The organism is Paenibacillus piri (assembly GCF_004354045.1).
Classification (GTDB): domain Bacteria; phylum Bacillota; class Bacilli; order Paenibacillales; family NBRC-103111; genus Paenibacillus_S; species Paenibacillus_S piri.
Genome location: NZ_SMRT01000013.1, coordinates 1 through 57671, shown reverse-complemented (window position 1 = coordinate 57671; position 57671 = coordinate 1). Strand labels below are relative to the sequence as shown.

General features: G+C 49.7%; 52 protein-coding genes, 1 tRNA gene and 1 rRNA gene (1 of these 54 running past the window's edge). 15 read left to right on the top strand and 39 right to left on the bottom strand.

The window, feature by feature from the left end; genetic code table 11:
- The 5 genes from yycI to E1757_RS23480 form a co-directional block, all read right to left on the bottom strand.
- On the bottom strand, window positions 1–289 hold the beginning of the coding sequence (gene yycI / locus E1757_RS23500) for a two-component system regulatory protein YycI (RefSeq protein ID WP_133232714.1). 449 nt of this gene lie to the left of the window's left edge; only the first 289 of its 738 coding nucleotides appear in the window; its start codon is at window positions 287–289; its stop codon lies off the left edge, out of view.
- 60 nt (window positions 290–349) lie between these two features.
- Window positions 350–1648, bottom strand: a complete 1299-nt coding sequence (locus tag E1757_RS23495; RefSeq protein WP_133232712.1) for a YycH family regulatory protein — start codon at window positions 1646–1648, stop codon at window positions 350–352.
- On the bottom strand, window positions 1645–3474 hold the full coding sequence (gene walK, locus E1757_RS23490; RefSeq protein ID WP_133232710.1) for a cell wall metabolism sensor histidine kinase WalK: 1830 nt from the start codon (window positions 3472–3474) through the stop codon (window positions 1645–1647). The genes E1757_RS23495 and walK overlap by 4 nt, the downstream gene beginning before the upstream one ends.
- 3 nt (window positions 3475–3477) lie before the next feature.
- Window positions 3478–4200 (bottom strand): response regulator YycF, encoded by a 723-nt coding sequence (gene yycF, locus E1757_RS23485; RefSeq protein WP_133232708.1) that lies wholly within the window; start codon window positions 4198–4200, stop codon window positions 3478–3480.
- Between the two features lie 305 nt (window positions 4201–4505).
- On the bottom strand, window positions 4506–5930 hold the full coding sequence (locus tag E1757_RS23480; RefSeq protein WP_133232706.1) for a M23 family metallopeptidase: 1425 nt from the start codon (window positions 5928–5930) through the stop codon (window positions 4506–4508).
- Window positions 5931–5977: 47 nt separating this feature from the next.
- Here E1757_RS23480 and E1757_RS23475 point away from each other — a divergent pair, with 47 nt between their 5' ends.
- The 3 genes from E1757_RS23475 to E1757_RS23465 all read left to right on the top strand — a co-directional run bounded on the left by E1757_RS23475 (window position 5978) and on the right by E1757_RS23465 (window position 8623).
- A complete protein-coding gene (locus E1757_RS23475; protein WP_133232704.1) occupies window positions 5978–6166 on the top strand; it encodes a hypothetical protein in 189 nt (62 codons plus the stop codon).
- Between the two features lie 519 nt (window positions 6167–6685).
- Window positions 6686–7111, top strand: coding sequence for a MarR family winged helix-turn-helix transcriptional regulator (locus E1757_RS23470; RefSeq protein ID WP_133232702.1), 426 nt, complete (start codon window positions 6686–6688; stop codon window positions 7109–7111).
- Window positions 7112–7246: 135 nt separating this feature from the next.
- Window positions 7247–8623: an MFS transporter gene (locus E1757_RS23465; protein WP_133232700.1), complete on the top strand. Its 1377-nt coding sequence runs from the start codon at window positions 7247–7249 to the stop codon at window positions 8621–8623.
- Between the two features lie 182 nt (window positions 8624–8805).
- On the opposite strand, the gene E1757_RS23460 is transcribed toward E1757_RS23465, so the two are convergent.
- From E1757_RS23460 to rpsF, 18 genes are all read right to left on the bottom strand, one after another.
- Window positions 8806–9660: a hypothetical protein gene (locus tag E1757_RS23460; RefSeq protein ID WP_133232698.1), complete on the bottom strand. Its 855-nt coding sequence runs from the start codon at window positions 9658–9660 to the stop codon at window positions 8806–8808.
- 401 nt (window positions 9661–10061) lie between these two features.
- Window positions 10062–12599: a hypothetical protein gene (locus tag E1757_RS23455; RefSeq protein WP_133232696.1), complete on the bottom strand. Its 2538-nt coding sequence runs from the start codon at window positions 12597–12599 to the stop codon at window positions 10062–10064.
- A gap of 43 nt (window positions 12600–12642) precedes the next feature.
- Complete coding sequence (locus E1757_RS23450; protein ID WP_133232694.1) at window positions 12643–14319, bottom strand: extracellular solute-binding protein; 1677 nt, start codon at window positions 14317–14319, stop codon at window positions 12643–12645.
- A gap of 42 nt (window positions 14320–14361) precedes the next feature.
- A complete protein-coding gene (locus E1757_RS23445) occupies window positions 14362–15243 on the bottom strand; it encodes a carbohydrate ABC transporter permease (RefSeq protein WP_133232692.1) in 882 nt (293 codons plus the stop codon).
- A gap of 15 nt (window positions 15244–15258) precedes the next feature.
- Window positions 15259–16167, bottom strand: a complete 909-nt coding sequence (locus E1757_RS23440; protein WP_133233000.1) for an ABC transporter permease — start codon at window positions 16165–16167, stop codon at window positions 15259–15261.
- A 238-nt stretch (window positions 16168–16405) separates the two neighbouring features.
- Complete coding sequence (locus tag E1757_RS23435; RefSeq protein ID WP_133232690.1) at window positions 16406–17953, bottom strand: response regulator transcription factor; 1548 nt, start codon at window positions 17951–17953, stop codon at window positions 16406–16408.
- Window positions 17925–19796, bottom strand: coding sequence for a sensor histidine kinase (locus E1757_RS23430; protein ID WP_165972254.1), 1872 nt, complete (start codon window positions 19794–19796; stop codon window positions 17925–17927). The genes E1757_RS23435 and E1757_RS23430 overlap by 29 nt, the downstream gene beginning before the upstream one ends.
- Window positions 19797–20118: 322 nt before the next feature.
- The gene (locus E1757_RS23425) at window positions 20119–21402 is read right to left on the bottom strand and encodes an adenylosuccinate synthase (protein ID WP_133232686.1); all 1284 of its coding nucleotides are present in this window, start codon (window positions 21400–21402) and stop codon (window positions 20119–20121) included.
- Between the two features lie 211 nt (window positions 21403–21613).
- Entirely contained in the window at window positions 21614–22951 is a 1338-nt protein-coding gene (gene dnaB, locus E1757_RS23420; protein WP_181956688.1) for a replicative DNA helicase, read from the bottom strand.
- A gap of 268 nt (window positions 22952–23219) precedes the next feature.
- Window positions 23220–23666 (bottom strand): 50S ribosomal protein L9, encoded by a 447-nt coding sequence (gene rplI / locus E1757_RS23415; RefSeq protein ID WP_133232682.1) that lies wholly within the window; start codon window positions 23664–23666, stop codon window positions 23220–23222.
- Complete coding sequence (locus E1757_RS23410) at window positions 23663–25624, bottom strand: DHH family phosphoesterase (protein ID WP_133232680.1); 1962 nt, start codon at window positions 25622–25624, stop codon at window positions 23663–23665. The genes rplI and E1757_RS23410 overlap by 4 nt, the downstream gene beginning before the upstream one ends.
- 23 nt (window positions 25625–25647) lie before the next feature.
- Window positions 25648–26574, bottom strand: a complete 927-nt coding sequence (locus E1757_RS23405) for a DUF2232 domain-containing protein (RefSeq protein ID WP_133232678.1) — start codon at window positions 26572–26574, stop codon at window positions 25648–25650.
- A gap of 2 nt (window positions 26575–26576) precedes the next feature.
- A complete protein-coding gene (locus E1757_RS23400; RefSeq protein WP_133232676.1) occupies window positions 26577–26879 on the bottom strand; it encodes a MazG-like family protein in 303 nt (100 codons plus the stop codon).
- A 55-nt stretch (window positions 26880–26934) separates the two neighbouring features.
- Window positions 26935–27351 (bottom strand): CBS domain-containing protein, encoded by a 417-nt coding sequence (locus E1757_RS23395; RefSeq protein WP_133232674.1) that lies wholly within the window; start codon window positions 27349–27351, stop codon window positions 26935–26937.
- Window positions 27352–27578: 227 nt separating this feature from the next.
- Complete coding sequence (locus E1757_RS23390) at window positions 27579–30155, bottom strand: Ig-like domain-containing protein (protein ID WP_342774591.1); 2577 nt, start codon at window positions 30153–30155, stop codon at window positions 27579–27581.
- A 340-nt stretch (window positions 30156–30495) separates the two neighbouring features.
- Window positions 30496–30783: a 30S ribosomal protein S18 gene (gene rpsR / locus E1757_RS23385; protein WP_133232670.1), complete on the bottom strand. Its 288-nt coding sequence runs from the start codon at window positions 30781–30783 to the stop codon at window positions 30496–30498.
- Between the two features lie 22 nt (window positions 30784–30805).
- On the bottom strand, window positions 30806–31267 hold the full coding sequence (gene ssb, locus E1757_RS23380; protein WP_133232668.1) for a single-stranded DNA-binding protein: 462 nt from the start codon (window positions 31265–31267) through the stop codon (window positions 30806–30808).
- A 42-nt stretch (window positions 31268–31309) separates the two neighbouring features.
- Complete coding sequence (gene rpsF / locus E1757_RS23375; RefSeq protein ID WP_133232666.1) at window positions 31310–31594, bottom strand: 30S ribosomal protein S6; 285 nt, start codon at window positions 31592–31594, stop codon at window positions 31310–31312.
- Window positions 31595–32001: 407 nt separating this feature from the next.
- Between rpsF and E1757_RS23370 the strand changes: the two genes are divergently transcribed.
- Together E1757_RS23370 and E1757_RS23365 are read left to right on the top strand one after the other, a co-directional pair.
- Window positions 32002–32181: a YjzC family protein gene (locus E1757_RS23370; protein WP_133232664.1), complete on the top strand. Its 180-nt coding sequence runs from the start codon at window positions 32002–32004 to the stop codon at window positions 32179–32181.
- Window positions 32182–32264: 83 nt separating this feature from the next.
- Window positions 32265–32516: a hypothetical protein gene (locus tag E1757_RS23365; protein ID WP_133232662.1), complete on the top strand. Its 252-nt coding sequence runs from the start codon at window positions 32265–32267 to the stop codon at window positions 32514–32516.
- Window positions 32517–32842: 326 nt separating this feature from the next.
- On the opposite strand, the gene E1757_RS23360 is transcribed toward E1757_RS23365, so the two are convergent.
- The 4 genes from E1757_RS23360 to E1757_RS23345 form a co-directional block, all read right to left on the bottom strand.
- Window positions 32843–32933 (bottom strand) — tRNA-Ser (locus E1757_RS23360).
- 65 nt (window positions 32934–32998) lie between these two features.
- Window positions 32999–33217 carry a DUF951 domain-containing protein gene (locus E1757_RS23355; protein WP_133232660.1) on the bottom strand — a complete coding sequence of 73 codons (219 nt, stop codon included), beginning with the start codon at window positions 33215–33217 and terminating at the stop codon, window positions 32999–33001.
- Window positions 33218–33252: 35 nt separating this feature from the next.
- Window positions 33253–34095, bottom strand: coding sequence for a mechanosensitive ion channel family protein (locus E1757_RS23350; protein WP_246079453.1), 843 nt, complete (start codon window positions 34093–34095; stop codon window positions 33253–33255).
- A gap of 29 nt (window positions 34096–34124) precedes the next feature.
- Window positions 34125–34358, bottom strand: a complete 234-nt coding sequence (locus tag E1757_RS23345; protein ID WP_181956686.1) for a putative Se/S carrier protein — start codon at window positions 34356–34358, stop codon at window positions 34125–34127.
- Window positions 34359–34473: 115 nt separating this feature from the next.
- On the opposite strand from E1757_RS23345, the gene yyaC reads away from it, so the two are divergent.
- Window positions 34474–35091, top strand: a complete 618-nt coding sequence (yyaC, locus tag E1757_RS23340; RefSeq protein WP_133232654.1) for a spore protease YyaC — start codon at window positions 34474–34476, stop codon at window positions 35089–35091.
- Here the strand turns inward: yyaC and E1757_RS23335 are convergent.
- The 12 genes from E1757_RS23335 to rpmH form a co-directional block, all read right to left on the bottom strand.
- On the bottom strand, window positions 35063–35557 hold the full coding sequence (locus tag E1757_RS23335; protein WP_133232652.1) for a DUF4446 family protein: 495 nt from the start codon (window positions 35555–35557) through the stop codon (window positions 35063–35065). The two genes, yyaC and E1757_RS23335, sit on opposite strands and share 29 nt — an antisense overlap.
- 45 nt (window positions 35558–35602) lie before the next feature.
- The gene (locus E1757_RS23330) at window positions 35603–36757 is read right to left on the bottom strand and encodes an aminotransferase class V-fold PLP-dependent enzyme (RefSeq protein WP_133232650.1); all 1155 of its coding nucleotides are present in this window, start codon (window positions 36755–36757) and stop codon (window positions 35603–35605) included.
- Between the two features lie 114 nt (window positions 36758–36871).
- The gene (locus E1757_RS23325; protein ID WP_133232648.1) at window positions 36872–37729 is read right to left on the bottom strand and encodes a ParB/RepB/Spo0J family partition protein; all 858 of its coding nucleotides are present in this window, start codon (window positions 37727–37729) and stop codon (window positions 36872–36874) included.
- Window positions 37726–38484: a ParA family protein gene (locus tag E1757_RS23320; protein ID WP_133232646.1), complete on the bottom strand. Its 759-nt coding sequence runs from the start codon at window positions 38482–38484 to the stop codon at window positions 37726–37728. Before E1757_RS23320 ends, E1757_RS23325 begins: the two co-directional genes overlap by 4 nt.
- Window positions 38485–38644: 160 nt before the next feature.
- The gene (noc, locus tag E1757_RS23315) at window positions 38645–39460 is read right to left on the bottom strand and encodes a nucleoid occlusion protein (RefSeq protein ID WP_133232644.1); all 816 of its coding nucleotides are present in this window, start codon (window positions 39458–39460) and stop codon (window positions 38645–38647) included.
- Between the two features lie 344 nt (window positions 39461–39804).
- Window positions 39805–40530 carry a 16S rRNA (guanine(527)-N(7))-methyltransferase RsmG gene (gene rsmG / locus E1757_RS23310; RefSeq protein ID WP_133232642.1) on the bottom strand — a complete coding sequence of 242 codons (726 nt, stop codon included), beginning with the start codon at window positions 40528–40530 and terminating at the stop codon, window positions 39805–39807.
- Window positions 40530–42419, bottom strand: coding sequence for a tRNA uridine-5-carboxymethylaminomethyl(34) synthesis enzyme MnmG (gene mnmG, locus E1757_RS23305; protein WP_133232640.1), 1890 nt, complete (start codon window positions 42417–42419; stop codon window positions 40530–40532). The genes rsmG and mnmG overlap by 1 nt, the downstream gene beginning before the upstream one ends.
- A gap of 145 nt (window positions 42420–42564) precedes the next feature.
- Window positions 42565–43941 carry a tRNA uridine-5-carboxymethylaminomethyl(34) synthesis GTPase MnmE gene (gene mnmE / locus E1757_RS23300; RefSeq protein WP_133232638.1) on the bottom strand — a complete coding sequence of 459 codons (1377 nt, stop codon included), beginning with the start codon at window positions 43939–43941 and terminating at the stop codon, window positions 42565–42567.
- 317 nt (window positions 43942–44258) lie between these two features.
- Window positions 44259–44876, bottom strand: coding sequence for an RNA-binding cell elongation regulator Jag/EloR (gene jag, locus E1757_RS23295; RefSeq protein WP_133232636.1), 618 nt, complete (start codon window positions 44874–44876; stop codon window positions 44259–44261).
- Window positions 44873–45604 (bottom strand): membrane protein insertase YidC, encoded by a 732-nt coding sequence (gene yidC, locus E1757_RS23290; RefSeq protein WP_133232634.1) that lies wholly within the window; start codon window positions 45602–45604, stop codon window positions 44873–44875. The genes jag and yidC overlap by 4 nt, the downstream gene beginning before the upstream one ends.
- Before the next feature lie 75 nt (window positions 45605–45679).
- A complete protein-coding gene (rnpA, locus tag E1757_RS23285) occupies window positions 45680–46021 on the bottom strand; it encodes a ribonuclease P protein component (protein ID WP_133232632.1) in 342 nt (113 codons plus the stop codon).
- Between the two features lie 247 nt (window positions 46022–46268).
- Window positions 46269–46403, bottom strand: a complete 135-nt coding sequence (gene rpmH, locus E1757_RS23280) for a 50S ribosomal protein L34 (protein WP_133232630.1) — start codon at window positions 46401–46403, stop codon at window positions 46269–46271.
- 516 nt (window positions 46404–46919) lie between these two features.
- Here rpmH and dnaA point away from each other — a divergent pair.
- The 9 genes from dnaA to E1757_RS23235 form a co-directional block, all read left to right on the top strand.
- Window positions 46920–48281 carry a chromosomal replication initiator protein DnaA gene (gene dnaA / locus E1757_RS23275; protein WP_133232628.1) on the top strand — a complete coding sequence of 454 codons (1362 nt, stop codon included), beginning with the start codon at window positions 46920–46922 and terminating at the stop codon, window positions 48279–48281.
- 181 nt (window positions 48282–48462) lie between these two features.
- On the top strand, window positions 48463–49605 hold the full coding sequence (dnaN, locus tag E1757_RS23270) for a DNA polymerase III subunit beta (RefSeq protein ID WP_133232626.1): 1143 nt from the start codon (window positions 48463–48465) through the stop codon (window positions 49603–49605).
- Window positions 49606–49671: 66 nt separating this feature from the next.
- Window positions 49672–49887 (top strand): S4 domain-containing protein YaaA, encoded by a 216-nt coding sequence (gene yaaA, locus E1757_RS23265; RefSeq protein WP_133232997.1) that lies wholly within the window; start codon window positions 49672–49674, stop codon window positions 49885–49887.
- A 48-nt stretch (window positions 49888–49935) separates the two neighbouring features.
- Window positions 49936–51045, top strand: a complete 1110-nt coding sequence (gene recF, locus E1757_RS23260) for a DNA replication/repair protein RecF (protein WP_133232624.1) — start codon at window positions 49936–49938, stop codon at window positions 51043–51045.
- 29 nt (window positions 51046–51074) lie between these two features.
- On the top strand, window positions 51075–51323 hold the full coding sequence (gene remB / locus E1757_RS23255; RefSeq protein WP_133232622.1) for an extracellular matrix regulator RemB: 249 nt from the start codon (window positions 51075–51077) through the stop codon (window positions 51321–51323).
- 28 nt (window positions 51324–51351) lie between these two features.
- Window positions 51352–53265: a DNA topoisomerase (ATP-hydrolyzing) subunit B gene (gene gyrB, locus E1757_RS23250; protein ID WP_133232620.1), complete on the top strand. Its 1914-nt coding sequence runs from the start codon at window positions 51352–51354 to the stop codon at window positions 53263–53265.
- A gap of 146 nt (window positions 53266–53411) precedes the next feature.
- Window positions 53412–55898 carry a DNA gyrase subunit A gene (gene gyrA, locus E1757_RS23245; RefSeq protein WP_133232618.1) on the top strand — a complete coding sequence of 829 codons (2487 nt, stop codon included), beginning with the start codon at window positions 53412–53414 and terminating at the stop codon, window positions 55896–55898.
- Between the two features lie 100 nt (window positions 55899–55998).
- A complete protein-coding gene (locus E1757_RS23240) occupies window positions 55999–57060 on the top strand; it encodes an HD-GYP domain-containing protein (protein ID WP_133232616.1) in 1062 nt (353 codons plus the stop codon).
- A 481-nt stretch (window positions 57061–57541) separates the two neighbouring features.
- A 16S ribosomal RNA gene (locus E1757_RS23235) occupies window positions 57542–57671 on the top strand; the annotation flags it as partial.

The following is a 57671-nucleotide window of genomic DNA, read 5'->3' as shown; positions in this document are numbered from 1 at the left end:
AAAGCGGGCTGTATTTAAAAGGCTCCGCCAACACATTCGGCTTGTCCGTTTTCATCTTTTGATCGAACCGCACCTCGATTTCCTGCAGACGCGGCACTTCCTTCGGTATTTCCGCCGACAGCTGGATGTTCTTGCTCTTCATCAGCTTCTGAATTTCCTCAGCGGCGCTCGCCGTGTTCGCATCAAACTCCAGAAGATCCGAGCGGGTTGTCCACAGCTGGAGACCCAGCACCAAATTCAGCAGCAAAAATGATACGATCAGGATCGTTTTGGCCCGTCCCCACTCCATGGGCTACCCTCCTTTCTTCCAGTAAAGTATGCTGTATGCCGGCTCCGCCTAAACCATCGATCAATCCAAAAACTCGTACGTACCGTCGCGCAGCTCCAACGTCCAAGCCGGCACCAGCTCCATCGCCTGATCGCTTACGATCGGCCGGTACCCGGGGAATACCGCAATGACGGAATTTTTCTTGCCGTATTGATTCAGCTTCTCGTCCAGCGTTTCGCCGCCGATCAACGTCGAACCTTTGCTTACGGCCTTCGACAGATCGGGAATCATCATGGAACGCTCGTAGCTGGCGACGACACCTTTTTGCAGCACCATTTTAATAAAGCCGATGTTTTCGCTGCGCTGATTCATTACCGGCAGCGACCCGTAATATTGACGGAACAAAAACGCCTGATTGGACGGCAGCAGCCGCTGGGGCACCTTGTTCACGGAATATTTGCCGTTCCAGCCGCCGTGCTGGTTCACAAACTGCACTGCAGACAGCAAATTGTCGCGCAAATCCTCCTTGCTGTCCAAAGGGGCGATCGGATCGGTATAAGTCATCCATCTTTGATCGTTTTTCAGCTTCAGCCCCCGCTTCGTATCCGTGTAAATCTCCGAGCCGTCCCATTCCGACAGCTTTCGGGTAATCGCCGGGTCGACGAAAAAGCTTCGCTTCAGCTGTTCTACCGTATATTGGGTAAAAGGCAGCTTTACCGTCGGAAACGAAATCGGCTTGAGCGGCAAATAGTAGTCGTCTCCTGCCAGTTTATAAGGCACGATCTCCTCTTTGGGCAAAACGCCTTCAAGCGAAACGAACCGTTCGATATCTTTAGCGGAAATATCCGATTTCATAACCTCGTACATCGTATTATACGTATCCGTAAACAGAATCGTCCGCACATCGTCTTTCGATTCCTTGGCGAATATCCAAACTCTTGTAATAATGTCGTTATCCGCCGGCAGCTCGCCCTTCATCTGCATGACCCGCTGCAATACATTAATCGGCACTCCGTCCCGGAAACGCACCTCGATGCCCTGCTGTTTATTGCGGATATCGTCCCAATTGACGTTCACCAACGCCGGGGTCGTTTTTCGGAAGCCTTCCAGAGAACGCTGCCGCACATTTTCCACGACCCGCTTGTACGCCTCGGTATCCGGATACAATACCGTATGCTGCTGGTTGCCCATATGCAGAACCAACTGATCGGCAAACAGCAAATCCTCCAGCACCGCCTGGGAACCGATCGGCTCCGGCTTCACATACTCCTCCTGCACCAACGGGTCGAATTTCGGGGAGCTGAACGATAGATAGTAGCTTTGCAGCAGGCTGAGCGCGACCAGCATCACCAGTACAACTGATTTCGCAGTCTCGATCATACTACAGCCTCCTCATTCGTGGTGTATGGCAGCGTGAACGTAACTTTCGTGCCCTGTCCCAATTCCGATTCCAGCGTAATCGTTCCGCCATGCGCCCTGACTATTTCCCGGGCAATGGATAAGCCTAAGCCTGTTCCCCCCATACTGCGGGAACGGGCCTTATCGACGCGGTAAAACCGTTCAAAAATCCGGCTCAAATCTTTCTTCGGTATGCCCATCCCGTTATCTTGAATCGATATTTCGAGCAGCTGCGGCTCCGGACGGCGGGCTTCGATCGCGATGCGGCCTTCATCCGCCGTATACTTGATCGCGTTGGACATCAGATTGTCCAGCACCTGATCGATCCGGTCGCGGTCGAGGACGATCTCGCCGACCGCCGGAACGACTTCAATCGAAACCGCGATTGAACGCTGGTCGAGCTGAAAGGAGAAGCGGTCCGCCACCTCCTCCAGCATTTCCGACACATCCGTCAGCTGCTTGCTGATGATCGCCTGCCGGGAATCGAGCCGGGACAGCTGCAACAGATCGGTAACGAGCCGGATCATCCGCTCCGTTTCGTTGCGTGTGACGCTGACGAACTTCCCGGCCAGCTGCCGGTCCTCCAGCGCCCCGTCCTCGAGCGCCTCCAAATAGCTTTTAATCGTTGTCAGCGGGGTCCGCAGCTCGTGAGATACGTTCGCAACAAATTCGCGCCGCGACTCCTCCAGCTTCTCCTGATCCGTTACGTCCTGCAGCACTGCAATCGTGCCGGCCGAGCCTTTGCCTTTACTGTAAATCGTCGTAAACGTCAGCCTGACGAACAGCTGTTCTTCCTCGTCGTGATAAAACCGCAGCAGAATCGAAGGGTCTCTTCCGTCCTCGAGCTTCCGCATCTCCTCCCGCGAAATGCCGAGCACCTCGGGGAGCGGCTTGCCAAGCGTCGTATCCTCATTGAGCTGCAAAATTTGCTTCGCCCGCCGGTTCACAACGATCACCCGTCCGTCATCGTCGGTCGCGATCAGCCCGTCGTTCATATTCGACAAAATGGAAGCGAGCCGCTCTTTTTCTTCCTCATTCAGCGACAAAGCGTCCTTCAGCCGTCCCATCATGTAGTTGAACGTCTGGCCCAGGTGCCCGATCTCGTCGCTTCCGGTTACCGTCACCTGCGCGTTAAACCGTCCCTCCGCCACTGCCGACGCCTGCCTTGTAATCGCTTTGATCGGATTCGTGATCGTCGCCGACAGCATAACCCCGAGCACCGCGGTCAGCGCGAGAGCGATCAGCGTCCCGGTTATAAGAAACCGGTTGATCAGATTCATCGTGTTGTACAGCTCTTCCATCGAGGCGATGATATACACCGCGCCGTATACCTTGACGCCGGACCCGATCGGCTTGGCGATGATCATTTTCCGCATGCCGTCCAGGTCGATAAACATCCGCTGGTTGTCCTTAATTCCCTGCAGCGCCCGGTTGACCTCGGTTTGCGTATTTTTCTGGCCGACGATCGCCTGGTGGCTGACCATCGACGTCGACAACACAATACCGTTCGGATCGATCACCTGAATTTCCGCATTGCTGATCGCGAACAGATTGTTGACGACATCGTTCAGCTCGGCTTTCCGGGATTCGCCCTTGTTTTCCTCGCCCGTTACCGACAAATACGGCTCGACAAACTGGGCCAGCAGCTGGGCCTGCTTGTTATGCGAATCAATGAAATCGGTCTTGAAATACGTCTCCAGCGTCCGGATAAAATAAACCCCGATAAACTGCATCGCGATCAGGATCAACAGCACATAGATTACGATCAGCTTCGCTTGAATCGACTGAAAGAACCGGATGCCTTTCATCGCTTAGAAGCCTCCGGTCTTCGTGTTGCGCATCATGTAGCCAAGACCTCTGCGGGTCAAAATATATTCCGGCCGGCTCGGATCGTCCTCCAGCTTCTCCCTTAACCGGCGTATCGTCACATCCACAGTTCTCACGTCGCCGAAATATTCGAAGCCCCATACAGCCTGCAGCAAGTGTTCGCGGGTCATCACCTTCCCGCTGTTTTTGGCCATATACTGCACCAGCTCGAATTCGCGATGCGTCAGATCGAGCGGTACCTCGTCCTTGTACACCACGTACATATCGCTGTCGATGAATAACCCTTGAATCCGGAGGCCCTGCCTCGTTTCCGACTCCGTTTCCGCCGGCGGTGCGTACTTCGTTTTCGTCTGCCGCCGCAAATGCGCCTTCACCCGCGCCAGCAGCTCGCGCGTACCGAACGGCTTGGTCACGTAATCATCGGCTCCCAGCTCAAGCCCTAGCACCTTGTCGATTTCGTTATCCTTGGCCGTCAACATAATGATCGGCGTGTTCAGCTTGGCCCGCACTTCCCGGCATACATCCATGCCGTCCTTGACCGGCAGCATCAGATCGAGCAATATCAGATCCGGCTCCTCCTTAAAGGCGAGCTCGACCGCTTTGCCGCCGTCATAGGCGCAGATCACCTCATGGCCTTCCTTTTCCAAATTGAACTTCAATATATCTGCAATCGGCTGTTCATCATCCACTACAAGTATTTTCGCCATTTCTTACGATCACCGCCTGTCATTGCTTGACTTCTTCATCTTCGGTTGATTCCGTTATACTTCTATTTTACCACACTCCCCTTATAAAAGCCCTTTGAGCCCCTAAATATGTGCAAAAATGGCTTATAACGCCCCGTCGGCGATGCCCGAGGATAATCGGTTCGCCGTCTCAAAGGACGAACGCCTGTGTCAGGGCTGTGCGAGTAAAGTATACTTTCGGTTCATCCCAAAAAGAAAGGCACGAACGACAGCTCCGCTGTTTCGTCCATGCCCTTTTTCTCTCTATTTATATGAATATATTAGTGCTAGCGGTTCAAATATTTCAAAGGATTTTCCGGCGTACCGTTCCGTTGAACCTCGAAGTGCAGATGCACCCCGGTGGAATCGCCGGTACTGCCCATATATCCGATTTTTTCGCCTTTTTCAACAATCTTGCCTGACGTTACATTAATTTGGCTCAAATGTCCGTACAGCGTCCGGTAACCATTCATATGATCGAGAATAATCTGATTGCCGTAGCCGTCGTTCTTGTTCCCGGCATATACGACCTTTCCGTTATCGGCAGCCATAATATTTTTGTTCGAGGATGTCAGGTCGACGCCCTTATGCAATGTCCCCCAGCGGTAGCCGAACGTACTGCTGATCGTCGAGGATACGACAGGCCATGCGAATTTCCCGGTGCCTTCGCCTTTGATTACTTTCGTTCCTTTACGGACGAGCGCCTTGACCGGCTCCTGCACGATTTCTTCATTCTGCACGGTCTCTTCGATCATCAGGCCGTTAATTTTCGTGACAAGAATAATCACTTTCTTCAGACCATTCTTACCTTCCTTGATCGTCTGATCGTTTCCGACACGCATCGTATCGTCTTTCTGGTATTCCGTTTCGTACTGAACTTCCTGCTGCTCTACCACTTTTTCAACCGTTCGTACCGCCAATGTCGGCTGCAGCACGGTCAAATCCAACTGCTGTCCCGCCTTGATCATATCGTCTACGATCCACGGGTTGTTCTGATAAATCATCTGCTTCGGTATATTGAATTTTTTCGCTATACAGGAGACGCAATCGCCTTTCTCCACCGTATATTTGGTCGGCTGCACATCGCCGGTTTCCAGCTTCTTGCGCAATTCTTCCGGATTAACGACATCCTGAGGCTGAATCGGAATATCTTTCAGCTCCACCTTTTGCACGAAATCGACCTTCTGCAGCTCGACCTCGCCGATCGGCTCGGAAGGCGTTGCGGACAGCACCTTGACTTTACCGCTGTCCTTCTTCTTTACCACGGTCGTTTTAATCTGGTCCAGCATCTGGCTGGCCGTTTCCTGATCCTTTAAAATTCCCATCGGCTTGCCGTCAACCAGCAGCTCCGTGCCTACCGGTTGGGCGTACATGGCGCCCGCAAGCTTGGTCAATACTTCCTGCTCGTTCGTCTCCGCCAGGAAAGCCTTTTCATCGGTATATGTAACCTTTGGCGTCCTTACAACCAAATGCAGGTCTTTATTGCTTTTCTCCAATTCATCTGACTTATCGGCTACATACTGCTCGACAATCGCCTTGTCCTTGACAACGCCGACTTCTTGTCCATTGAGCGAAACATGAACGATGTGCGTCATATTCAATTTTACGAATGCGTTCCCACCCCAGATGACAGCTGTTACTACACTAAGTACGGATACCGTCTTGGCAATGCTCCATTTATGTAAAAGAATGCTTGCATATGCTTTCTGCATGAAAGGCTGCGGCTGTTCCGATCCCGATTCTTCGGGTGATACCGCTAATGCCGCGGATGTTTCCGATGTTTCCGTTGGTGTTTCTGCTGCAGCTGTTGCAGCTGTTTCTACTGTGGATGTCCCTGCTGTCGGTGTATCTGCTGTCGGTGTGTCTGCTGTTGACGCTTCTGCAATCGCCGGTTCTGGCGCTGCTGCTTCCGATGCCGATGTTTCTTGTAACGTTGCTGCCGGTTTGACTCTCATCTTGGTAGTCAAGTTTTGCAATTGGATCTTGGAGAGCTTATGCTTCGACTTGTCCAGCAGCTCCTTAACCCAACCCATTCCCCTGAAAACTTTCATGATTTACTCCTTTTCAGCCGTTTTTTACGAATATCGCGCATAACAAATCCTATAAAACAAATAAATAAACTCTCGTATTTAAAACACTCCCTTACTAATCTACCATATCGAAGCCCTTTCTTTCAACATCATTCATGGTTAGAAGTCATAATCAGTCAAATTTCGCGGCGTTCATATGAGGTCAAATTGAGGATATCAGCGGATGTTTTATAGAAGAATGGATAAAATTACCTGCTTCGAGGCCGAAAACACAGTAGGAAGATGTGCTCATATTATGTCGAATTGGTTCCGGGAAGCCCGACTATCCCTACCCAATTCCCAAATAAGGGGATGCGGAACGGAGTTGACGCTGTCCTTGACCGGATATATAATGGTCATAGCAACTATAATCATGTCTATTATGAAGGAGGGTACCATTGGAATTAGAAAAGTATATAGGCGTTATTGTACACCGGGCCGATTTAAAGCTTAACAATTACTATCAAAAAGTGGTCAACCCTTTCGATATTACGGTGGACCAATGGGAAATATTAGTTATTTTATGGGAAAAGGAAGGCATCACGCAAAAAGACCTTGCGGAAAGACTTTACAAAGATCAGACGAACATAGCCCGAATGCTGTTCAAGCTTGAAAAGAAGGGCTTCGTTCATCGCGTAACCCATGAGACGGACCGCAGATCGCTGCGCGTATATTTAACCGCCAAAGGCCGCGACCTCAAGGAGGATATTCTTGCTCCGTCGTTAGAAGCGTATAAGAAAACGATCGAAGGATTATCCGAGGAAGAAGTTGAAACATTTAGAAGAATACTTGCGGTCATGTATAACAACGTTAAAGACCTTTAAAAATTCGAGTTCGTCTTTTTTTTGGGCATATAGATGCCATGGCAACTATAGTCAAGACCATTTATTGAACATTTTTTATATCATATACTTGCTATAGCAATTACCGCTTTGGCAAGTAAATCAAGAGGTGCGCAAATGGAAAAAAGCGGGAGCAAAACAGGAATTTGGGATGCTCGTTATCGGGCGTTGACAATCGGAATTATTTTGGCTGTTACTACAGTGGCGTTCGAGGGCTTGGCCATTACGACGATTGCTCCTGAATTGGCACGGCAATTAAACGGTATTCACTTATACGGCTGGATATTCAGCGCCTTTCTGTTGTCGCAAATATTGGGAACGATGGTCATTGGTCAGCAAATCGGCAAAATCGGCGTGTTTCGCTCATTTGCCTTATCTATCGCGATCTTTGTGACGGGTATTCTGATAGCAGCCGCTTCTTCGAATATGCCGATGTTAATCGGAGGGAGAGCGTTTCAAGGCTTTGGCTCCGGAGCTGTTGTAACTTGCGTTTACTATAGCATTACATTGAGCTATCCCGATGCGCTGCGAACGAAAATTTTGGCTGCCTTTTCAAGCGCTTATATTTTGCCCGCTTTGATCGGGCCTTATTTTGCCGGGTTATTGGCCGAATATGTATCGTGGAGATTTGTGTTCTGGCTTGTACTGCCATTGATCGCATTGGCTTTATTGCTGACGCTTCCTTCCTTTCGCAAGCTTCAAGCGGGGAATCTTCCCATTAAAAAAGGCGGCGGCAAAGAAGGATACGCCTTATTGCTGACGATCGGTACGGGGCTGCTGTTGACCGGTTTGAGCTTTGTGTCCGATTGGAAAGGCATTGCGCTCTCGATTTTAGGGCTGACCGTCATGATTCGGCCTCTCCACAGGTTGCTTCCTGAAGGCACGTTCACCGTCCGGAAAGGACTTCCGGCGACGATTATCTCAAGAGGGTTGTATATCGCATGTTACATTGCCACCGAGAGCTGCGTTGTATTGGCTTTGACGGAGGTCAAAGGCTTGTCGTCAGAACTTGCCGGGTTGATTGTCGCTGCAGGTGCGTTAAGCTGGTCCTTCGCAGCTTGGCTGCAATCCAAACTGGACGAAAAGGATGGCGGTCATGGCAGAAAAAAAAGGGTAACGGGCGGTATCGGTTTAATGATCGTGGGCGTATCGCTGGTCATAGCGGCTGTAGGGCTTGAAAGCGGCGGAATTGTATTTGCCATGATTTCGCAAATATTTACCGGCTTCGGTATTGGCTTGGCGAACCCGACTACAGGAGCCATTGCTCTGCAGCATGCCCGTCCGGGCGAGGAAGGAGAAGTTTCCGCCTATCTTCAATTCGTCGACGCCTTTTGTCCGGGACTGAGCATCGGAATAGGCGGAGCTTTCATCGCTGTGAGCGAATACGTTAACCAAAGTATATCGACGGGAATCATGTTGGCCTTATTTGCTCAGTTGTTTTTCGTCATATTGAGCTTTGTTGCGTCTTTCCGTATTGCCAGGAGACACGACTAAGAAATAGTGTATGAACGTGTCGACTGCGCCTGGCTGCAGCATAGCTGCCGCTTCCTTTCCGGCCGGCGTCGGACCAGACCAAGCTGCACCCAGGAAATCCATTCAAACGGCGGGCATTTGCCGATCGGAACCGTCCCCCATCGCAAGGGATCGATTTTTCTGCATACCTGCAAGCCCGCCTGCTACTCGGATTGAATCATACGGAGCAGCTGATCGTATTCGTCCGGTTTCATATACGTTTTCAACAGCTTCTCGATCTCTTTCATCTCGCTGGCCGTAATGCCGCCTTCCATCATGTTGGTAATGGCTTGCATTTCTTTTTGCGGAACCCGGGTAACGAGCATGTTGAAAATTTTATTTTTATTTTCCGTTGAAAGCTGGTCCTTCTTCTTCGTAAACTGCTCTGCGGAAACGACGATTTTCTCGTCGGTCTCCGAGCCCGAACCTGTGCCGCTGCCGGGTACTGAACTTCCGCCTGGCGATATTCCGCTTCCCGAAGCGCTCTTCCCGCTCTGCGCGGCGCTCCCGGCTTCCGTACCGGTGCCGCTGCCTGCGGAGCTTCCTGTGCCGCTTCCCGCACCCGGAGCAGTCTTATCGCCGCTTCCATGACCGAACACGGCCACGGCATCCTCCGGCGGCTTGCGCTGCGTCGAGCTTTCCTTGCCGGTCGATTGCGATGGCTTCGTTTCGGATGCCCCGCCTTCGCTCCCATCGGAGCCGGCGCCCGATTGCTCGCCGATACTGATGGCCGGAAGCGTGCCGTCCCCCGCCATGCCCGATTTATTCGCAGCCTGCCCGTTGGCGCCAGCCGTCCCTCCGGCCGCGCCGCCAAACAGCCGAAAGCCCTGCAGCTGCTTGCCTGCATGCGCTGCAAACTTCGACCAATCCGGCGTGGCGCTGACGGCCGACTTCAGATTGTACTGCTCCAAAATCATATCGACATATGTATTGACGACCCAAAAGGTCGATACCACACAAATCAAGGACGTAATCAAGGCGCTAATGACCAGCTTCGACAACCAATGTATGGCTTTCATCTCGGTTCCTCATCTCCCGGCTCTGGTTTGCATATCTCATCCCCAGTATTGACGAAAAACGCGCAAGCCAACCGTAGCGAAGGAAAACTGGAGGCATTCCCGCGGACAAAGCGCCCCAACTGAGCCGCATTCGCAGGAGACGAGCCTTTAACGAAGTCAAATTTCCGTTATCTTAAGAAAACTAAAAACGGAGCAACAGCGGAAGTAAAAGTTCCGTTATTGCTCCGTTTTTTAACCTGCAGCGCTGTTTAGGCGAACATTGAGGGAATATTCCTTCCGCTATCGGCTGCTTTTTGGGCTGTAGCGTAAATAACGGAAATTGGGGTTCCGTTACAGGCCGTTCAGGCCAAACCTTCCGCAAGCCCTTCACATTACAGGTTTCGTGAGGTTCTTACCGGCAGTCAGATCAAGAAGTTTAATATTTTAACTCCGCTTTCCAGCTGCAGCTTTGTAATTCCTGTACCGTACTCCCCATGCGCATAACGGTTTGAGATTAGCGGATAACCGTCGTCCCGCTCCGGGACAGGCTGCCCGCCGACGGAGCACGTCTTGTCATAATCGAGCACAACCGGCCCAAGAGACGACGATACATAAAGCAGCCCTTCATCCTCTGCTGACAACTTCGCATCGGTTACCGACTTCACAAATTGGGAGAACGGACCCGATTGCGTAAGACTGCCTGTCTCAAACAGCCAAATATTATCTTTTTCCATACAAAGCAGCTCGCAGTTTTTGTATTTGCCCGACGTTGTTTTCGTGTACGGCCGCTGTGAGTAAACCGCAATATACGCTTCGTTTTTTCGGCCGAACAGCCATCCCCCAAGCTCCGCCGTTTCATCGAACCGGTCAAACGGGAAGTAGCAATGGGTATACCCCGGGCCTTTCCCAAGCCGGTATATATAGGCCAGCACATTTTTATGCGCTATCGTCTTCGGATTGAGGTACTGCCCGCCCCAATAAGACGGCCGTGTCATCTCCGATTTATTATCGAAGCAGGTGACGAACACAGGCACCGTTCCGTCCAAAAGCGCTTGCCCCGCGTGCACCTGGCCGCCGTGCTGTCCCTTCTTCGACCCGACCATGCCGGACAGCATATAATCCTTAGTCCGGTAAGTCGCGCAATTGACCCCGTCCATACCTCTGTCCGGAAACAGTCCCATCCGGGTTAACGTGAACAGCTCCTCTTCGCTGCTCGCTACCCTCTCCCACTCCGGATTTGGCGAGTAACCGCTGCCCGCAAGCGCAACGCAGCCGATCGATAGCTTCTTCGCCAAACGTTTCGGCTGACCGAACAGCAGCCAATTCAGATGGCTCATCGATTCCAGCTCGGGATGGATAATGCTGTCCTCATAGCTTCGGCCGTGGGTAGTCGCCATGACACCTTTGTAGCTGTGCGAAGCCATAATCGCTACAGTCAGGTCAAGCAGCTGACGCGCCAAAATGCGAAGATAACCGTTTTCCTCCCCAAAATCATGCAGGTTCAGCAGCGCCAGCATATCTTCTTCGTAATATGTGTTGGAATGCCATTCCATGTAGCCGTATGTGCCCTTTTCCTTAATCCAGCGCTCCGATTTCAGCTGACCTTTTAACGCATGGAACAATCCGTTTTGCCCGCTGTTTGGAAAATGTTCCCCGGGGAACATCAATCCGGCTATATATTCGGCGCTGTAAAACAAAATCTCGTGATTTTCCGAGCGTGTAAACATCATCGATCTCCCCGGCTCATCGACCCAATATTTAAACCCGAGGATGCAAGCTTTCATCCTCTCCTTCAGCTCCGGCGGGATATGTCCGCCATCCGCATGTTTGGCGTACATCCGCAGCAAACCGTGCAGCGCGAAGTCAGCGCAGTCGTAGCGATCGTTGATGTACTGCAGCGATGCGTCAATCGCCACAGGATCAACCGCGTCCCACAATCCGGCTTCCATCTTGGCCAGCTCGCGGTGAATAACCGACCGCGTCTCATAGCCCGTTTCAGCCAGCCTCTCCAGCATAAACCGCTTTCGCCCGGAATACCCGGTTTCCGGCAGAGTATCCAGCCAATCGATTTTTTTAAAGGACAAGGAGATGCCGCCGATCCTCTCCCCTTGTTCGCCTTCGTAATCAACCGTAAGCAAATACTCCCCGGACTCCGGCAGCCGGTCCGCTTGGACAAGCTCCAAAGACAAGTCCGCACCGGCTAAACGTGCTTGATGCCGGTACACCTCTTCCTTCGGCATTCCTCTTACGCTTTTATACAGGATTAGGCTGAACAGGCCTCCGCTTCGAAGCTCCTCTTCCCATTCCAGCAAGACAGGCTCGGAGCCGCTCACCGTGCCGCTGCTTAAATAAAACTGCCGGAAATCGTCCTCCAGCCCGCGCCGCGCTTTACCGGAGAGCAGCAGCGGCAGCGAGGGGCGAACCGGAACCGCCCCGTACTCCAGCTCGAACGAAAAGGAATTCATGCAGTGCAGATGCACGTTGCCTAATACGATCAACACATCATTGGAGCCGGCGGCGAGCGGGAGCTCTACCGTAAATTCTCCGGTCACTCTGCCTACTTTCGTATGGTCAAAAATTTTATGCCCGTTAACATAAATGCGGGCTGAGCCGGCCAACCAAAGTCGGCAGGCGTACACGCCTTCTTCCGGAGCATCCAGCCGCGTGTACGCATAGGTCACCAGCAGCCGTGCATGCACGCCGAACCTTGCCCAAGTCATTTTGTATTCGGAAGGATCGGTACGCAGCAGCTTCCACAGGCACGTTTCTCCGAAAAGGGAAAGCTCATCGCCTTCCCTCGGCGTTAACCGTCCGGCTTGTTCCTCCGCCTCTGCCAGCAAAGGCAAATACGGTTGTACGGGAACCTTATAGTTATCGTCGTACAAATCGGAAACATCTTTGTCGAAAGGTCCCGCGTACAGCCAAGCCCGGACGGTTTTGTCCGGATTCACTTCATTCATGGGCTTTATTCCTCCGCTTCAACAAGAGATAAGCTGCTTGTACTTACTTTAAGCCTTCCACCACTTTTTTGTATTGCTCGTATTGCTTTTGGGTAATTTCAATCGCGTCCTTAGCCAGGAAGGCTTTATCCTTGTCCGTCTCATACCATTTCTTATACCAGCCTTCCACCTGAGCGCCGCCCGCCTTGTTCCAAGCATCCTGCGCATCCTTCAACGCTTGGTCAACGGAATATTTATCGCCGCTTACAACGGCCTTCAGCCAAATATCGCCCATCGCTTTGTCGGTGTTCGACTCAATGGTGTTCAAATCCTTGGGAGGCGTCGGCATGTGCTCGGAAATGGTCAGCTCCGGATAGGGACGGTCGAAGTTTAGATACGTTTTCAAGAAGGCATCGCGGAATTGCTGATGCTCTTCCTTCCGCGGATCGCTCTTGAACTGCACCAGCGGCACATCGCACTTGCTGTAACCCGATACGCTTTGCAGCATCCGCATATCGCCAGTGAGATCGCCCACTTCCTTCTTCAGCTTGGCGGGATCCAAAACTTCCGGGCAGCCGTCCGTCATCTTGTAATGCGTCCCTTCGACGCCGAGCTCAAGCGTTTTAGCCGTTGTATCCTTAACGAGGAAATCGACGTATTTCATAACGGCTTCCGGATTTTTGGCCGTAGCGCTGATTGCCGCTGTCATTTGCACCGGATTTTGCAGTGTCGGCAGGAAAGCACCGAACGGACTCTTCGGATATGCGAGGAAGTCGACCTCGGCTGTCGGCACGTTTTTCTTTAACGGATCGACCGTTGAGATTTTCTCCCCAGTCGTGTTTGAATTCAAGAATCCGTAAATTCCGGTTTTCCCGTTAATGAAATCCTGCTTCGCCTTGGCGCCGTTCGCGTCGTTGACGAAATCTTTATCGATCAGGCCTTCGTCAAACAACCTTTTGGCAAATGCGTTGTACGCCTTCACCCGATCCCAATCCAGAACGAGCTGGTTATCCTTCACCACCCATTTGGAGGTAGCCCCAAAGGTCTGCCTTAAGCTGTGCCCGGAGTTACTGCTCAGGGAAATTCCGTACGTATCCTTTTTGCCGTTACCGTCGGGGTCCTGCTCCGCGAACGCTTTCAACACCCGGTACAGCTCCTCGGTCGTTTGCGGCATCGGCAGATTCAGCTTTTTCAGCCAATCCGTACGGATAAGAAAGCCCCGGTTCGGCTCGCCGCGGTTAATTCTACCTAAGTAGTATTGCTTGCCATCCTCCTTCGTGCCGGCTTTTTTCAGCGAAGGGTTTTCTTGCAGTATTTTTTTATAATCCACGCTGTATTTATCAATCAGCTCATCGAGAGGCATGAACTGCTTTTGCTGCTGCAGCGGGTCTCTGGTTTTCGGGCTGTACTCGAACAGCAGATCCGGCGCGCTGCCCGACGCATACAGCACATTGATTTTTTCCTCCGGCTTCGTCCGCGGAATCGCTACGAATTTCACGTTGGCCGGACCGTTTTCATTAATCCATTTGGTCCATGCGTTATTTTCAATCGTGCCGGCATCCGGAGACACCGTGCCCCGGTCATAGATCGATACAGAAATATCCTTCTTCGGTTCGTTTGCCTTGGCTCCGCCTTCTCCAGCCTGGGCACCGCCGTCGGAATTTGACCCGCAGCCTGCCAGCACAGCGCCCCCGGTTAATGAAAGCGCCAGAAAAGCGGCCATTTTCGTATTGGTTTTCATTCTGAAACCCCTTTCACGGATGAAATGTGTATGATTTCAAGCTTAGCCCTTAACGGACCCGAGCATGACACCCTTAACAAAATACTTTTGCAAAAACGGATAGACGAGCAGCATCGGCACCACCATGACCAACACACCGGCCGCCTTCAGCGATTCCGGCACGACCTCCACCTGCACCCCCGAGGTAACGCCGCTGTTGACCAGCTCCTGCAGCAGGTTTTGGCTTTGAATCATGTTTTGCACGAGTACAGTCAGGTTAAACTTGCTCGTTTCGTGGATGTAGATCAGCACATTCATAAACATGTTCCAGTAGCCGACGCTGTAAAATAACGTCAACGTCGCGATGACCGGCATCGACAGCGGCAGCACAATCCGCATCAGATAAGCCATCTCCGAGCATCCGTCGATTCTGGCGGCATCGTCTACCTCGGTAGGGATATTTTCAAAAAACGTCCGCATGACGAGCAGATTGTACGTACTGATCAGCGCCGGCAGCCAGAGCGCAAAGTAAGAATTCATCAAGCCCAGCGCTTTAACAACCAGATACGTCGGAATCAGACCTCCGGAGAACAACATCGTAAACACCATAGCCAGTGTGAAAAACCGTCTGCCGTAAAAAATGCTGCGGGAGATCGGATATGCCGTCATAATGGTCACCGACATACTTAAAGCAACGCCGACAACCGTAATGATCATACTGTTTTGCAGACCGGACAGAATGCGCGTCCCCTTAAGCAAGGAGACGAATGCTTCCGTATTCCACCCGATTGGATAAAAGGTTACCCTGCCCGAAGCGATCGCATGCGTGTCGCTTAGCGAGATGGCAATGGTATTAATAAGCGGAAACAGGCAGGTCACGCCGAGCAGCGTCAGGATGATATAATTGATTGCGTAAAACCACTTTTCCCCGACCGTCGATTTCATTGAGTAGTTCCTCCTTTACCAAAGTCCCTTGTCGAATTTGCGGGCCAGCGCATTGGCCGTTAAGACAAGGATCAGACCGACGATTGATTCGAACAGCCCCATCGCGGCCGTCAGGCTGAACTGCGCCCCCTGCAAGCCGATCCGATACATAAAGGTGCTGATGACGTCCGCTACACTGGACACCGTGGGGTTTTGCAGGATGTAGACATGATCGAAGCCCACCTCCATCAGCCGGCCCATCGCCAGAATGAACATCAGAACAATCGTGGTACTGATACCGGGAAGCGTCACGTGACGGATTTGCTGAAACTTGTTCGCCCCGTCCAGGCTGGCCGATTCATACAAGCTGGGATCAATCGAGGTGAGCGCAGCCAAATAAATGATGGCGCTGAAGCCCATCTCCTTCCAAATTCCCGATCCGACATAAATCGTAATCCAGGATCCCGGGTTGAACAGGAACGGAAACGGCTCCCCGAACCAGCTCTTCAGCGTATGATTTATGGTGCCCGATTCGGTCGAAAACAAGGTCAGGACAAAGCCGCCGATAATGACCCATGAGAAAAAATGGGGCAAGTACACAATCGTTTGGATCGTCCGTTTATACCATGTCTTTCTGACTTCATTCAGCAGAATCGCGAGAAGAATCGGAAACGGAAACCCGACGAACACGTTCAGCATGCTGAGAATAATCGTATTCCGGATAATGCCGATGGTCTGCGGCTGTTTAAAGATCGTCTCGAAATTTTTCAGTCCGACCCACTCGCTGCCGAACACGCCGTCAAAAAACGTGTAGTCTTTAAAAGCAATGATCAAGCCGCCCATCGGCGCGTATTTGAATATGGCGTAAAAGAGGAGGCCCGGGATAAACAGCAGCATCAGCGGAATGTTCGCTTTCCACCTCCGGCGGCGGGCCGCCTGCCGCATGCGCCGCTGCAGCTCCGTGCCGGATGCGTGTGCTGCGGTAGCGGACTCTGAGGACATTGGTGCGGTTGACATAGGTTACAAGGCTCCTCTCGAAATAATGGCGTATGCTTATTATATAAGGGTTGGCCCCTACGCAACCTTCGATCTTTACTGCGTTATCTTAAAAATCTACAGAACAAGGTCCCCTGTAATTTCCCAACAAAATAAGAGGCCGGCGTTTAGGTCCGGCCTCTTTAATCTATTTCAGCTTCGGCTGATGCTGCTTGCGGTATTCGGACGGCGACTGTCCGGCCGCTTGCCTGAAGGCAGTAGCGAAATAATTGGAATCGGCGTAGCCTACGGCGTCGGCGATTTCGGAAATTCTCATGTCGGTATTCGTGAGCAGCATTTTCGCTTTATCCATCCTGAACCGCATCAAATAAGAGATAAAGCTTTCGCCGGTTTGCTTCTTAAACAAATTGCTGAAATAGTTGGCGTTCAGATGAAGGTGAGAAGCAACTCCGGCGAGACTGCATTCCTGCATATAGTACTGCTCAATATAACGAATGGTCCGTTCGGCTAATCTTCCGTTCCGCTCCTCCAGCCATTGCGCTATTGACTGCTCTAATATGGAAATCCGCTCCTGGACCCAAGCGTTAACCTGCTCCTGCGTCTCCATAACCCTGAGCTCGCTTATTTCCGTGCTGATATCCCGCTCCCCCTGCCCGGCGGCCAGTTCCTTTCGCATCACCTCGCGTATCGCCAATGCCAGGCATAACGCATCCGTCTTGCATTGGGCCAATGTGCCCTGCTGACGGCCCTCCCAAACCGTTTGGCGCAGATAAACCGGAAGCTCCTCATGCCGGCCCAGAAGAAGAAAGGAGGTCATCTCAGCCTGTACAGTTCGCACCCGGGTTTCGACCATTCGGCCGGAGTCGGCATCCGTATCCTCCAGGTTCTCCGTTTGCGAAGCTGCCTCGGAGCAGTAAGCCTCATACAGGTTTGCCGCCTCCAAGGCGGAGGACACGCTTCCTAACGGCAAGACGGCCAACGGTATGCCAAGAAGCCTCTCTACGGTCATACACAATTGCTCAAAGAAAAGCGGGTTGTTATCAGCCGGTTCGAGAAATAAAGCAAATAGACCGTATTCTACTGTAATCCACCGGCCCCGGCGGACCCGCTCCTCCATCAGCTCCTCCATAATATTTCCAATTGCAAACTGCAGCAGCTGCTCGTCTTCGGGGCGGTATTCTTTGGCCTGCGGCATAAAGGTTTCAACCTTAACCAGCCAGAAGCCGTGCCCGTCCAACCATTCGCCCGGTTGCGATTGGCCTCCCGAAGGCGGGGGGAGCCGGAGAAGCGACGCCCGCAGCGCGTGATCCTCTTGAACTTGGTGCACTCTGCACTCCTTTTCCTTCATCTCCCTGCGCTCCCGGAATTTGCTGTAGCTTTCCCTCAGCACACGGCAAATCTCTTCCTCCGGGCAAGGCTTCAGCAGAAACTCCTTCACACCGTAACGGACCGCAGCCTGGGCATATTCAAAATCACGGTAACCGGTAAGCATGATAACCGTCATTGCAAGGTTGCTTTCCGCTACATGTTTCGCCAACTCTATGCCGTCCATTACCGGCATCCGGATATCGGTAAGGATCAGGTCCGGCTCCAGCTCCTCCAGCCGTTCAACAGCCTCCCGGCCGTTGCCTGCCTCCCCCGCTACCGTCCAGCCAAGCTCGTTCGTCTCAATGAGCTTGGTCAGTCCTTTGCGGATTAGCGGCTCGTCATCCACGATCATAACGGTGCCTCTCATCTTGCTCGCCTCCCAACGGTAGAAATAAGCGGAATACGGTTCCCGCTCCCGGCTTCGATTCGATTTGCAGGCCGTACGGCTCCCCGTACAACAAATTTAAACGTCTCATCACGCTTCGTACACCTACATGAATGCGGCGTTTTCCGCCGCGCGGACGCGGGGCCAAATCTTCCGGATTGTCGCCGTGTACCCTGGCCGTCCGGGCGGCCTCCAATACCCCATTTATTTGCTCAACCGTCATCCCTTTGCCATTATCCATAATTTCCACGATGATGGTATCCGGTTTTTCCCGGCCCCCCTCCTTTTTCTCCTCCCGTACGCTTCCTCTATACGCCCGTATAATCAGCACCTGTCCGGCAGCCATCTCCGTGAATGCATGGACAAATACATTTTCCACAAGCGGCTGCAGGATCAACCGGGGTACCGGCGCCTGCGCAAGCTCTTCCTCGATCTGGACGACCGTCTCCAGCTCATGGCCGAAACGGTGGTTCTGGATCGTTAAATAGTTGCGGATTTGCGTAAATTCATCATGAAGCGTAGTTCTTATATCTACCGGCTCCAATGCATAACGCAGCATATCGGATAATGAAACAACCAGCTTGGCCGTTTCACGGTCATCCTGCAAATACAGCTTCCAATAAATCGTATCGAGCGTATTATGCAGGAAATGCGGGTTAAGCTGTGCTTGCAAGGCCGTCAGCTCCGCCTCACGCTCGTTAAGCTGGCGCTCGTATACTTCCTTGACCAGCTTGTCGAGGTTTTCCGCCATTGCGTTGAACCCCCGGGCCATAAATCCAAGCTCGTCGTCCGAACGAACCGCCAGCCGAATCTGAAAGTCTCCCTCTCTCATCCGCCTCATCCCTTGCACAAGCTCGCGAAGCGGGTGAAGCAGCCGGTTGCCTGTCCAGAATACAAGAATCCCTGCAAGACCCAAGCTCACGAGACCAATGAGCACATTAATTTGAAATATAATCGTGCTTTTCGACTGCAGCGCTTCCAATGAAACGCGGCTGACCAATGTAAAATCGACCTGACCCGAGCGGCTTTTGGCGTACAAATACGGCTGGCCGTTTACGGTCGAGATGCTTTTGTTGACTATATCGCCCGGAACCGGGGACCCGGCTAAATCTTCGATATCGCTGTAAACGGGGTGGTCCATCTTATCGTAAAGAAACACATTGGCTTGTTCATCTTTAACCAATTCATTCAAATACTCCGAAATTAACGATTGATCAAAAAGCATTACCATCATGCCGTAGGAATCTTGTTGAATGGTTTTCATATACCGCGCCGCGGCAAAAAAATGCCGGTATCCCGAAGCCGCATCGCTGCTTGGAAGCTGGAGAGGAAACCAAATCAGGTTGCCGAAAGAACCGTCCAGCTTGTCTTTAATCGAATTGTAGACTTCCTTGCCCAGCCGGATCGAAGAAGAGCCGACGCCGCTAAAAATAAACCCGTTATCCTTCACGTCATACAAATACATGGAGACCAGCTTCGGTTCATCGTATTTAACTTGAAACAACAGCTTATTCAGCTCGTCCTGGTCCGACAGTTGAGTGTACGTCTCCCTCATCTCCGTTTGCGCCGACCGTTTCAGCACTTGCTCGATATACGGATGAAATACAATAAAATTCGATATCCGGTATATATCGCGAATTTGCAGATCCAGCCTGGCCGCGGCCTGCTCGTTCGTCTTGGAAAACTGCGCGCTTATTTCTTCCGTGAATAAATGCACATGGAGTTTATAGGTTATATATCCCGATACGGCAAAAGTGAACAGAATCACCACACTCAAGCTAATGATCAGCTTCTGCGAAAAGCTTCTACGTGCAAAAAATACCATTGGCTCCCTCCCGGTCATGGGCTTGGATGCTGTGCATGCTTTGCAACCAGTTTACTCTATTCCTTGCGTGGATGCCTCTATTTTTCTTATGGAAATCTTGAAAATTTACGGAAACCGGCCCGGTAAAATTTCCCTCAGTCCACTGCATTTTTTGTTCCGCTATCGCTTGAAGAACCTAAAAAAAGAGAGCCATAGCGGAAACAAAAGTTCCGTTATGGCTCTCTTTGATACTGTAATAGGCTCCTTAGCTTTGCATAGCGGAACCCGTGTTTCCGCTAAAATCTCTCCCAGGCTTGCCTCTGTTTGTTATCCCTTATTTGGCTTAGTAAATCGGTCTAACCAAATTTGTCTGCTCGCGGTTGCGTCCGACGGAGAAGATTGCGATCGGGATGCCCGTCAGCTCTGCTACACGTTCGACATAGCGGCGCGCGTTGGCCGGCAGCTCTTCAAGCTTGCGTACGCCCGTAATGTCCTCGCTCCAGCCCGGAAGCTCCTCATATACTGCTTCACATTTAGCTAACAGGTTCAAGCTTGCCGGATAATGCTCGATAATCTCGTCACCGATCTTGTAGGCGGTGCAAATTTTCACCGTTTCAAGCCCTGCCAGAACGTCCAACGAATTCAAAGACAAGCCGGTAATGCCGCTGACACGGCGGGCATGGCGCACGACGACGCTGTCGAACCAGCCGACACGGCGCGGTCTTCCGGTTACAGTACCGTATTCATGTCCTTTTTCGCGAATCCAGTCGCCGGTTTCATTATGAAGCTCCGTCGGGAACGGGCCATCGCCGACACGTGTCGTATACGCTTTGGCAACGCCGATGACCTGGCGTATTTTCGACGGGCCTACGCCGGAGCCGATACATACGCCGCCGGCGGACGGATTGGACGAAGTAACATATGGATAAGTGCCTTGGTCAATATCCAGCATAACGCCTTGGGCGCCCTCGAACAGCACCTTTTTGCCGGCATCGATCTGGTCGTTCAATACGACGGAAGTATCCGTAACATAAGGACGGATGCGCTCCGCATAGCCCAAATACTCTTCGATAATCGTTTCCGCATCCAAGCCATTGGAACCGTATACCTGCTCGATCAGCACGTTTTTCTCGGCCACCATTTGCCGAACCTTGCGTTTAAACTCCTCCGTATCCATCAGATCGGCAATCCGGATTCCGTTCCGCGCCGCTTTGTCCATATAGCAAGGACCGATCCCTTTGCGGGTCGTTCCGATCTTGTTGTCGCCCTTGCGCTCCTCTTCCAGGCCGTCCAGCAGCAAGTGGTACGGCATGATGAGATGTGCCCGGTCGCTGATGCGCAAATTCGTCGTCGTAAAACCGTTATCATGAATATATTGAATCTCTTCGAGCAGTGCGCCCGGGTTGATCACCATCCCGTTACCGATCACGCAAATTTTATCTTTGTAAAAAATACCCGAAGGAATCATCGTTAATTTATATTTTTTATTTTCAATCAGTATTGTATGGCCCGCATTGTTACCGCCTTGATAACGCGCCACCACTTCGGCAGATTCGGCGAGAAAATCCGTGATTTTCCCTTTTCCTTCATCGCCCCATTGGGTTCCGACAACCACAACCGTCGACATCTACATACCCCCATCAGGTGAAATTCACCTATAATTAGTCAAAAGGCCTAAAGCACCATGAATAGTTTAGCAGTACCTCTGTGCAAAGTCAATTTAAAACGAACAATTTCGTTGCCCAATCTGACAACGTTCGGATATTGCGGGAACCTCTGTCCATGAAAAACCGCCCGGCGGCATTGCTCCGGACGGTTACGAATTTTGGCGCGCAGCGCTACCCGACTTCTTGATGCGTCCTATCCAATCCGACAAACTTGTTGTAATTTTTCAGAAAAGCGAGCTCCACCGTGCCGACTGGACCGTTACGCTGTTTGGCGATGATGATTTCAATAATATTTTTTTTCTCCGATTCCTTGTCGTAGTAATCATCGCGGTACAAAAACGCGACAATATCGGCATCCTGCTCGATCGAACCGGATTCCCGCAAGTCGGACATCATCGGCCGCTTGTCCTGACGCTGCTCGACGCCCCGGCTAAGCTGGGACAACGCGATAACGGGAACATCCAGCTCACGCGCTATTTGCTTCAAGGTACGCGAAATTTCCGATACCTCCTGCTGCCGGTTATCTCCCTTGCCGCGGCCATGGATCAGCTGCAAATAGTCGATCAGGATCATCCCGAGACCTCTCTCCTGCTTCAGCCTGCGGCACTTGGCGCGAATATCGGCGACCGTCACAGACGGCGAATCGTCGATATATATGTTCGCCTCGGACAGCGCGCCGATCGCCATCGTCAGCTTCTCCCAGTCATCCTGCTCCAGATAGCCTGTCCGCATGCGCGAGGCATCGACATTCGCTTCCGCGCAAATCATCCGCTGCACGAGCTGCGCGGCGCCCATCTCGAGACTGAAGATGGCCACTGTCTGCTTCTCGCGTACGCCGACGTTTTGCGCGATATTCAACGCGAACGCCGTCTTCCCGACGGATGGGCGCGCGGCCACGATAATCAGGTCGGACCGCTGGAAACCGGCCGTCATTTTATCCAAATCCAAAAAGCCGGATTTAATGCCCGTCGTGCCGCCTTTGTTGTTATACAAAAACTCGACCTTGTCGAACACTTCCATCAGCACATCGCGGATCGCGATGAATCCGGTGTTCGAACGGCGCTGCGATATTTCGAGAATGCGCCGTTCCGCATCGCTCAGCAAATCGCCGACCTCGTCGGTGCTGGAGTAGCCCTCGGTCACGATATTGGTCGCGGTGCGGATCAGCCGGCGCAGCATCGACTTCTCCTCGACGATCTGCGCGTAGTAGTCGATGTTCGCCGCTGTCGGTACCGCATTCGCGAGCTCCGACAAATATTTGATTCCGCCGATATCCTCCAGCTGCTGTTTATTTTGCAGCGCGGCGGTTAGCGTAATCAAATCAATCGGCTCATTCTCCTCCGCCAGCTCGACCATCGATTCGAAGATGCGCTGATGCGATGTGCGATAAAAGTCATCGCTTGAGATGCGTTCCATCGCGGTCACGAGTGAATCGCTGTCAAGCAAAATAGCGCCGAGCACCGCTTGCTCGGCTTCCAAATTTTGCGGAGGGATGCGATCCATAAACATACCTTCGTTCAAGCTCGATTCCTCCTAAAGCCAGGTTTGATTTGAGCGCGGCCATGCCCGAGCTGTTTTCGCACGTACCTGCATTCAAGCGCGCACAATCACGGATTCGGTCGGTTGCACGCACGAAGCCATATGGCGTTTGCCGCCACCCGATCTTTATCCGATTACGACTTTATCGGGTTAAGACCCCCACCTCTAAGGTGGGCCTTGAATCTGGTGGGGTAGAGTCCCCATCTGATTCCCCGGTGTTCAGCAAAGCTGAACGGGTTCACTCCTCCGCCACGTGGACCTTCAGCTTCGACGTCACTTCCGGATGCAGCTTCACTCCGACTTCCGTTACGCCCAGCGTACGAATCGGCTCTTCCATCAATATTTTACGCTTATCCAGCTTGATCTGCTGCTGCTTTTCCAGCTCTTCGGCCACCTGCTTGCTCGGAATCGCCCCGAACAAACGCCCGTCCTTGCCGGATTTCGCTTTCAGCTCCACCGTCAACGTTTCCAGCTTCTTGCCCAGCTCTACGGCATCCGCCTTTTCCTCATCCTTTTTGCGCTGCTCCGCTTTCTTCTGATTGTTCAGCATTTTTACAGCCGTTTCGTTGGCCGCGGCGGCCAATTGCTTCGGGAACAGGAAATTGGTTGCATAGCCCTCGGATACTTCCTTAATGTCGCCCTTCTTGCCTTGTCCTTTGACATCCTTCAACAATATGACTTTCATTCGAAAAGCCCCTCCTCTGCATGCATTTCACTTAATATTTGCTTTAACTTTTGGGTCGCTTCGGAAATCGTGCCTTCTATTTGCGTCGCGGCATTCGTTAAATGCCCGCCGCCGCCCATCCGCTCCATGACCACCTGCACGTTCATCTGACCGAGCGACCGGGCGCTGATGCCGATCAGTCCGTCAGGGCGTTCACTTATGACAAAGGAAGCCATGATCCCGGTCATCGTCAACAACGTATCGGCCACTTGAGCAATGAGCAGCTGTGAATATTTATGATTCGGCTCGGTCACGGCCAACGCGATATGGTCATAGATGACGACCGCATTTTTGATGACTTCCGACTTCTGGATGTAGGAGCTCAGCTCCTCCTTCAACAGCCGCGAAACGAGCGAGGAATCCGCTCCGTTGCGGCGCAAGAAAGAGGCGGCTTCGAACGTTCTTGCGCCTGTGGCGAGGCTGAAGCTTTTCGTATCCACTACAATGCCGGCCAGCAGCGCCGTTGCCTCCAGAACGCCCATCGTCAGCCGGTCGTTGAAATATTGGAGCAGCTCCGTCACCAGCTCGCAGGTGGAGGAAGCGTAAGGCTCCATATACACCAACGTCGCATCCTGGATAAACTCCTCGCCGCGACGGTGATGGTCGACGATGAATTTGCGCTGCGTCAGCTGCAGCAGCTTCGGTTCGGCCACCATGGACGCCTTATGCGTGTCCACGACAACGGCAAGCGTTCGCTGATTCGTAATTTGCATCGCCTGCTCCGGCGTGATGAACCAGCGGTTCAGCTTCTCATCCTCATAGATCATATCCATCAGCTTTTGAATCGAAGGGTTGACGCCTTCCAGTACGATATATCCCTCTTTATTGCTGACGTGCACCGCCTTCAGGACCCCGATGGCCGCGCCAATCGCATCCATATCCGGGTACCGGTGCCCCATAATAATGACCTTGTCGCATTCCTTGATCAGGTCGCGCAGCGCGTGGGAGATAACGCGCGCCCGGACGCGCGTCCGTTTCTCAACCGCATTGGAGCGTCCGCCATAAAAGGACAGCCGCTCGCCGATCTTTACGGCCGCCTGGTCGCCGCCGCGCCCCAGCGCCATGTCCAGACTCGTCTGCGCCAGCTGCCCGACCTCCGTTAACGAATCGCTGCCGGACCCAATCCCGATACTGAGCGTCAGCGGCAGCTTGTGCTCGATCGTTAAATCGCGAACCTCGTCCAATATTTCAAACCGCGACTGCTCCAAAGCCTTCAGGCCCTTTTGATCCATCAGAATCAAATACCGGTCCGATGCCGTGCGCCGTAGATACACATGATTTTTTTGTGCCCATTCCGTAATTTCGCCGGTCACTCTCGCCATCATAATGCTGCGGGTTTGATCGTCCATCCCCTGCGTCGCTTCATCGAGATTGTCCATCATCACAATGCCGATCGCCAGCCGCCCTTCCTCAAACCGGTTCGCCAACTGCCTAAACTCCGTTATATCGGTAAAATACAGCAGCCGCTCTTCCGTTCGGAGCTGTACCATGTACAGGCATTTGCCGACTTCCATTTCCAGCTTCAATTCCTTTTCCTTGCGGGACTTCAAAGCGGGAAACAGCTCCAGAAGCTGCTCGCCGATCAGCGAATCCTTGCCGAACATTTTCGCCACAAACGGGTTATGCCACTCGATGACCTTCTCTTCGTTATAGAGCAAAATCCCGAGCGGCAGCTCGTGAATGACATCCGTCCCCGCACGCTTGATCCGGTGGGACAGTGTAGCGACATAATGATTTAAATCTTTGCGGAACGCCTGCTCCGCCTTTAACGTGAAATAAGCTAAAACCCCACACACCATCAAGGCAATCACGCCGATTACCCATTGATACAGCAGCAGTATAAATATTAAAACCGTTAGTAAAACGAATATCCATACGATATGCAAGCCGTGCCAACGCTTTAGCAGGAACTTCGGCATTCATCTCGCCCCTAATCCATTACTTATTTTCGGGTCATACGTTCTCGGATCGGGAAAGCCACATCGAACACGCCGAGCAAACTGAACATAAAGTACGCCGGCGGAAAAATCAGCAGTATGATAATTCCGGCAACAGGCAGCGCCCGACTCCAATTCTTCGTATGAGCAACATAAAATAAAAACGCAATCGCTTGTATCGCAAACACGGCTGTCAGCAGCGGCAGCAAATTCAGCAGCAGCGAATACAAAATCGAGTTCGGATCCCTCACGAAAAACTCCATAAACAAGGCGATTACATAATACCATACAAACGACCGCGGCAGCATCCATTCGCGAATCGGTTTAAACGCCGGGATCGACTCGCCGGAACGGTTCAACAGCTTTCTTGCCAGCCAGTGCGTAATGACGATAATAAACAGGGACGACCCGATCATATACAGCGGCAGCATTTTGCTCATCAATTGAACGAGCGCATCCGGCTCCACAACCAGCATGCCTTTCAGCTGTGCGGGCCAGGTGTCCATGATTTCCAGCATAAACGTCTTCATTTTGGCGATCAGGTTAAACCCGAACATATAGGCGACCAATATGCTGAGCAGCATTTCAATCAGCAGCGTGACGGTACCAACCGTCAATACCGTACGCGCCGCGGCCCGTTTTTTATACAAATTGCCCATTTGAATGACGGGAGGCAGAAAAAACAAGGAAATCGCCACCAGCACCGCGCCGCCCCAGCCGGATATGAGCAAGGAAGTTAGCACGTAAACAATAGCAAGGCTAATACCGTAAAACGATAAAAACCGTTTCGTCTCCAGTCTCGTATATTGAACCAGCACAGGCACCATTAATATATTAAACGTAATGATATTCAATGGTGATAAAACCGACAGGAGCAGGACCGCTGTCAGCAAGCTCCAGCCGAGCATTCTTGCAGAACCTTTCCCCAACATGTTCACCTCTTACGCATATGTTCTTCCAAAGCGGAAATATCGCCGTACCATTCTTCCAGTTGATGTCCTTCAGCTCTATGCTTCTTCATTTTTTCCAAAACCGCTTCATCTAAACTGCGAAAAGAGATTCCTAACCGTCTGCCCAGTATGTAGCTGCATGAAACAAGACTTGCTAAACCGTCTATAATTTTAGGATGGCTGCCTTCCCAGATCCCTTTGAGCAGATGCGCCATTTGATCCACGATTTCCGTTTTCAGCCATTCAATGATTTTAGCCCGCTTCGCCAAATCCATCTCTCTTTCCATGCTGGACATGCCGCCTTTCTCTTTAACCGAAGCTTTAGTTAATTATACCACAATTCTATGTCTTTTGTTCGGCCTGCCACAGCTTGAAGCAATAATCGATGATCTCCCGACGGCGGATAATGCCGATAAACACCTCGTTATCGTCGATTACCGGTACATAGTTCTGGTTGGTTGCCAATGTAATCAAATCCTGCATCTGCTGATCGATCCGAACCGGTTTTATTGCCATATGCTGACTAACGTCCTTCAGCTGAACCTTATGCGCATTATCAAACCCGATTTCGGGAGAATGCTTCAATTTCCATAACAAATCGCCTTCGGTAATCGTGCCCGCATATTTGCCATCCTGATCGATCAATGGAACCGCAGAATACCGGTGGTATTCCATTCGTTCCAGCGCTTGGCGCATCGTTGAGTCGGGAGATAAATAAATGACTTCTTCTTTAGGCAACAGAAAAAACGCTATATTCACTCAAGCCACCCTTTCACACGGTAAAATCCGCTATCTGTCCATCCGAACCGGCCCTACTTCATAATACACTATGATCGGTATTGAGGATATAAGACCGCACATCCTTTTATTTTATCAAAATGAAGCGTAGACTTCACCCCCTGCCTAACCGCATGTTGTTTCCATTTGTGACGCTCCGTCCAAAAAAAGACAACCGGCGCATGTCCGGCTGTCTTCATTGCTGCATTTTATTTTACAGTTACAACAACGGTTGTCTTCAAATTGGAAAAGCCAACGGTAATTCTGGCGGTGCCTTTTCCGGTAGCTCTGACGATTCCGTCTTTTACGTCGGCGATCATGATGTTGGAGCTCGTCCACATTCCCGGTTTGGTGACATCCTCATCAATGCCGTCCGCATAGGTGGCCGTAGCTTTGAGCTCCGCTTCTTCGCCTTCTTTCAATTCCACCTTGACGACATTCGTTTTCAAATATTTCAGTACCCCGATTTCAACCGCGATGGTGACGGTCTTGCCGCCGAAATTAGCCGATAGCGATACTTTTCCGGGAGCATTGGCCGTTAATAAGCCGTTTGCGACGTCGGCAATTTTGTAATTGGACGTTTTCCAGGTCGCATCATTCGTCACATCGGTGGTACTGCCGTCGGACAGCGTTGCCGTCAGCTGAACCTGCACGGACTGTCCGTTCTTGATCGTAATAAAACGTTGATCGGCCTCCAGCTTCTGAACGACGCCGATTTCAACGGGGATGGTAATGCTTTTGCCGCCGTAAGTCGCCGTAATCGTCGTTTTGCCGCGCGTGACCGGCGTAACAACCCCGGAGTTGGAAACTTGAGCGACAAGCGGATTGCTTGTCTTCCATTCCGCCTCATTCGTAACATCCTTCGGCGCGTCCGACAAATCGGTTGCCGACAATATAATTTGCCTTGCTTCGCCCAGATCGAAAATCAAATAAGGAACGTTTGCGGATAATTTCTCCGCCATATCGACCTGAATTTTAAACGTGATCGACTTGCTCTCCACAACTGCCGTGACTACCGCTTCGCCGGATGCAACCGCGGTAATTTTCCCGTCGTCCACAGTGGCCGTTTTCGTATTGGAGCTCGTCCATTCGGCTTCGGAGGTAAACTCCTTGGTCGTCCCATCCGTATATTTGGCGGTTACGGCAAGCTGTTTCGTCTCGCCCTTCTTTAAAACAAGGCTGGTCGTCCCCGCGGTAAGGCTGTCGATGACGCCGACCGAGACTTTGACCGTTGCCGTTCTGGTGCCGTATTTGGCTGTGATCGAAGCGGCGCCCGTAGCAATACCTGTAATATAACCGGCATTTACAGATGCCGTATCCGCGGGGCTGGAAGTCCATTCGGCTATATGGGTAACGTCTTCCTCGCGGCCGTCCGGATAAACGGCGAACAAATTGACTTGCTCAGCGCTTCCTATCTGGAAATTAACCGTTTTTTTGCTCAGCTTCAATGTCGCCGGTATATCGATCTGTACTTTGGCAGAGACGCTTTTCCCGCCGTAAGCGGCCGTAACCTTCGTCTCGCCCGATTTGTAGGCGGTCAGCTTTCCTTTCGTGACAAAGGCGATGACATCGTTATCGACCGACCATTCAGCGCGGTCCGTCACATCTCCCTTCGTACCGTCCGCATACGTAGCTTCCAGCTTCAGCTGTTCATCGGCGCCAACCTTCAATGAATAGGTTTCCTTGCTCAATTCCAATCGTCTCGGTACATCGACATCGACGATCGTTTTAACCGACTTTTCCCCGTATTTGGCGGTAATGGTGACTTCGCCGATATTGTTCGCAGTCAGCTTCCCTTTAATGACATTGACGATATTTTCATCGCTGGATGACCATTCTGCGCGGTCGGTAATATCCTCGGGATCGCCGCTCGCATACGTTGCCGTCAGTTTCAATTGTTCCGTTGCGTTCTTTTTCATTAACAGGTTTTGCTTGTCGACGTCAAGCTTGATGGCATTATCGACATCAACCTTGACCGTTGCCGTCTTCGTTCCGTAGGTTGCCGTCAAGGTTGCTTGCCCCGGTCCATAACCGGTGATCGTTCCTTTCAGCACGTCGGCGACCGTCCCCTTATCGGAAACCCACTCCGCCTGCTCAGCTACATCGGCGACGGTTCCATCCGGATAGGTGGCCATCAGCTTGATTTTTTCCGAGCCTTTCAGAAGTAACGATACCTGCGATTTTTCCGGATCAATCCGTTTGACGATTTCGACATTCACCGGCAGTGACAGCGTCTGATTGTTGTACTTGGCCGTGATGATCGCGCTGCCTGCGCCAAGACCGGTAATCAGCCCGTTGGTTACCGTTGCAACCGCATTGTTATCTATAGCCCAGTCGGCCTTATTGGTCACATTCTCCGTCATCCCGTCGTCATAATAAGCGGTGAGGCTGACGTTGTCCGTTTGACCCAGTCTCAGATCGACCGTCTGCTTGTCTTTCGTCATCGTTTTTACGCGTTTCGTTACCGTCGCATTGACGATAACCGTCTTCCCCAAATAAGTCGCCGTAATGACGACCGTACCTTCCTTCTTCCCGGTTACAGCTCCCGCATACACGGTTGCGATATCCGCCGCTCCGGAATTCCAATCTGTTTTCACCGTCACATTCTCGGTCGAGCCGGATGCAAACACAGCCGTAGCGGTCAAATTGGTCGTCGCTCCGACTTCCAAAGAGATTTCATTCTTGTTCAATACCAGACTTGAAATTTCATCGGCCGCCAGTGCGCTGCCGGCAAAGCTGCTCATTGCTAACATAAGTACCAAAAATAATAACAGCGTTCGGGTCATTCTAAACATACTCCTACCTCCGTTGCGAAATCTTTTCGTCTCTCCTCACTTTGGCCTGATAGACAGTCTACTTTTACAATATCGGTTAATTCATCGTAAAAAGTTATACTTTTAACAATTTGTTCTTTTTTCATGGCGTATTATGTAGAAAAAACAAGAATTTACGGATTCGTTGCCCATTTAAACGTGCAACAAGTATTAACGGCTTCGCCGTCCTTAAGTGTCGAGCGCGTTTGGCAAGGTTGTGCGAAGCCAAGTATGAGAAACTTATACTTTCTATTCAACCCAAAAAAACAGCGGCCGACCTTTTCAGGCCGACCGCTGGCTTCGCCAAACGAGCTTATTCCGTTGTGTATGGCAGCAACGCGATTTGACGAGCGCGTTTGATTGCAATCGTCAGAGCACGCTGATATTTAGCCGAAGTTCCTGTTACACGGCGGGGAAGAATCTTGCCGCGCTCGCTGATAAACTTCTTCAGCGTTTCGATGTCTTTATAATCAATGTGAGTGATTTTATTCACAGTGAAGTAACAAACTTTACGACGCTTGCCGCCTTTGCCGCCTTTACGGCCGCCAAACTTGCGTTCGCCGCGGTCTTCGCTGTTGTTGTCTCTTCTTTGGAATCCCATCGTTTATTCAGTCCTTTCTACGTTAGAATGGCAAATCATCATCGGAGATGTCAATCGGTCTGCCGTCATCCTGGAACGGATCCTGATTGTCTCGTGGTCCGTTGTTATTTCGTTGCTGGCCTCCGCCGCCACCCATGCCTTCTTCACGGCTTGCACCGCCGCTGTTCGGCGACTCCAAGAAACGTACGTTGTCGGCAATAACTTCTGTCACATATACGCGGCGACCCTCATTATTATCGTAGTTACGCACTTGAATTCTGCCTTCCACCGCAGCTAACCGGCCTTTACGCAAATAATTGGCACATGTTTCAGCAAGCTGACGCCATGTCACAATATTGATAAAGTCCGCTTCCCGCTCACGCTGCTGATTCACAAAAGGACGATCGACAGCCAGTGTGAACGTCGTCACGGCAACGCCTGACGGAGTATAGCGCAATTCAGGGTCACGAGTAAGCCTTCCAATCAGAATCACACGATTTAGCAACCTTAAACCCTCCCAGCATGTCAATTACGGCATATGGATGCCTTAAGCTACATCTTTAACGATCAGGTAACGAATGATTTCGTCGGAAATCTTCATTACACGGTCAAGCTCGCTAATAACCTCGTTGTTAGCATTGAAATGAACTAACACGTAATGGCCATCGCGTAACTTGTTGATCTCATACGCAAGACGGCGCTTACCCATCACATCATGCTTCGTAATTTCTCCACCGTTGTTGATGATGTTTTGAAATTTTTCTACCGTAGCTTGAACAGCCTCCTGTTCAATGTCCGGACGAATAATGTACATGATCTCATATTTGCGCATGGTTTCACCTCCTTTTGGACTAAGCGGCTCCACTGCACGGCTGATGCCGAACGGAGCAAGGAGCGAGTAATACTTGGTTATCAAAACTCGCACCATAATACTATAGCAAAACCGTAGCCTAATGACAAGTTTTTTGTGCAGGGACCAGGAAAGCTGTCGATGAATAGGGTTAATAGCCTGAAGTATGTTCAAGGCGAGCTTTTTATTGGCTTGACTGCGAAAAACCTGATCAAATCAAGGCATGTTTGAGCTTCGAGTCATATCATTTGCCGGTTTCCGCAGTTCATCGACAGCCTCCTAGTTTTTTTAGTAGTTCGCTTCAAATCATTGGCAAAGTTTCGGACTCATGCAAACCACCGCTTGGGGAAAACTAACATTACGCTTCATATTAGGAGGTGATTTATACCATGGGCGAATGGAGTCAATTTAGACCGGGCGACAAAGCTCCGAATGATGGCGAGTACATGGAGGCTGGGGAGAATGCCTTTCATATGGGCATTAACAATCCTAAAATCATTTCGTTAAAAAAGGGCGAGACCTTCCCGGATACATCCAACCATAACCGTAAATGGAAACGTAAATATTAGGCGAATCTCCCTCTTGAGCCTCAGTCTGTCTCATTAAGGTTTTGAGAGGGAGTCCTCTATCATTAAAAAAGGAGAAGAATACGATGCGTTATACTTCCACCCTGTTTTGCACGGCGATTGGCGCCGCTTTATGCCTCATGCATTATATCGGACATGACTCCGAACCGATCTACCTTATTTTTTACGGGTTGAGCGTCCCGGCCTGGTTCTTTCCCTTCGTCAGCTATACGAATGTCAACGCCGCGCTGCTGTATACCCTTACCATATTGTCCTGGGCTCTTATCGGCTATGTTATCGACCGTTTCACGGTACGCCGAAGATCCAGGTCCTACTAAGCCAATGACGCAGCTCCCGTCCAGCGCCTCCTCTACGCTCTTGAAAGGAGGCGCTTCAAGTTATAAATATAAACTCCGACGAACCTCAGGTTCTCTCCCACCGTCCAGACTCGCCCATCGCATTAAAAAACGACCCGCTTCCGGGTCGTTGGGTTATTTGCTATGGATGGCGGAAAGGGTGGGATGCGGCCCTGCTGGGCCGACTGCGCAGCCTTTGCTCCCGATGTCCATGCTCCGACGAACCTCCGGTTCTCTCCCACCGTCCAGACTCGCCCATCGCATTAAAAAACGACCCGCTTCCGGGTCGTTGGGTTATTTGCTATGGATGGCGGAAAGGGTGGGATTCGAACCCACGCACGCTGTGACACGCCTAGCTGATTTCGAGTCAGCCCCCTTGGGCCTCTTGGGTACCTTTCCGCACTAAAAAGGGACAAGAACTAATATAGCACAGGTCCACGTAGGATTGCAACCTTTTTTTAAAGCTATTGTTCGCCCTGTTCCGGCGCGCTTGAATTGGACCGCAGCACCTTTTTCAGCTTGCTTTCAAACTTCGCTCTCGGTACCAATACGCTATGCTTGCAGCCGACGCATTTAATGCGAATGTCCATGCCAAGGCGGATAATTTCCATCTCATTGCTCCCGCAAGGATGGGGCTTCTTCATCTGTACAATATCGCCCAATTGATACTGTTTTCGTTCCATTTCTCCCTCTCCACCTTTTTCATTGCCATGGATGCTTAGACGGATTTGCCGGCTATATTCGCAATGCTCGCCGCATCAAAAGCTTTTTTTAATTCCGCATAAAGCTCTCTGGCGACCAAAGCCTGCATGTTCGGCTTGCACTCGACCGTCGTCCGGAGCGTAATCTCCGAAGCGGTAAGCGTCTGGATTCCAAGCACTTGGGGCTCTGATACCATATTGACATTGCTTTCATAATTTTTCAATACCGTTTGTTTGAGCACCTCGAGTGCTTTATCCATATCCGATGCATAAGCGATGGCAATGTCCACAACCGCAATAGAATTATGCAGCGAAAAGTTCGTTACCTGCGTGATTGTACCGTTAGGAATAAAATGAACCTCTCCGGTCCAGCTCGTGATTTTAGTCACCCTTAAGCCGATTTCCTCTACAGTTCCTTTATAAGCGCCGATTTGCACAATATCGCCGACCGCGAATTGATCCTCGAATATTATGAAAAAACCGGTGATCACGTCTTTGACCAAGCTTTGCGCCCCGAATCCGATAGCCAGTCCGACGACGCCGGCTCCTGCCAATAAGGGCTCCAGGCGGATTCCAAACTGGTTAAGAATCATAAGAATGACGATGAAATTGACTACATAGGTCGTAATATTGCCTAACAGCCTGCCGATTGTCTGTGTCCTTCTCGCATCGAACTTTACCGGGCTTTTAAGTTTCGCGCTGAGCATATGCTCCAATGCTTTATTGGCGACCTTCATAACGACTTTACCGGCAATATAAATGAACAATATTTTGATCAAACCAATGAGAAGTCCCGTCCATACCACAGGATCCGATATATAATCGATGAACTTATTACGCATCTCATCCCAGCTTGCCACCAAACTTTTAACCTCCATAATAAGTAAGCTTATGCCTCCATGTTAACATATTGATCGCCTTTTTTGAAGAAAATACCGCGGATCTCGACCCGTTCCTCCGCAATAATTTGCTTTACGCGTTCATACTCCTCCTGCGGAAATTCAAGCGAAAGCGCGCAGCCGGCTGTAATTTGTTTCGGTGTAGGACACATATCATTTTCAATCTCCGCGTATTCCAACAGCATTTCCGCCCTCAATGCCTGCTGTGTGGAATCAAAAGCCATAAGCAGCACGACTCTCTCCCCCTCTTCTATTTTTTGCATTTCTACGTATAAATTGTGCCGGTCTTCCGTATACTAGTAAAAATGTTTTTATACTCCTGCCATAGGGGGCTATTATATGAAAATTTCGTTTCATAGAGACGCGGCGCCAAAAGAAATCGAAAATTTGAAAATTCTTCATACCGAAACGAATATTATCGAGGTTTTATCCGACAAGCTGTTCTCGATTTTGGGACAAATCCCGCCACAGCAGCCTGTTATCATCATCTGTGTAGGGACCGACCGTTCAACGGGCGACTCCCTGGGCCCTCTCGTCGGCACTCAGTTGAAAAAATACAGCATCGACGGCATCCACCTGTACGGCACGCTGGACCAACCGGTTCATGCCATGAATTTAAAAGAGACGCTGGATGCCATCCATTCCCATTACAACAACCCTTATATCATTGCAATTGATGCCTGCTTGGGGCAATTGACCAGCGTAGGCTGCATTCAAGTCGGCAATGGACCGGTGAAACCGGGAGCCGGCGTAAATAAAGAGCTGCCCCCGGTAGGCAATATGCATATTACCGGAATCGTCAACGTCGGCGGATTCATGGAATACTTCGTGCTGCAAAACACCCGTTTAAGCCTGGTCATGAGCATGTCCGAAGTTATCGCCAAATCGTTTTATGTGGCGCTAAGCCATATTAAACGATTCGCCGCCGCTACTTCTTATGCTCGCATCGATGGATAGCTTCCTTCTCCTCCGGCGATAATGAGTACGAAGACTGTCCTTGCGTCAAAGGCTTCGCATAGACGTAAGTCTCATCGCGATTATGAATTCCGGACAGCACAACGCCATCCATCTCGTCGTCGGCAATTACAATGGAAAAGCTCAGGTCGCTACCGCTCTCTGCGAAAGCATTGTAGCGGTATACGCTTAGATTGGACTTCATTTTTCTCATTTGCTTCAAGACTGCTTCGATTTGGCGCATCACTTCGTCCGAGCTGCCCTGGGCGGCCGCCACTTTTTCCTGCAGATCGATCAGCACATCCTCTACCTTTAACGCGCCATCGCCGTTCATCATTTTCAAATACGTCTTTCTAAGTCTGTTCAACTTCCCCCATAAAACCATCATTACAATAAAAAACAAAACCATCACCGCTATTAAAACGATAAGAAGCACCCGGATGTCCAACAGGTCCAGCAACTCTCCCACAACCGTCTCCCCCTGTTTTTCTATTTTATGTATCCGATTGACTTGTCATTTCATATACTGAGCAATTTCTTTGACTGCGCTAATTAAGCGTTCAATTTCTTCATCCGTCGTAAAATACCCGACGCTAGCCCGAACCGCTCCCTTTTCCAGCGTACCTGCGCTTTCATGCGCGAGCGGCGAGCAGTGATATCCGGCCCTGACCGCGATTTGAAAAGATTGATCCAATATAAATGAAATTTCCGACGAATCGGTCTGATTCATTGTAAATGAGACGATGCCGGTTCTATTTTGCCCCAAATCCGGTCCCAGTACAGATATACCTTGAATTCCCATCAACGCTTCAATCAGCGTCTGCGTTTGCTTCCATTCTTTTGCATGAATTCGCTCGACGGTTTCCTTCAGTACAAATTTCACGCCTTCATTCAGCCCGGCAATACCAACCGTATTTTGCGTGCCTGACTCGTAACGATCCGGCCGAACCGCAGGCTGCTCGATGGCTTCCGACTGACTCCCCGTCCCTCCATGCAGCAAAGGCACCAAATCAAGCTCCGGCGCTATATATAGCCCTCCCGTACCTTGGGGTCCAAGCAAGCTTTTATGCCCTGGAAAAGCAAGCATATCGATCCCCATACGGGCAACATCCAGCTCCAGCGTCCCGGCTGTTTGAGCTGCATCCACCAACAGCTTTACTCCATTGGATTTGCACAATTCGCCCAGCTGCTCCACAGGCAATATGCTCCCCAGCATATTGGAACCATGGCTGCATACCACCAGACTTGTTTTTTCCGTAAGCGCATCTCTTACATCGTTGACCGTTAACTCGCCTTTGGCATTCGTCTTCACATAGGTAACGGCAACCCCTTTTGTTCTTTTCAGCAGCTCCAACGGCCTGCGAACGGAATTATGCTCCACAGCCGTACAAACAACGTGGTCCCCTTCCTTCACAAATCCGAAAATTGCTTGGTTCAAAGCCATCGTTGTATTCAGCGCGAACGAAATGTCGTTCGGATTTTTTACTTTAAATAATTTGGCCAAGCTTTTTCGGGTCTCAAACAGAACGCGGCTGGCCTGAACGGCCATTTGGTGACTCCCCCGTCCCGGATTCGATCCGTTCAAGAGCAGATTTTCCTGCATGGCCTGAAGCACTTCGGGCGGTTTCGGCCAAGACGATGCAGCGTGATCCAAGTAGGCTATATTCATCTTATCCATCCTCCTCTTTCACAAAAAGTAGCATACCTAGTCTGCCCGTCCAACAAGGCATTAATAAGGTATGCTACATCGTTTAGTCCATTCCACCACTCTAGCAGCTTACTTTTAAGATATTTTTCCTTGGAGAAGCTCGAGCAATCGATCCAAATCATCCTTGGAGTAATAAAGCAGTTCAATTTTCCCTTTATTATTGTTATGCTTGATTTTAACGGTTGTCCGATACATTTCCCTCAAGCTTTCTTCCAGTTCATTAATGTACGGGTCTTTTCGCTTTGTCTTTGTCGATACGGCTTTCTTGGAGTCCACCTTTTCTTCCAGCCGCTTCACTTCCTCCTCCAGCTCGCGAACGCTCCATTGCTCTTTTATCGCTTGCTCAGCCAACGATTTAATCGTTTTCGTATCCTTCAAGCCGATAATCGCCTTGGCATGTCCCATCGATAATGTTCCACGTGAAACATATTGCTTTACATCCTCGGGAAGCTGAAGCAATCTCAAAAAGTTCGCAATATGCGATCTGCTCTTGCCGACCTTCAAAGACAATTCTTCTTGCGTCAACGAAAACTGATCGATCAACGCCTGGTAAGCAATTGCAATTTCCAGAGCATTCAAATCTTCCCGCTGCAAATTCTCAATCAAGGCAATTTCCATAACCTGCTGGTCGCTGAACTTCTTGACGACGGCGGTAATCGTTGCCAGTCCGCACACCTGAGAGGCTCTAAACCGGCGCTCTCCGGCAATGATTTCATAACCTTTTAATACGCTTCTTACAATAATCGGTTGAATGATTCCGTGTTCCTTAATTGAGGCAGCCAATTCATTAATCGATTCGTCATGAAACGTCCGTCTTGGCTGGTACGGATTCGGTCTCAGTTGAGATAGTGGAATTTCTACAATCTTATCGTCATCGCCGATGCTTAGTGCCGGCAATAATGCGTCCAAACCTTTGCCTAATCGTTTACTCAAAGTGCGATCACTTCCTTCGCGAGCTCCATATATACTTCAGCCCCTTTAGATCTCGGATCATAGGTTATGATCGATTGACCATGGCTCGGCGCCTCACTTAGCCTTACATTTCGCGGAATAATAGTCTGATAAACTTTTTGCTGGAAATATTTTTTGACCTCTTCTATGACGTTCATACCCAGATTCGTTCTCGCATCAAACATCGTCAACAGGACGCCTTCGATTTGCAAGGTCGTATTCAAATGCTTTTGCACCAAGCGAACCGTGTTTAAAAGCTGGCTTAACCCTTCCAACGCATAATACTCGCACTGGATAGGAATAATGACCGAATCCGCAGCCGTTAATGAATTCACGGTGAGAATCCCTAACGATGGCGGACAATCGATAAGAATATAATCAAACAAATGCTTAACCAGCTGCAGTGACTTTTTAAGCCGGACTTCACGGGAAATCGTCTGGACCAACTCAATCTCGGCGCCGGCCAATTGAATGGTAGCAGGAATAATTTTCAAATTGGGAATAGCCGTCTCGACCATAGCATCTTTAGGATGAATATCGTTAATAATGACGTCATAAATGCAATAAACAACATCCGCCTTATTAACACCGATCCCACTGGTCGTATTGCCTTGAGGGTCAATGTCAACCAAAAGAACCTTCTTGCCTAACGAAGCCAAAGAGGCTCCCAGGTTTACGGACGTTGTTGTTTTACCAACACCACCCTTTTGATTAGTTATTGCGATAATCTTAGACAAAAGCTTTCACCTCAATAAAATACTAATAAAATGCCAAAACCATTATATCTGCTCTCGCACGCTCCATTATACGCGGGAAGGGTCAAAGAAAAGCTCCTCGTTACGGAGCCTTCATCTAGTCATTTTTGATAATGTTGTACAGTCTATCATACTATATTTTTTACCTTTTTGGTATCTTAATAACAATTTCATAGTGGTCTTCGTGATCCTGTTCATGCGTATTGATTTGCAAGCCCGACGAGGTTACCAATTCGACTGACTGCCTGATTGTGTTTAGCGCCAACCGAACGTCTTTAGAGAAAGATACGCGCTTCGACTTTTTATTTTTAACCGTTTCCTTCAAAAATTGAATCCTGGCTTCCGTCTGCTTTACGTTTAACTCTTTGGCTATGACGTCTTCCAACACTTTAATCTGCAGCTCTTCCTGATCCAAGGAAAGCAGTGCCCGTGCGTGTCTTTCGGTTATTTTCCTTTCCATTAGCGCCAGCTTTACAGGCTCGCTCAAGTGAAGCAGTCGAATTTTATTCGCTATCGTGGATTGACTCTTTCCGAGCCGCTGTGCCAGACTTTCTTGTGTTAAATTATGTAAATCGATCAGTTGCTGATAAGCAATTGCCTCTTCAATCGCGGTCAAGCCTTCTCGCTGTAAATTTTCTATAAGAGCAATAGATGCGGCTTGAGAATCGTTAAAATCTCGAACAATCGCCGGAATCGTATCCAAGCCCAGCTTTTTAACGGCTCTCCATCTGCGTTCTCCCGCGATTAACTCATACGTATTGTTCCTGATTCGGACCACGATCGGCTGTATGACGCCATGTGTTTTAATGGTTTGACACAGTTCATCAATTCGCTCATCATCAAAAATCGTTCTTGGCTGATATGGACTCGGGACGATATCATGGATCGAAATGTTTTTCACTTCATCCGTCGATGATTTTTCCGAAAATCCAAACAATTTTGAGATCTGCTCTTTCATTAATTTTATCACCCGATCTTGTGCCATAAATAATAAAAGCCTTGTTGCGACCCTCTACTATAAATTCTCCAAAAGCATACGATATCCTGCTAGAAACTTGTCGTAAAAGTGAATTATTGTATGAAAACACCCATGTTTTCTATGAATAATTTTCATAGAGTTGGCAGATGAAAATAAGCCGCCGACGTCCAGCATCGGACGAGCGACCTAGTGGCAAAATCTCGGAATGACGCTCTTTCAGTGAATTTTAAATTCGGTTAATTGATGCTGGTTGTACAGTCCTCGATAAACAACACTGAATTCGTATATTTTAAAAAATGCCTGCTATTGTTCCACGTGAAACATTATAAAAGCGGCAGCTTAAGCGGAATTCCAGCCTTTCGAGGATATTTGTTCGGTGTCTGCGCCGTTTTTTCAATGATGATGACATGTCTGGTAGAATGCTCCTCATCGGGCAGCTCAAACTTATGCGTATGTACAAGCTTGCCTTTCAATTCCTTCATACTGTAGCCGGCCTCATTTAGTTCTTCGCTTACGTCACTGCCTTTCATCGCAATAAAACAACCTCGAACAGCCGCAAAAGGAAGGCAAAATTCGTTAAGTACAGCAAGCTTGGCGACAGCTCTCGCTGTGACAACCTCGTAACGATCGCGATGCTGCGGTATACGTGCAATGTCTTCCGCCCTGCCATGAATACAAGCGACATCGGTCAGTCCTAAGGCGGACGATAAATAACTCAAAAACTGAATCCGCTTGTTTAAGGAGTCCACTATTGTTACTTGCAGCTGCGGAAATGCAATTTTAAGCGGAATACTGGGAAAACCCGCGCCCGAACCAATGTCGGCAATGCTATTCTTCTCATGCATCGGAATAAAAAAAGAAACGGAGAGCGAGTCATAAAAATGCTTCATGTAGACTTGCTCTCTTTCCGTAATTCCGGTCAAATTCATCTTCTCGTTCCAGACAACCAGCTCTTTGTAATATATCTCATACTGTTGGAGCTGCCGTTCTGTCAGTTCGATCCGATACCGTTTTAGTTGATCGGCAAATTGTATTTGTATGGCATCCATTAAGAACCTCTGGCCGCGAGAACTTTGTTGTAATGTTCCAGGTGAACGAGCAGTATCGAAATATCCGCAGGCGTTACACCGGAAATGCGGGAAGCTTGCCCGATCGAAATCGGACGTATTTTTGCCAGCTTCTGTTTGGCTTCCATAGCGATGCCGTGAATATGCTCGTAGATGATATCGTCCGGAATTTTCTTTTTCTCCATTTTACGCAGACGCTCCACCTGTGCCAACTGCTTCTCGATATAGCCGGAATATTTGACTTGAATCTCGATCTGCTCCTTCATTTCCTCGGAGAGCTCGTAAGGCGCCGGCGAGATCGCATATATATGCTCATAAGTGACTTCCGGACGGCGCAACAGCGAAAGCAAATCAACCGAGTTGCTGATTTCGGCGCTGCCTAATGAAGCAAGCATCTCCTGAGCGTCAGTCGGTTTCACTTTCGTTGTTTTCAACCGTTCGATTTCCTCGTCAACCAACCGGTATTTCTCCGTAAAGCGTTGGAACCGCTCTTCTTTAATCAATCCGATTTCGTAGCCGATAGGCGTCAAGCGAAGATCGGCATTGTCATGTCTTAACAGCAGCCGGTATTCGGCGCGGGAAGTGAGCAAGCGATATGGCTCATTCGTCCCTTTGGTGACCAGGTCATCGATCAGGACGCCAATGTAACCCTCGGACCGGTCCAGTACGACCGGCTCTTTGCCGAGCACCTTTCGGGCTGCATTAATGCCGGCCATAATGCCTTGACCGGCAGCTTCCTCATAGCCGGATGTACCGTTAATTTGACCTGCAGTGAACAGGCCGTCCACCACCTTCGTTTCCAAAGACGGCTTAAGCTGTGTCGGCACCACCGCATCGTATTCGATCGCATAGCCGGTACGCATCATTTCCACGTTTTCCAAGCCCGGAACAGAACGTAAAATGCTCAGCTGCACATCCTCCGGCATACTGGTCGAGAGCCCTTGAACATAATATTCCGATGTATGGCGGCCTTCCGGCTCCAAAAAGATTTGATGCTTCGGCTTATCGCTAAAACGGACAATTTTATCTTCGATGGACGGACAATAACGCGGACCGGTTCCCTCGATAGCTCCCGAAAACATCGGAGCGCGGTGCAAATTGTCGTTAATAATTTGATGGGTCTGCTCGGATGTGTAAGTTAACCAGCACGGCAGCTGATCAGGCACTTCCTCCGTCGTTTCGTAAGAGAAAAACTTCGGCTTTTCATCTCCCGGTTGAATAACCGTCTTGCTGAAATCAATCGTATCTTTATGAACGCGCGGCGGCGTTCCCGTTTTAAAGCGGACCAATTCAAGGCCGACATCGCGCAGCGACTGTGATAATTTGACAGCCGGCTGCTGATTGTTAGGACCGCTTTCGTACATCAGTTCGCCCATAATGATTTTGCCGCGCAAATACGTGCCGGTCGTAACCACAACCGCTTTGGCAAAATATTGGGCGCCGGTTTTCGTGATCACGCCTTTGATCGTGCCGTCTTCAACGATCAGCTCTTCCACAAGCCCTTGACGAAGCGTAAGCTTCGGTTCTTTTTCCATCGTTTGCTTCATCATGTGCTGGTACAGAAACTTGTCGGCCTGCGCCCGCAGCGCGTGAACCGCAGGTCCTTTGCCGGTGTTCAGCATCCGCATCTGAATATACGTTTTATCGATATTTTTCCCCATCTCGCCGCCGAGCGCATCGATCTCGCGAACAACATGGCCCTTCGCCGGACCGCCGATCGACGGATTGCATGGCATAAATGCAACCATATCCAAATTGATAGTAATCATCAGCGTTTCGCAGCCCATACGTGCAGCGGCCAGCGCCGATTCACAGCCGGCATGGCCCGCGCCGACGACAATGACATCGTAATGTCCTGCCATATAACTCATCGTAACAACCTCCTTAGAGCTTTGCTTAAGCAAAGCTTACTTAGTTGAATATAAAGTATAAGATTTTATACTTAGCTTCGCTCAACCCTGACAAACGCGCTCGTTCCTGAAGGACGGCGAAGCCGTTTATTCTTGAAAGCCTATATCATTTACCCAAACAAAATTGGGAAAAAATTTGATCAATCAACGAATCGCCAACCGAATCCCCGATAATTTCGCCCAGATGCTCCCAGGCGTTGCGAATATCGATCTGCACCATATCTATAGGAACAAACTGCTCCGTCGCCAAATAAGCTTCTTCCAGCGACTGCTTCGATTTTTTCAATAAAGCGATATGGCGCACGTTGCTCACATAAGTCAGGTCACTTGATTCTACATGACCGCTGAAAAAAATGCTAGCGATAGCTTTTTCCAAGTCCGTAATCCCCTGCTGCTCCAGCAGCGACATGAAGACAATGCGTTCCGCAGGGAAATACGCCTGCAGCTTCTCCTTCTCGATGCGCTGCTCCAAATCCAGCTTATTCACGATCACGATCGTTTGACGATCTTTTAGCTGTTCGATCATGGTCTGCTCATCCGGCGTAAGCGAATCGGCTCCATTGAACACGAGCAAAATCAAATCCGCTTCGGCCAAAGCATTTTTCGATTTCTCCACGCCGATCTGCTCCACCAAATCTGACGTTTCGCGGATGCCGGCGGTATCAAGCAGCTTCAGCGGAATTCCGTTCACATTCACATATTCCTCGATCACATCCCGCGTCGTCCCCGGGATATCCGTCACAATCGCGCGATTTTCCTGTGCCAACGTGTTCAACAGCGAAGACTTGCCGACGTTGGGCTTGCCGATAATCGCCGTAACGATCCCTTCGCGCAATATTTTCCCCTGCCGCGCCGTGTTCAATAATTGCTCGATTCGCTCCATCGCCGCCGAGCATTTCGTTTTAATATAAGCATTCGTCATTTCCTCGACATCATGCTCCGGATAATCGATATTGACCTCGATATGCGCCATCAGCTCTACGAGATCGTGACGCAGCGCCTTGATCTGTTTGGACAGGCTGCCTTCCGACTGCATCATGGCCACCTGATAAGCCCGATCCGACTTCGCCCGGATCAAATCGATCACCGCTTCCGCCTGCGACAAGTCGATACGACCGTTAAGAAACGCCCGTTTCGTAAATTCCCCCGGCTCCGCCAGTCTGACCCCGTGCTCCAGCAGCAGATCGAGCACCTTCTTCACCGAGATGAACCCGCCGTGACAGCTGATCTCTACCACATCTTCCATTGTAAAAGAGCGCGGCGCCCTCATCACCGTTGCCAATACTTCATCCACGCGAATCTGCGTTTGCGGATCTTTGACAAAACCGTAATGGACGGTATGCGTCGCCGCTTCGGCCAGCTTGATTTTACCGAAAAAAACGCGATCGGCCGCCTGGACCGCATCGTCTCCGCTTATGCGAATAACAGCAATTCCTCCCTCGCCCACGGGCGTTGAAATCGCTGCTATCGTGTCGTTTATCATGCATTGCACCTCAATTTCTATGCTAACATATGCCCACAAAGCGGGGCCTTGCTTCGAAGCTGATTCAGATACTTTGCGGGGAGCCCCGAAATTATAAATTCTATTCAACCAAGGATAAACCGCTCCGCCGTCCTTATTGGGCAGGCGCGTTTGTCAAGTTTGTGCATAGCAATGTATACAAACTTATACTTTCTATTCAACTAAAAAATCGCCTGTTATCACTAAAGACAACCGGCACTCCCATCCTTCAAAAGGACGAGTATATTAATTGAAAAAATGCAATGAGTCATAACAATGACATCATTGCACCCAAAAGTTTATCTGTTCACAATAACAATTCTCCGATTCGGCTCCTCGCCCCTGCTGAACGTCCGTACCGTCGGATGCTCCTGGAGCTTGGCATGAATCACCTTGCGCTCCTGCGGCGACATCGGCTCCAAGACGACTTCCTTCTTCGTCCGGATGACCCGTTCCGCCAGCCGCGAAGCCAAATCTTCCAATGTTTTTTTGCGGCGGTCGCGGAAATGCTCGGCATCCAGCACTATCCGGACATGCGAGCTGGAGTAACGGTTGGCAACAATATTGACCAAATATTGAAGCGCATCCAAAGTTTGCCCTCTCCGGCCGATCAGCATGCCCAGCTCCGAGCCGAACAAATGCAGCTCCTGACCGTCTTTTTCCGATTTCTTCTCAATCCGTACTTCCAAGCTCATGGTGCGAAAAACGTCCTGTAAAAAATAAATGGCTTCTTCAACAGCATCAGGCAACAGCTCCAGCTCAACTTTTGCATCCTTAGAACCGATAAGACCGAACAACCCTCGCGAGGGCTGTTCGAGCACTTGAATTTTAACCCGATCCTCCGTGGTATCCCAATGAAGCAGACCGTTTTTCACGGCCTCTTCGATCGTTTTACCCGTAACCACAATTTTTTTCATTTAGACAGGCCACCCTTATTTTGAGGTCCATATATAAAATAAGACTGCACAATTGTGAAGAGGTTACTATACACCCAGTAAAGCGGAAGCGCCGAAGCAAAGTTCATCGCCATGACAAAGATCAATACCGGGAAAATAAACATCAGATTTCTCATTTGCGGCGCCATTTGCGACGACATCATCTTTTGCTGGAAATACGTTGTTAATGCGGCCAGCAGCGGTAAAATATAATATGGGTCCTTCGTACCGAGCTGCATCCATAGGAAGGAATGCTCCGCAATGTTATGATTGCGCATAATCGCGTTATACAATGCTATCAGAATCGGCATCTGCACGATCAATGGAAAACAACCGGCCAACGGATTGACGCCGTTCGACTGGAACAGTTTCATCGTTTCCTCTTGCTGCTTTTTCGGGTCGTCCTTATATTTATCTTTCAGCTTCTTGATTTCCGGCTGAAGCTCCTGCATCCGCTTGGAACTCTTATACTGCTTTAAAGTCAAAGGCAAGATGATAAAACGAATGATCAGCGTAACGACCAGGATGGACAAACCGTATTGTCCCCAAAGCAAATCTGCGAACCAGTCGAGAACATCAGCCAAAGGACCAACAAAATACTTGTCCCATACCCCGTTGTTAGGATCGATCTTGGATGTAGCCGGGGTACATCCCGCAAGCAGTAGAAAAGTGAACAGAAGCGGCAAATATTTAGCTAGTCGACGGGTCAAAATGAAATCCTCCTAATTTATCTTTTCCAATAATAAACTATACCATATCTTGTACAAAAAAAGAAATGGAACCGCTTATTTTCGATCCAAAAGAGAAGCCCTCTTCAATACGTGAAAAATGCTTTTTTCCATATCGGCATAGGCCATTCCGACAACCGGCTTGCGCCCGATCAGAATCAGATCGTATCCGCCCGGCAAACGTTCAGCGTTCAGCCGGATAATTTCCTTAATCATGCGCCGGATCCGGTTGCGCACTACCGCGTTTCCGAGCTTTTTGCTGACCGAGATTCCCAACCGGAACCCGGGCTGCCGACGCGCATAAAAATATAGAACAAACTGGTGGTTCGCCACCGATCTGCCCCCGCGGTATACTTTGTCGAAATATTCTCTTTTCGTCAATCGGTTTTTCTTTTCCACAAGCCACTCTCTCCATATCCCGTTCCATAAAGGCAAAACATTACTATCGTGCTCAAAAAACAGCTTTTTAAAACCCCGTTCGCATTCGTACCGCGTCTTGGGCGCGGCTGATTCCGTATACAACCCAGAATAAACGGCTCCGCCGTCCTTAAAGGACGAGCGCGTTTGTCAAGGTTGTGCAAGGCAAAGTATAAAAACTATACTTTCTATACAACAAAAAAGACCACCTTGTTAGTGGCCTCTTGTATTAAGCGCTCAATACTTTTCTTCCTTTTTGACGACGAGCAGCAAGTACTTTGCGGCCGTTCTTCGAACTCATTCTTTTACGGAAGCCGTGTACTTTTTTACGCTTTCTAACGTTCGGTTTAAACGTAGGACCCATCTATATTGCACCTCCTTGAGGAAAATCCATTCCCAAAAATACCTCTTAACATTAAACCACCTTCCAGTCCAAAAGTCAACTTTCCACCCTTGACTAAATTTTCTTTATAAAGTGAAAAAAATGTTTGTCGAAATTGGTAAATCTATGCACCTGTGTATAAAAAATCGTCGAAAAACTAGGTTTTTGTCGAAATAATAACAAAATATTAACAATATCTTGTGCTGTGTATAACCGTCACCCACTATTTGTAGAGCATGTGGATAAATGCTAACATTCCATTGATTATCCGCATATATTTTGATATCATAGTTATGCTCATCCTGTGGATAGAGTCAATTCGTCCACAATATTATCAACAGGCTGTGGATATCTTTGTGAACAATTTACACCCCCAGTCGAATAACATTTCCCGTCCATATCTTAATATTGTGGATATAATCCGACAACACCCGCTTTATTTCAACATTTTCAATGGCTTACGCCACATTGCTTATTTTTCAAAGGAGTGAATACATTGTGGAGAGCCATCCTAACGAGCAGTGGCAGCAAGTTCTTTCCATTATTCAAACAAGGCTGAGTAAACCGAGCTACGAAACCTGGTTTACATCCACAAGGGCCGTTATATTCAATGACGCCAAGGTCGTCATCTGCGCTCCCAACAACTTTGCCCGCGAATGGCTGGAAAACCGCTATACGAAGCTGATCATGGATACGATCCTCGACTATACGGGGAAGCCGGCCGAAGTCAAGTTTGTGATCGAATCGGATGAAGACAAGACTGCGGTCGCATCCTCTGCCCCCCCGAATCCTGTGAAGGCTCCGCCCGTCGTTCCCGAAGAAACGTACAGTCATATGATGAACTCCAAATACACATTTGATACGTTTGTCATCGGTTCCGGGAACCGGTTTGCCCATGCCGCTTCGCTTGCCGTGGCGGAAGCGCCGGCGAAAGCGTACAATCCGCTGTTTTTATACGGAGGCGTAGGACTTGGCAAAACGCATTTGATGCACGCCATCGGCCATTATGTGCTGGAGCATAATCCGAGCGCCAGAGTGCTGTACATTTCGTCGGAGAAATTCACCAACGAGTTTATTAACGCCATCCGCGACAACCGCGGCGAAAGCTTTCGCAACAAGTACCGCAACATCGACGTGCTGCTTATTGACGATATTCAATTTTTGGCCGGAAAAGAACAGACGCAGGAAGAATTTTTCCATACGTTCAACGCGTTGCATGAAGAACGCAAGCAAATCATTATTTCAAGCGATCGGCCGCCCAAAGAGATTCCTACCTTGGAGGAACGTCTGCGCTCCCGCTTTGAATGGGGCCTGATCACCGATATTCAGCCGCCGGATCTCGAAACCCGGATTGCGATTTTGCGCAAGAAGGCAAAGGCCGAGAACCTCGAAGTGCCGAATGAAGCCATGGTTTACATAGCCAATCAGATCGATACGAACATTCGTGAATTGGAAGGGGCTCTCATTCGCGTTGTCGCCTATTCCTCGCTGGTCAATCAGGATATCACGTCGCACCTGGCTGCAGAGGCATTGAAAGACATTATCCCGAGCAGCCGTCCGAAGGTCATCACGATCCAGGACATCCAGCAAAAGGTCGGCGAGTTTTACGGCTTGAAGCTGGAAGACTTTAAAGCACGCAAACGTACCAAAATGGTCGCTTATCCGCGCCAAATCGCGATGTATATCGCCCGTGAAATGACCGACTTCTCGCTTCCCAAAATTGGCGAAGCATTCGGCGGCCGCGACCATACGACGGTAATTCACGCTCATGAGAAAATTTCAACCGCGCTGAAGCAGGATCAGGAGCTGTACAAAATCATTCAAAACTTGATGGAAAAAGTAAAGCATATTACGATGTAAGTCAATCTGAATAACTTTAAGCCTATGCACAAACTGTTAACATGTGGATAGGCTTTCGTTTTGTAGCTTTCGTCCACATATCCACATATCCACCGCCCCTACTACTATTACTAATAAAAAAAGAGTATTATTAAAGGGTATATGGACATCTCCCCATTTTTCAAATCATAGGAGTGACAATATGAAATTAACGATTTTGAAGGAATATTTGAATGATTCCATTCAGCATGTATCCAAAGCGATTTCAAATAAAACGACGATTCCCATTTTGAGCGGGATTAAAATAGATGCGGACGCAAACGGCATGACGCTGACGGCCAGCGATACCGACATATCGATTCAAAGCTTTATTCCAACCGAGCTTAACGAGCTGAGCATTATTGAATTGCAACGAAAAGGCAGCGTCGTGCTGTCTTCGAAATTTTTCGTTGAAATTGTCCGCAAGCTGCCTGCTTCCCAGGTTGAAATTGAAGTAAACGACCATTTTCAGACGACCATCCGCAGCGGCTCCTCTGAAATTCAACTGGTCGGCCTGGATCCGGAGGAATACCCGACCTTGCCGAGCATTGAGGAAAACCGCAGAATCCAGCTGCCGAGCGACCTGTTGAAAACGATGATCAAGCAAACCTCGTTCGCCGTATCGACCAATGAATCCACACCCATTTTGACCGGTGTCTTATGGAGTGCGCAAAACGGCAAGCTGAAATTGACAGGCTGCGACCGGCACAGGCTGGCAAGCCGTGAAACGCAAATTGACGTCGATCCCGATTTTCAGTTAAGCAATGTATCGATTTCGGGTAGAACGTTGAACGAGCTTTCCAAAATATTGCCGGACCAAAATACGCTGATCGACGTCATTTTTGCCGAAAATCAGGTGCTGTTTCAGCTCAGCTCAATCTTGTTCTACACGCGCATCCTGGATGGAACGTACCCGGATACGTCCAAATTGATTCCGCAATCGTATCAAACCGAGCTTGTCATTCATGCGCAGCAGCTGGCCAATGCAATCGACCGGGCTTACCTGCTGTCCAGGGAGGAAAAAACCAACATCGTCAAGCTGATCATGCGAGAGGATCAAACGATCGAGATTTCATCAAGCTCCTCCGAGCTGGGCAAAGTGACCGAGCAATTGGACGTCAACAGCCTGACCGGCGAGCTGCTGCGCATCTCATTCAACTCCAAATATATGCTCGATGCGCTGAAGGTTATCGATAGCGAGTTGATCCATATAGGATTCACCGGCGCCATGCAGCCGATCATTATTCGTCCGGAGGAATCGAACAATTTGCTGCAGCTGATTCTTCCGTATCGGACAACCAACTAATAACGGATAAGCAGGCGCTGCCGCTTATCCACATGTGAATAAATGGACAAGGAGCCGGATACGTTGATGAAAACAGTAACCATTCACACGGACTATATAACGCTCGGTCAATTTCTGAAATTGGCCGATTGTATATCCACCGGCGGACAAGCCAAATCATTTTTACAGGAAACGGAAATTTATGTGAACGGGGAGCCGGAAAATCGGCGGGGCAAGAAGCTTGTCCATCATGATCGGGTCAGTGTAAAAGGCTGCGGGGAATTTCAAGTCGTACGCAGCTGATGCTTTCGAAGCGGCTTTGCATACTCAGAGCCTGTAGGAGGAACCGTTTTGCAATTGAAAAAGCTGTCTTTACAGCATTATCGCAACTACGATGAGGTTTATTTTGAAACCGGGCATATGGTCAATATTATTGTCGGTCCGAATGCGCAAGGGAAAACGAACCTGCTGGAGGCGATCTTTGTACTCGCCCTGACCAAGTCGCACCGTACGCACCAAGACAAGGAACTGATCCAATGGAACGCCCCCCATACGCTGCTGCACGGTGAAGTGGACAAACGGTATGGCGCTTGCCAGCTCGACCTGACCATTGCGCAGCAGGGCAAAAAAGCGAAAATAAACGGCTTGGAGCAGCGGAAGCTGAGCAATTTTATCGGCTCGTTGAATGTGGTTATGTTTGCCCCGGAAGATTTGGAGATTGTGAAAGGCTCCCCCTCCGTCCGCCGCCGGTTTTTGGATATGGAAATCGGGCAGGTGCATCCGTCGTATTTATACGATTTGTCTCAATACCAGAAGATTTTGGCGCAGCGGAACAATTATTTGAAGCAGCTTTTTGCCGCGAACGACTCCAAGGCCGCCCTTTTGGACGTATGGAATGAACAATTGGCACAGTTTGGTATTAAAATCATTAAAAAACGTCAAAACTTTATAAAGAAGCTGCAAGTATGGGCCGAAAAGATTCATTCGGGAATTACGGGCGGCAAGGAACAGATTGAAATTCAGTACGCCTGCTCGTTCGACTCCGCGGCCGTAGAAGATGAACCTGTTTTATTTGACCAATTTATGATAAAGTTATCACAGGTGAAAGATCAGGAGCTTCGGCGCGGGGTGTCGATGGTCGGACCGCATCGGGATGATTTGTTGTTTTTTATAAACGGTAAAGAAGTGCAGACGTTCGGCTCGCAAGGACAGCAGCGGACAACTGCGCTCTCTTTGAAGCTGGCGGAAATTGAGCTGATCCGCGAGGAAGTCGGCGAATATCCGATTCTATTACTGGATGATGTGCTGTCGGAGCTGGACCGTTTCCGCCAAACGCAGCTGATCGAGACGTTTCAAAACAGAGTGCAAACGTTCATAACGACGACCGGAATTGAAAGCATAGATGTAACAAAGCTTGAAGACGCTTCAGTCATTCATGTGCGGAATGGAAAATTAACGTAACGTGTGACGTTATAAGGAGATGGCCAACGATGTTCATCCATTTAGGCGGAGAAAAAATTATTCGCGCATCCGAGCTTGTTGCCATATTTGACTTATCTATCGAAAAATCTTCGAAAATATCAAAGCAATTTATTAGCTACGCCAACAAGGAAAAAAAGGTTGAAGTGATTGGAGAGGAAGAGAGCAAGTCGCTTGTTGTCACACAGTCTAAGGTGTACTATTCTCCGATATCGTCCATGACCTTAAAGAAACGGGCTCATCAATTGTTAACGAACTAGATCTTACCTTGGAAAAGTGGGTGTCAACATGTCTGTGAATCAAAATACGTATGATGAAAATCAGATTCAGGTGCTCGAAGGTCTCGAAGCCGTCCGAAAACGTCCGGGGATGTATATCGGATCAACCAGCGGCAGAGGCCTTCATCACCTTGTCTGGGAAGTCGTCGATAACAGTATTGACGAGGCTTTGGCCGGCGTTTGCACCAAAATTGAAGTCATCGTTCATCGCGATAACAGCATTACGGTTATAGATAACGGACGCGGAATTCCAGTCGGCGAGCATCCGAAGCTGAAGCGCTCCACGCTGGAGGTCGTATTGACAGTGCTGCATGCCGGCGGTAAATTCGGGGGCGACGACTCGGGCTATAAAGTATCGGGCGGCCTGCACGGTGTCGGTGTATCCGTCGTTAACGCTTTATCCAAGCGGTTGGTCGTCGAGGTTAAGCGTGACGGCAAGGTGCATCAGCAGGAATTCCAGCGCGGTGTGCCGCAGCATGACCTCAAAATATTGGACGACACCGATGAAACCGGAACGAAAACGACATTTTGGCCGGATGAAGAAATTTTCACCGAGACCACGGAATTTGATTATGATACGCTGCAATCCCGGATTCGGGAGCTTGCGTTTCTCAATAAAGGCATTGAAATTGTGCTGACCGACGAACGGAACGATGTGTCCCATTCCTTCATGTACGAGGGGGGTATTGTTTCCTTTGTCGAGTTTTTGAACCGCAACCGCGAGACCGTTCACGAACCGATCTATACGGAAGGCTCGAAAGATTTTATTCAGGTTGAAATCGCTCTGCAGTATAACGACGGTTACTCGGAAAGCATCTATTCGTTTGCCAACAACATTAATACGCATGAGGGCGGAACACATGAATCCGGATTTAAAAGCGCGCTGACGCGGATTATGAACGATTATGCTCGGAAGCATAACGTGCTCAAGGAAAGCGACGCCAATCTATCCGGCGATGATGTGCGCGAAGGCTTGATTGCGATCATCTCTGTCAAAATACCGGAGCCGCAGTTTGAGGGACAGACGAAGACGAAGCTTGGAAACAGCGAGGTCCGCGGTATTGTCGAATCGTTATTTTCGGAAAAATTGATGGAGTTTCTCGACGAGAACCCGTCCGTGGCGAAAAAAATTATCGAGAAGGGCGTTCAGGCTGCCCGTGCCAGAGAAGCGGCGCGTAAGGCGCGCGAGCTGACCCGGCGCAAAAGCGCATTGGAAGTCAGCGCCCTTCCCGGCAAGCTTGCCGACTGCTCCTCGAAGGATGCCTCGATCAGCGAAGTTTACATCGTTGAAGGCGATTCTGCAGGCGGTTCGGCCAAACAGGGGCGTGACCGTCATTTCCAGGCGATTTTGCCGATCCGCGGTAAAATTTTGAACGTAGAGAAGGCGCGGCTCGATAAAATTTTGTCCAGCGCCGAAATTCGGGCGATCATTACGGCATTAGGCACGGGAATCAGCGACGATTTTGACATTACGAAAGCCCGTTATCACAAAATTATTATTATGACGGATGCAGACGTAGACGGTGCCCATATCCGCACGCTGCTGCTGACGTTCTTTTACAGATATATGCGCAAGCTGGTCGAGGTCGGCTATATTTATATCGCCCAGCCGCCGCTGTATAAACTCGAGCGCAATAAGGTTATCCGCTATGCGTATAACGAAAAGCAGCGCGACGCGATCATTCAGGAATTTGGCGAAGGCACCAAAGTCAACGTACAGCGCTATAAAGGTCTCGGCGAGATGAACCCGGGCCAATTGTGGGAAACGACGATGGATCCGGAGAGCCGCACGCTGCTGCAGGTGAGCATTCAGGATGCGATCGATGCGGATACGCTGTTCGATACGTTGATGGGCGAAAATGTGGAGCCGCGCAGAGATTTTATTCAGCAGCACGCCAAATACGTGAAAAACTTGGATATTTAATTTCCCGGCTTGGCTTATATACGGGAATAGCACGGAAATCGGAAAGTGTGACGAGCCCATTGTTGGCCATGCACGCTTTCCCGATATAGCACGCAGCACATGGTTATGAAGTCAACTTTCCGCAGGAAAGTTTTAGGAGGTCAACAATGTCGGAAGAACAGCAGCGCTCACAAATTATAGATATCGATATCAGCTCCGAGATGCGCACTTCCTTTATGGACTATGCGATGAGTATTATCGTCAGCCGCGCTCTGCCTGATGTCAGAGATGGACTGAAGCCCGTACACCGTCGTATTCTGTACGCGATGTCCGAGCTCGGCATGGCCCCGGACAAGCCCCATAAGAAGTCGGCCAGAATCGTCGGCGAAGTTATAGGCAAATACCATCCGCACGGCGACTCGGCCGTTTATGAGACGATGGTGCGGATGGCGCAGGATTTTTCGCTCCGGTACATGCTCGTTGACGGGCACGGCAACTTCGGTTCCATCGACGGCGATATGGCTGCGGCCATGCGGTATACCGAGGCGCGTTTATCGAAGATCGCTATGGAACTATTACGCGATATCAACAAAGAAACGATCGATTTTGTTCCCAACTATGACGGTGAAGAGCAGGAGCCGGCCGTACTTCCGGCCCGTTTTCCGAACCTGCTGGTAAACGGCAGCTCGGGAATCGCGGTCGGTATGGCGACGAACATTCCTCCGCATAACTTGACCGAGGTTATAAACGGCGTGCAGCAGCTGATTGAAAATCCGGATATCACGTCGATGGACTTAATGCAGTCGATCAAAGGTCCGGATTTCCCGACCGCCGGTTTTATTATGGGCCGTGAAGGGATTAAACAAGCCTATAACACGGGCCGCGGCTCCGTCACGATGAGAGCGAGAACGACGATTGAGGAAAACAACAACAAAGCGCGAATCCTGGTTCACGAGCTCCCTTATCAGGTCAACAAAGCCCGTCTTATCGAAAAAATCGCAGAGCTTGTACGCGACAAAAAAATTGACGGTATCACCGATTTGCGGGACGAATCCGACCGCAACGGCATGCGTATCGTAATTGAGCTGCGCCGCGACGTCAACCCTAACGTGGTGCTGAACAATTTGTTCAAGCATACGGCCCTGCAGTCGAACTTCGGGATCATCATGCTCGCATTGGTTAATGGCGAACCGAAGGTCATGAACCTGAAGGATATGCTCTATCATTACTTGGAGCATCAAAAGGTCGTAATCCGCAGACGGACCGAATACGAGCTGCGCAAGGCGGAAGCCCGGGCTCACATTCTCGAAGGCTTGCGGATCGCGCTGGATCATTTGGACGAGGTTATCGCCTTGATCCGCGCTTCGCGGACAACGGAAGAAGCGCGCGAAGGCTTAATGAATCAGTTTTCATTAAGCCATGACCAGGCGCAGGCGATTTTGGACATGCGTCTGCAGCGGTTAACCGGCTTGGAACGCGAAAAGATCGAGCTGGAATATGCCGAGCTGATGAAGAAGATCGCTGAATATAAAGCGATTCTGGCCGATGAAAAGCTGGTACTGGCTATTATCAGCGAGGAATTGAACGAAATTAAGGAAAAATTCGGCGATGAGCGCCGTTCGGAAATTACGATTGGCGAGGAAAGCATTGAAGATGAGGATTTGATTCCTCAAGAGGACGTTATCATTACGATCACGCATACCGGATATGTGAAGAGATTGCCGGTTACGACGTACCGCAGCCAAAAGCGCGGAGGCAAAGGCGTCATCGGAATGGATACGAAGGATAATGATTTTGTTGAACACTTGTTTGTGACCAACACGCATCATTACCTGCTCTTCTTTACGAACAAAGGTAAAGTGTACCGGCTTAAAGCTTATGAAATCCCGGATCTCAGCCGTACGGCACGCGGAACACCGATCATCAACCTGATCCAGATTGAGCAGGGCGAAACGATCAATGCGGTCATTCCGGTGGAAGGCTTTGAATCCGACAAGCAGCTGTTCTTTGCCACCAAAAACGGCTTGGTCAAAAAGACGCCGCTGGATGATTACGGCAATATCCGTAAGGGCGGATTGATTGCGATCACGCTGCGTGAGGACGATGATTTGATCGGCGTCAAGCTGACGGATGGCAACCAAACGATCATTATGGGGACGAAGCAAGGAATTTCGATTCATTTTCCGGAAAAAGAGGTGCGTTCCATGGGACGCTCCGCGACGGGAGTGAAAGGGATCAACATCGGCGAGGATGATGCGGTTATCGATATGGACGTTGTCCGGGAGGACAGCAGCGTATTGATTGTAACCTCCAAAGGCTTCGGCAAACGGACTCCTGTATCCGAATACCGGCTTCAATCGCGCGGCGGCAAAGGCATCAAAACATTAAATGTCACGCCTAAGAATGGGCCTGTAGTAGGATTGAAAATCGTCAGCGATGATGAAGATCTGATGATCATTACAGGGCTCGGTACCATCATTCGGACCAGTATGTCCGGCATTTCCATGATGGGCCGCTATACGCAAGGGGTTAAATTAATTAACATCCGCGATGAGGATGAAGTGGCAACCGTAGCCAGAGTAGAGAAAAACGAGGAATCGGCTGACGAGATGGATGGGGACGAAGCACCCGAATCCGGAGATAGCGAACAATAAATAGGACTTTTTTCACAGAAGGACGAGAATGGGGGTTACATCCCCATTCTTTTTCGTTTAGAATAAAGATGTGAAAAGAACGAAAGTAAGGTGAGGAACCATGGCGACCGTTTCCGTTTCCCAATTAAAGGCGGGCGAGAAAATTATAGAAAACGTGCAGACCAAGCGCGGCAATGTGTTGTTTATGAAAGGCCGTATTGTTTTGGAAAAAGATATTGAAATTTTGAAAGCTTTTCTCATTCCTACGGTTATCATCGAATCCAAATCGAACGATTCTTCTGAGCAATCGGACGAGCCGATAGCGGACGAGCCGGTTAACAGCATTCTCCCCTTTTTCGAACAATATACCAAAATGCTGAATTTGCTCAGAAAAGTATTTATATCGGTTGGCGGTAGCAACTTTCCTATTCTGGAAGTCAGGACCCAGTTGGAAGCTTTGATCAGGTACATCGACCAATATCAAATTTTAACCTTCAGTCCGAAATCGTATCAGCTTAGCGACTTTCTGCTTCATAACAGCATCATGGTCAGCCTGACATCTTATAAGCTGGCGCTGTGGCAAGGGCTTCCGACGAAGGATTTAATGCCGGTTGCGCTCAGCGGACTTTTGCATGATATCGGCAACGCCAAAGTCGACGCGGCCATATTACATAAGCCCAAGAAGCTGACACCCGATGAATTGGAAGAAATCAAGCAGCATACGGTAATAGGGTACAATCTCTTGAAAAATGTCGCCGCTATTAACGAGGGCGTTAAATTGTCGGCCTTGCAGCATCATGAACGGGAAGACGGCTCGGGATATCCGCTCGGCATTAAAGGGGATCAAATTCATCTCTATTCCAAAATTGTTGCAATTGCCGATATGTTCCATGCTATGACCTCGGATCGTTACCATAAAAAGGCGGCCTCGCCTTACCTGGTGCTGGATCAGCTATTCACGGAATCGTTCGGCAAATTGGACCCGCATATGGTACAAACGTTTATTCATAAGGTCACCGAGTTCCATAATGGCGTCTTGGTCAAGCTTAGCGATGGAAAAATCGGCGAAATTGTGTTTTCGGATCGCGCCAATCCGACCCGGCCATGGGTCAATGTGAACGGGCAAATTATCAATTTAACGATGCAGCGCAACCTATATATTCAGGACGTTATACAAAAATAGCCGGTTTATATTTTTATGCTTGACTCGACTAGAGGGATATGATAAATTAATCTTCGCTGCTTTTGCAGTGGAGTTTTTTATTTGAATGGGAAGTATATAATGTTTATACTTGGCTTCGCACAACCTTGATAAATGCGCCCGTTCCCTAAGGACGGTGAAGCTCTTTATCCCGGCTTGGTGGAAGTACATATGGAATAAAAAAACTCTTGCAAAGTGGTAGGCAGATGTGATATATTATAAAAGTCGCCGCTAAACAGGGTGACATAAAATGACAAGGGTGAATATCCGTTTAAGATTTGGCTTTGTCATCGATTGCCCTTTGAAAACTGAACAACGAGTGAGTGTTAAAAATAGAGAATGCAAATTCTCGCTAGCATTACTTTTGAGCTTAAGACAAGCTTTTTTACATCCCCTCAGTAATGTGGGGCCCCCGAAAAGTAATCGGAATTCTCTACGGAGGTTCCGCTTCACTTTTTGGGGTATCGTGGAGAGTTTGATCCTGGCTCAGGACGAACGCTGGCGGCGTGCCTAATACATGCAAGTCGAGCGGACTGTTCCTTCGGGGACAGTTAGCGGCGGACGGGTGAGTAACACGTAGGCAACCTGCCTGT

What these genes read in the sequence shown, in the direction of transcription:
- gyrB (WP_133232620.1), top strand. Translation starts at nt 51,352, where the DNA reads ATGTCTGTGAATCAAAATACGTATGATGAAAATCAGATTCAGGTGCTC.
- E1757_RS23450 (WP_133232694.1), bottom strand. Translation starts at nt 14,319, where the DNA reads ATGAAAACCAATACGAAAATGGCCGCTTTTCTGGCGCTTTCATTAACC.
- rplI (WP_133232682.1), bottom strand. Translation starts at nt 23,666, where the DNA reads ATGAAAGTCATATTGTTGAAGGATGTCAAAGGACAAGGCAAGAAGGGC.
- E1757_RS23445 (WP_133232692.1), bottom strand. Translation starts at nt 15,243, where the DNA reads ATGAAATCGACGGTCGGGGAAAAGTGGTTTTACGCAATCAATTATATC.
- yaaA (WP_133232997.1), top strand. Translation starts at nt 49,672, where the DNA reads ATGAAAACAGTAACCATTCACACGGACTATATAACGCTCGGTCAATTT.
- dnaB (WP_181956688.1), bottom strand. Translation starts at nt 22,951, where the DNA reads ATGTTTATGGATCGCATCCCTCCGCAAAATTTGGAAGCCGAGCAAGCG.
- mnmG (WP_133232640.1), bottom strand. Translation starts at nt 42,419, where the DNA reads ATGAGTTATATGGCAGGACATTACGATGTCATTGTCGTCGGCGCGGGC.
- E1757_RS23435 (WP_133232690.1), bottom strand. Translation starts at nt 17,953, where the DNA reads ATGAGAGGCACCGTTATGATCGTGGATGACGAGCCGCTAATCCGCAAA.
- remB (WP_133232622.1), top strand. Translation starts at nt 51,075, where the DNA reads ATGTTCATCCATTTAGGCGGAGAAAAAATTATTCGCGCATCCGAGCTT.
- rpsF (WP_133232666.1), bottom strand. Translation starts at nt 31,594, where the DNA reads ATGCGCAAATATGAGATCATGTACATTATTCGTCCGGACATTGAACAG.
- E1757_RS23440 (WP_133233000.1), bottom strand. Translation starts at nt 16,167, where the DNA reads ATGCGGCAGGCGGCCCGCCGCCGGAGGTGGAAAGCGAACATTCCGCTG.
- E1757_RS23425 (WP_133232686.1), bottom strand. Translation starts at nt 21,402, where the DNA reads ATGTCGACGGTTGTGGTTGTCGGAACCCAATGGGGCGATGAAGGAAAA.
- rpsR (WP_133232670.1), bottom strand. Translation starts at nt 30,783, where the DNA reads ATGGGATTCCAAAGAAGAGACAACAACAGCGAAGACCGCGGCGAACGC.
- E1757_RS23460 (WP_133232698.1), bottom strand. Translation starts at nt 9,660, where the DNA reads ATGAAAGCCATACATTGGTTGTCGAAGCTGGTCATTAGCGCCTTGATT.
- jag (WP_133232636.1), bottom strand. Translation starts at nt 44,876, where the DNA reads ATGAAAAAAATTGTGGTTACGGGTAAAACGATCGAAGAGGCCGTGAAA.
- E1757_RS23400 (WP_133232676.1), bottom strand. Translation starts at nt 26,879, where the DNA reads ATGGAAAGAGAGATGGATTTGGCGAAGCGGGCTAAAATCATTGAATGG.
- dnaN (WP_133232626.1), top strand. Translation starts at nt 48,463, where the DNA reads ATGAAATTAACGATTTTGAAGGAATATTTGAATGATTCCATTCAGCAT.
- E1757_RS23370 (WP_133232664.1), top strand. Translation starts at nt 32,002, where the DNA reads ATGGGCGAATGGAGTCAATTTAGACCGGGCGACAAAGCTCCGAATGAT.
- E1757_RS23475 (WP_133232704.1), top strand. Translation starts at nt 5,978, where the DNA reads ATGCCGCGGATGTTTCCGATGTTTCCGTTGGTGTTTCTGCTGCAGCTG.
- mnmE (WP_133232638.1), bottom strand. Translation starts at nt 43,941, where the DNA reads ATGATAAACGACACGATAGCAGCGATTTCAACGCCCGTGGGCGAGGGA.
- E1757_RS23465 (WP_133232700.1), top strand. Translation starts at nt 7,247, where the DNA reads ATGGAAAAAAGCGGGAGCAAAACAGGAATTTGGGATGCTCGTTATCGG.
- E1757_RS23495 (WP_133232712.1), bottom strand. Translation starts at nt 1,648, where the DNA reads ATGATCGAGACTGCGAAATCAGTTGTACTGGTGATGCTGGTCGCGCTC.
- rsmG (WP_133232642.1), bottom strand. Translation starts at nt 40,530, where the DNA reads ATGGATGCCATACAAATACAATTTGCCGATCAACTAAAACGGTATCGG.
- E1757_RS23240 (WP_133232616.1), top strand. Translation starts at nt 55,999, where the DNA reads ATGGCGACCGTTTCCGTTTCCCAATTAAAGGCGGGCGAGAAAATTATA.
- E1757_RS23405 (WP_133232678.1), bottom strand. Translation starts at nt 26,574, where the DNA reads ATGTTGGGGAAAGGTTCTGCAAGAATGCTCGGCTGGAGCTTGCTGACA.
- E1757_RS23430 (WP_165972254.1), bottom strand. Translation starts at nt 19,796, where the DNA reads ATGGTATTTTTTGCACGTAGAAGCTTTTCGCAGAAGCTGATCATTAGC.
- E1757_RS23330 (WP_133232650.1), bottom strand. Translation starts at nt 36,757, where the DNA reads ATGAATATAGCCTACTTGGATCACGCTGCATCGTCTTGGCCGAAACCG.
- yycF (WP_133232708.1), bottom strand. Translation starts at nt 4,200, where the DNA reads ATGGCGAAAATACTTGTAGTGGATGATGAACAGCCGATTGCAGATATA.
- walK (WP_133232710.1), bottom strand. Translation starts at nt 3,474, where the DNA reads ATGAAAGGCATCCGGTTCTTTCAGTCGATTCAAGCGAAGCTGATCGTA.
- E1757_RS23365 (WP_133232662.1), top strand. Translation starts at nt 32,265, where the DNA reads ATGCGTTATACTTCCACCCTGTTTTGCACGGCGATTGGCGCCGCTTTA.
- E1757_RS23345 (WP_181956686.1), bottom strand. Translation starts at nt 34,358, where the DNA reads ATGGCTTTTGATTCCACACAGCAGGCATTGAGGGCGGAAATGCTGTTG.
- E1757_RS23410 (WP_133232680.1), bottom strand. Translation starts at nt 25,624, where the DNA reads ATGCCGAAGTTCCTGCTAAAGCGTTGGCACGGCTTGCATATCGTATGG.
- E1757_RS23455 (WP_133232696.1), bottom strand. Translation starts at nt 12,599, where the DNA reads ATGAATGAAGTGAATCCGGACAAAACCGTCCGGGCTTGGCTGTACGCG.
- yyaC (WP_133232654.1), top strand. Translation starts at nt 34,474, where the DNA reads ATGAAAATTTCGTTTCATAGAGACGCGGCGCCAAAAGAAATCGAAAAT.
- rpmH (WP_133232630.1), bottom strand. Translation starts at nt 46,403, where the DNA reads ATGGGTCCTACGTTTAAACCGAACGTTAGAAAGCGTAAAAAAGTACAC.
- E1757_RS23390 (WP_342774591.1), bottom strand. Translation starts at nt 30,155, where the DNA reads ATGACCCGAACGCTGTTATTATTTTTGGTACTTATGTTAGCAATGAGC.
- noc (WP_133232644.1), bottom strand. Translation starts at nt 39,460, where the DNA reads ATGAAAGAGCAGATCTCAAAATTGTTTGGATTTTCGGAAAAATCATCG.
- E1757_RS23355 (WP_133232660.1), bottom strand. Translation starts at nt 33,217, where the DNA reads ATGGAACGAAAACAGTATCAATTGGGCGATATTGTACAGATGAAGAAG.
- gyrA (WP_133232618.1), top strand. Translation starts at nt 53,412, where the DNA reads ATGTCGGAAGAACAGCAGCGCTCACAAATTATAGATATCGATATCAGC.
- E1757_RS23480 (WP_133232706.1), bottom strand. Translation starts at nt 5,930, where the DNA reads ATGCAGAAAGCATATGCAAGCATTCTTTTACATAAATGGAGCATTGCC.